Here is a 41,101-nt window from a genome sequence, read left to right as displayed (position 1 = left end):
CAAAAGAAGAAGTGAAAGAACCGGTAAAAGAAGTTGAAGAAGCAAAAGAAGAAGTAAAAGAACCGGTAAAAGAAGTTGAAGAAACAAAAGAAGAAGTAAAAGAGCCGGTAAAAGAAGTTGAAGAAGCGAAAGAACCAAAGAAAGAAGTAAAAGAATCAGCAACAGGATTGGATCAAGAGCCAAAAGGGAATAATCAAGTTGTTGAAAATGAGGGAAGAAAAGCAGACACTTTAAATAAACAACATACTAATAAGCCAGAGGAAGGCAAGAAATTTTTACCATCAACAGGCGGTGAAGCTAGCACATCGACTTTACTTTCTGGGTTAACACTTGTTCTTTCCGCACTAAGTATGTTCGTATTTAGAAAGAGATTATTTAAGAAATAAATAACGTTTAATCTTATTATTATATATAATTAATTTTAGCTTTTTTGAGAAGACATTATCATGGCGGTTTTATTAGAAACATGCATATGATGGTGTCTTTTGTATAAGAGATAGAATAAAACCCCATTCGTATGAAAATTATATTTCATACGAATGGGGTTTATTTAATTTACTTTCCCGCCTTTATTAATAAGGAATTCAGGATTAATTTATTGGCCGAATACTTTATTTAAAAGAGGTGCTAATCGTTACATAACCTTTTTTATTTTTTTCGGAATTTCTTTCGTTTGCGAATTAACATCTTCTTTTTTTAGCTCTTTAAAAAGAGAAGTGACCATAAGAACGACTACAATAGAAAATGGTAGCGCAGCAATTATAGCTGCGATTTGTAGTGCATTTAATCCTCCAGCTTGTAATAAAATAGCGGCAATTATCGCGATTGTTAATCCCCATATAAGTTTTAAGCTATTTTTCGGTGATAAGCTTCCATTACTCGTTTGCATGGAAACAACAAATGTTGCTGAGTCGGCAGAAGTAACGAAAAATGTGGCTACTAAAATTAACCCGATAATTGTTAAAAATGTAGAGAATGGTAGGTGTGAAATAACAGCAAATAATCCAATCTCTGTACCATTTTTTGCGATTTCATCAGCTATTCCAAGGGATTGGAACATTTCCATATGGATAGCAGTACCGCCAAATACTGCAAACCAAAATGTACAGATAAGAGTTGGGACTAATACAACTCCAAAAATAAATTCTTTTATTGTGCGTCCTTTAGAAATACGTGCGATAAATGTGCCGACGAATGGAGACCAAGAGATCCACCATCCCCAATAGAAAATAGTCCAGTTTTCAATCCAAGAAGAAGATTTTTCACTAAATGCTCCTAAATTTAATCCCATACTAGGTAAAGCGCCGATATAAGAACCGAGTGTAGATGTGAAATATTTCATAATAAATACAGTTGGTCCTAAAAGTAAGAAAGAGATGAGTAAAATACCTGCAAGAGAGAAATTTAAGTTACTCAAATATTTAATCCCACGATCTAAGCCAGTTTGTGCACTCGTTAAATATAAAACGGCGAAGATGGCGATAAGTACGAGCTGTGTAAGTAAAGTGTTATGAATAGAAGGGAATAAATAGCTTAATCCTCCAGCAATTTGTTGAGCACCAATCCCAACAGATGGTACAATGCCAAATACTGTGGCTAAAACAGCTAAAATATCGACTGTTTTTCCGATACGAGAATTTTTCGATCGATTAAATAATGGAGTAACTGTAGCCCCGATAGTGCTACCTTTTTGTTTGCGGAATGTGAAATATGCAATTGTTAAAGCGACCATTGCGTATAGTGACCATGGAAAGAGACCCCAGTGGAAAAATGAATATTGCATAGCGAGTTTGGCACTTTCCTCTGTCCCCGCTTTTCCTGTTAATGGATCTGTAAAATGTGAAATCGGTTCAGCGATTCCATAAAAGAGGAGTCCAATTCCCATTCCTGCCCCAAACAACATGGATAGCCAAGATGGATAATTATATTTTGGCTTTTCTCCATCTTTACCAAGACGAATAGAACCGTACTTGGAAAATGCTAAATAAGCAGCCAAAATAATCATTGTAGTCATAAGTAGAGAGTAAAACCATCCAAATTTATTGAGGATAAATGAGTTTAAAGAAGATGTAACACTTTGTAAATCGTAGCCTTGTATCCAACTTGCTGGGGTAATTCCCCATATAATGAATAATGTTGTTAGCAAGAAGGAGATATAAAATACACTGTTTTCTTTTTTTATCATAGAATCCCACCCTTATTTAATAAAGTTAACAATTATAATAATCATAACAATTAAGTTTTTAATTGTCAAAAAATTCCCTTTTTATAATGTGAAAGGATGCAATTTGTTTTAGGGAGGTAAAGAGCAATGCGTTCACGATATGTACAAATTATAGGAAGAAATAATATGAAATATTGCATTTTATATTGTTACATCCAGATTTTATGTTAAATTCTTGAATGGAATATTAAAATAGGGGGCAAGGATATGAACAAGAAATCAAAGATCAATAAAGTGATGCTTAGCATTAGTACAATGGCTTTATCGTTAGGCGCACTTCAAACTCATGCAGCAGCGGAAGAAAAAGTACCGTATAACGTGTTAAAAACGAAACCGGTTGGAATTGAAAAGTCGGTAGATGAAGTTGGACATATTTCAAAAGTTGATGAAACTTTATCATTTCAAGAACGTTTAAAAGTAGGAGATTTTTCACAGCGACCAGCATCTATTACGAAGAAAACTGCAGTAAAGCAGGTTAAAGAAAGCTATTCAATGGCTGATTTAAACAAAATGAATGACCAAGAATTAGTTGAAACGTTAGGCAGTATTAAATGGCACCAAATTACAGACTTATTCCAGTTTAATGAAGATGCAAAGGCTTTTTATAAAGATAAAGGAAAAATGCAAGTCATTATAGATGAATTAGCTCATAGAGGTAGTACATTTACGAAAGATGATTCAAAAGGAATTCAAACGTTTACTGAAGTGCTGCGTTCAGCTTTTTATCTTGCATTTTATAATAGTGAATTAAGCGACTTAAATGAAAGAAGCTTCCAGGATAAATGTTTACCTGCTTTAAAAGCAATCGCAAAAAATCCAAACTTTAAGCTTGGTACAGTTGAACAAGATACAGTCGTATCTGCGTACGGTAAATTAATTAGTAATGCTTCAAGCGATGTTGAAACGGTTCAATATGCATCGAATATTTTAAAGCAATACAATGATAATTATACTACTTATGTAAATGATCGAATGAAGGGACAAGCAATATACGATATTATGCAAGGTATTGACTATGATATGCAGTCGTACTTAACTGAGGCTCGTAAAGAAGCGAATGAAACGATGTGGTATGGAAAAGTAGATGGGTTTATTAATGAAATAAATCGTATTGCTCTTCTAAATGAAGTAACGCCAGAAAATAAATGGCTCGTTAATAATGGCATTTATTTTGCTAGCCGTTTAGGGAAGTTTCATAGCAATCCAAATAAAGGATTAGAGGTTGTTACACAAGCAATGCATATGTACCCGCGCTTAAGTGAACCGTATTTTGTTGCGGTAGAACAAATTACAACAAATTATAATGGTAAAGATTATAGCGGGAATACAGTAGATTTAGAGAAAATACGTAAAGAAGGAAAAGAGCAATACCTACCAAAAACGTATACATTCGACGATGGATCAATTGTGTTCAAAACAGGAGATAAAGTATCAGAAGAAAAAATTAAGAGACTATATTGGGCTGCGAAGGAAGTAAAGGCACAGTATCACCGTGTAATTGGAAATGACAAAGCGTTAGAGCCAGGAAATGCGGATGATGTATTAACGATCGTAATTTATAATAGTCCAGATGAATATCAGTTAAATAGACAATTGTATGGATATGAAACAAACAACGGTGGAATTTATATTGAAGAGACAGGTACATTCTTTACATATGAGCGTACACCAGAGCAAAGTATTTATAGTTTAGAAGAGTTATTCCGTCATGAATTTACTCATTATCTGCAAGGGAGATATGAAGTTCCTGGTTTATTTGGAAGAGGAGATATGTATCAAAATGAAAGGCTAACTTGGTTCCAAGAAGGAAATGCAGAGTTTTTCGCAGGATCTACTCGTACGAATAACGTTGTACCAAGAAAGAGTATAATTAGCGGATTATCATCTGATCCTGCAAGCCGTTATACAGCAGAGCGTACACTATTTGCTAAATACGGTTCTTGGGATTTCTATAATTACTCGTTCGCATTGCAGTCTTACTTATATACGCATCAGTTTGAAACATTTGATAAAATTCAAGATTTGATTCGTGCGAATGACGTGAAAAATTATGATGCATATCGTGAAAATCTAAGTAAAGATCCTAAGTTAAATAAAGAGTATCAAGAGTATATGCAGCAGTTAATTGATAATCAAGATAAATATAATGTACCGGAAGTAGCAGATGATTATTTAGCTGAACATGCACCGAAATCGTTAACTGAAGTGAAAAAAGAAATTAGTGATACGTTGCCTATGAAAGATACAAAAATGACAAAACATAATTCTCAATTCTTTAATACATTTACATTAGAAGGTACGTATACAGGTAGTGTCACAAAAGGTGAATCAGAAGATTGGAAAGCAATGAGTAAAAGAGTAAATGAATCTTTAGAACAATTGGCGCAAAAAGAATGGAGTGGCTACAAAACTGTTACAGCATACTTCGTCAATTATCGTGTGAATAGCTCAAATGAATTTGAATATGATGTAGTCTTCCATGGAATCGCAAAAGATGATGGAGAAAATAAAGCTCCAACGGTTAATATAAATGGCCCTTATAGCGGTCTTGTAAAAGAGGGAATTCAATTTAAAAGTGATGGCTCAAACGATGAAGATGGAAAAATTGTTTCTTATTTATGGGAATTTGGAGATGGAAGCACAAGTGTAGAAGTGAATCCAGTACATGTATATGAAAGAGAAGGTTCTTATAAAGTATCGTTAAGAGTAAAAGATGATAAAGGCAAAGAGAGTAGAAGCGAAACAACTGTTACGATTAAAGATGGAAGTTTAACAGAATCAGAACCAAATAATCGTCCAGAGGAAGCAAATCGTATCGGGCTAAATAGTACGATAAAAGGTAATCTTATTGGCGGGGACCACACTGATGTTTATACATTTAATGTAGCATCAGCGAAAGATATCGACATTTCTGTTTTAAATGAGTATGGAATTGGGATGACATGGGTACTTCACCATGAATCAGATATGCAAAATTATGCAGCTTACGGTCAAGCCAATGGGAATCATATAGAAGCGAAATTTAATGCAAAACCAGGCAAGTATTACTTGTATGTATATAAATATGATAATGGCGATGGAACGTACTCATTATCAGTAAAGTGAAACTTTAATCATTCATCCCCCAATGATTATTAGCCCACACCAATCGGGGGAAAATAAGCGCTTTTCCAATGTATGTTTAACTTTACTTTTTGTGGAAAATAGTATATTATATAGATATATAATATACTATTTTCTAGGAGGAGCCTGTCACAATAGGTTTCTCCTGTTCTTTTTTAGGGGCCTGTTTTACAGGCTTTTCTTTAAAGAGTAAATAACTGAAAATTAAGAACTATAATCTTTGAAAGAGGTGGGGCATACACATAACAAAAAAGGAATTGTTTAAGAAAGGGGGATAAGAAATGGTCTTGTTTGGTTATCCACTTGAAACAATTTATTTATATGGATTTATTATTGCTACTATACTCACCGTTATTTATATCTTCTTTGGAGATATATTTGAATCGATATTTAGTTTTGGGGGCGGATCTGTATCCGTTGTTACTTTATTACTTAGTTTCTTCGCCATGTTATGTGGGCTTAGTTATATAGGAGAGTACTTATTTTCCTTTAATAGTATTACTATTTTCGGGGCTGCATTTGCTATATCTTTTATCGGTGTTTTCATCATGAAAATACTAATTTTAAAACCGATTGCAGAAGCAGAACAAAATACCGTACAACGTATGGATGAATTTATCGGTTGCAAAGGAGAAGTCATTACGACAATTCCTACAGAAGGATTTGGTGAAGTATTAATTTTATCCCAATTTGGAAGTAATGCAATCCCAGCTAAAACTGTTGGAAAAAAAGATATTTCGCAAGGAACAGAGGTTATTATCGAGGGAGTCCAAGATGGTGTTTTACTTGTACAAAACATCGCTTATTCTTTAAAAAAACCAAAATTATAAGGGGGAATTTACATGACGATTCCATTAATTATCGGTGGAGTTTTACTGGCAATTTTAATTCTACTCATTTTAGTGTTCATTACGAAGTATCGTACGGTTGGTCCAGATGAAGCGTTAATTGTTACAGGGAACTGGCTTGGTGGAGGAAAGAATGTTGTTACCACTGATGATGGAAAGAAGATTAAGATTATCCGCGGGGGCGGTACTTTCGTAGTTCCAATTATGCAAAGAGCAGAGCCTTTAAGCCTATTAAACTACAAATTAGAAGTTGGTACACGTGATACGTATACGAAGCAAGGTGTTCCAGTTACAGTAAATGGTGTTTCTATTATTAAAGTAGGTTCTACAATTGAAGAAGTATCTACTGCAGCTGAGCAATATTTAGGAAAAGAAACAGAAGAGTTAAAAGTAGAAGCAAAAGAGGTTTTAGAAGGTCACTTACGTGCAATCTTATCTTCTATGACAGTAGAGGATGCGTATAGTAATAGAGAGCAATTTGCTCAAAAGGTACATGAAGTAGCTTCTACAGATTTAAAGAAGATGGGACTTCGCATTGTTTCTTTCACAATTAAAGAAATAATGGATAAAAACGGATACTTAGATGCGCTTGGTCAGCCGCAAATTGCGACAGTTAAGCGTGATGCAACAATTGCAAATGCAGAGCGTGAAAAAGAAGCACGTATTGAAAAAGCACGTGCTGAAAAAGAGGCAAAAGAAGCAGAATATCAACGTGATGCACAAATCGCTGAAGCTGAAAAACATAAAGAATTAAAAGTACAGTCCTATAAGAGAGAACAAGAGCAAGCACGTGCAGATGCGGATCTTTCTTACGAATTACAACAAGCGAAAGCACAACAAGGTGTTACAGAAGAGCAAATGCGCGTTAAAATCATTGAGCGTGAAAAGCAAATCGAGTTAGAAGAAAAAGAGATTGCGCGTCGTGAAAAGCAATATGATGCAGAAGTTAAGAAAAAAGCAGATGCAGATCGCTATGCTGTTGAGCAATCAGCAGAAGCAGAAAAAGTAAAACAAATTAAAAAGGCAGATGCGGATCAATATAAGATTGAAGCTGAAGCGAGAGCTCGTGCGGAAGAAGTACGTGTGGAAGGTTTAGCGAAGGCGGAAATCGAAAAAGCGCAAGGTCAAGCGAAAGCGGAAGTACAAAAAGCGCAAGGTACAGCAGAAGCAGATGTTATTAGATTAAAAGGTTTAGCAGAAGCAGAAGCGAAACAAAAAATTGCTGAAGCATTTGAATTATATGGTCAAGCGGCAATTATGGATATGGTTCTTAAAATGCTTCCAAGTTATGCGAAGGAAGTTGCAAGTCCGCTTAGTAATATTGATAAAATCACAGTTGTCGATACAGGCGGCGGTGGTAAAAATAGCGGGGCCGGAAAAGTTGCGGGCTATGCCACTGATTTAATGGCAACGATGCAAGAAACGTTAAAGGCTTCTTCTGGAATTGACTTAAAAGAGCTATTAGAAGGATTTGCAGGAAAAGGAGCAGTGCAACAATTATCAAGTGATAAACCTGTTGTATCTGTAGTAGAAGATGAGAAAAAAGAAGTAGAAAAAGATAAAGAATAATAAGGTGGAAAGAACCTCTAGTAAGTGAAATACTAGAGGTTCTTCTGTGAATTATAATATTTCGAATAATATACATTTTTATACATTGTTTTAATTATTTAATTTATATAGAATGAAAAAGATATGTATCAATTCTTTATGATGTAGAAAAAGATAGAGAGTCTCATCGATACATTTAAATCGTATTATTTTTATAGAAAGATTAAATGTTAATTAATTACATTTAAAACGGTATGGAGGGGTAGAAGTATGTTTCAAGGGAAATTAAGGAGTAGTAGTTTAAAAACAAAGTTACTTGTATCATTTATTATTATTTTAGTTCTTCCAAGTATTGTAATTGGTTGGACGTCTTATCAACAGGCGAAGACGAATTTTAATGAAACGATTTTAAACTCGGCGAAAGATAATATAAAAATTTTGGATAATGTAATTAATAAAGAATTGGATAGTAAAAAAGTAGATGCAACTTATTTTACGAAATTATTCACACAATCAAGTTACCAAGCAGATCAAATTCAAAACATACAAAATAAACTAGAAGAATACAATAAACTGCATCCAGAAATGGAAGCAATCTATACAGGATCTAGTAATGGACAGTTCATTCAATCACCAGCTATTCAGATGCCAGATGGATATAATCCTACAGAAAGAGATTGGTATAAAGAGGCCGTGAAGAAAAGTGGAGAGGTAATTGTAACTGCTCCATATAAGTCAAAAACGACAGGGAATATTGTTATTACACTAGCAAAACAAAACGAGGATAAAAGTGGAGTTCTTGGGATTGACTTAATCATTAATAATATTGTTACTACTTCCAATATGGTTAATATTGGTAAGGAAGGATATGTAGCGATATTTGATCAAGATAAAAATGTAGTAGCGCACCCGAAAATGAAGCCAGGAGAGAAATTAGAAGAGAAACTTAGTAAAGAATTGTATAAACAGGAAGCTGGGGATTTTCATTATTCATTAGATGGTGAAGATCGCAATATCACTTTTAAAACGAATAAGAAAACTGGGTGGAAAATAGCAGGAATTATGCCTTCCAAAGAAATTATCGAAGCGGCTGAACCTATTTTCTATAAAACAGTAACTGTTCTTGGAATTTCACTAATAATCGGTGGGATTGTAATTTACTTCATAATTGCGTCTATTATTAAACCGTTAAAACAACTTGTCATATCATCGAAGAAGATTAGTGAAGGTGATTTAACAGAATCAATTACAGTTCATTCTAAAGATGAAATTGGACAGCTAGGAGAAAGTTTTAACGAGATGGCTGCATCGTTACAAAGTGTCATTTCCAATATAAACACTTCAGCAAGTCATGTAGCGGCATCTTCAGAAGAATTAACAGCTAGTATGAAGCAGACAAGCGAAGCGACGGAACAAATTACACAGGCGATAGAGCAAGTATCAAGTGGTGCAGAAATACAAACGAAAGAAGTTGAAGAAGGAGCAACATTGTTAGAAGAAGTTACAGAAGGAATTCAGCGTGTTGCAGATAGTTCTTCATTAGTATCTACAGCCTCTATGTATACGAAGAAAAAAGCTGAAAATGGTGGGAAGTTAGTTGAACAAACTGTGAATCAAATGCAATTAATTCATGAGTCTGTTTCACAGTCAGACAAAATCATTGGTTTGTTAGACGATAAGTCGAAACAAATTGGAGCAATCCTTGAAGTGATTCAACATATTGCAGAACAGACAAATTTATTAGCGTTAAATGCGGCAATTGAGGCTGCGAGAGCTGGAGAGCAAGGAAGAGGATTTGCAATTGTAGCAGATGAAGTGCGAAAGCTAGCAGAACAATCAGGACAGTCTTCTACGGAAATTGGGAAACTAGTGAAAGAGATTCAATTTGATATAAAAGAAACAGTAAGCTCTATGAATCAAGTTGGAGCAGAAGTACAATCAGGACTTGTAGTTGCAAATGAAACGAAGCAAAGCTTTGCTGAAATATTGAAATCTACGGATGATACAGTTGTACAAATTGATAACATGGTAGATGTAGCAAAACAAATGACGGTAGATGCAAAACAAGTAAGTGCATCTATTAATGAAATTGCAGCTACAATTGAAGAAAATGCAGCAAGCGTTCAAAATATTGCTGGTTCCTCTGAGGAACAATTAGCTTCAGTAGATGAAATAAATGCAGCAGCAGTCCATTTATCACAAATGGCAGAAGAATTACAAGAGATGATTAGTAAGTTTAAAGTGTAATAACGAATGTTAAGAAACGAGGTAGTAATTTTACTTCGTTTCTTTTTTATGAAGAGAAAAAGAAAGAAATATAGAGTAACCGTGTTATGATTAAGTATAATTAAAGAGACTGTATATTCTTTAAATTCTATCTTTAATCATGTTAGGGGAATGGTTTTGAAATTAAAAAAATTAAAACTCCAACCGAGAATTACATTAACTATTAGTACACTTATTTTAGTTGTACTTATGCTAACGAGTTATTTATTTTATTACATATTATCTGAAACGGTAGAAGAGCAAATTGGCAAAAGGGCTTTGCATGTTGCGAAAACAGTTGCTGCTATACCTGAAATAAAGGAAGCTTTTCAAAAAGAAAACCCAGCTTCTATTATGCAGCCGATTGCAGAAAGAATTCGAATGGATACAGAGGCTGACTTCATTGTAGTTGGAAATAAAGAGGGGATTCGATATGCACATCCTGAGCGAGATAAAATAGGAGAAGCGATGATTGGTGGAGATAACAAAGGCGTTTTATTAGAAGGAAAATCATATGTTTCGAAAGCAACTGGATCATTAGGCCCTTCATTACGCGGAAAAGTTCCAATCCGTAATCAGGAAAATGAAATCATTGGTGTGGTGTCTGTTGGATTTTCAATGGATGATATTCATGGAGCGGTAGAGGTGTATGGAAAGCGTGTATTTTGGATTACAATAATAGGGCTATTAATTGGAGTAATCGGCTCTATATATTTAGCGGCAAGTATAAAAAGAATGATGTTCGGGATGGAACCAGAAGAAATTTCATCTTTATATGAAGAGCATAGTACAGTGATTCAATCTGTACGTGAAGGGATTATTGTAATCGATAAAAATGGCATGATTAGTTTAGTCAATCAAGCAGCTTATGATATTCTTTCGCTAGATAAACAACAAAATATTATTGGGGAATTTATTTTAAATGTAATTCCTAATTCAACGATACTAGATGTACTTCAAACTGGTGAAGAACAGTTTGATCGCCAATTAAATATAAAAGGACAGGCTGTTATTGCGAACCGTCTACCTATTAAAGTAAAGAATAAAGTAACTGGCGTTGTATCGAGCTTACGTTTGAAATCTGAAATGGATCAGTTAACAGCAGAATTATCTCAGACGAAGCAATATACAGAGGCATTACGAGCGCAAGCGCACGAATATAACAATTTATTGTATACGCTTTCGGGTCTTATCCAATTAGAATCATATGAAGATGCTTTAGAGCTTATTCATAAGGAAACAGCGGTATATCAAGATTTTGTTCAATTTATTATGAAGCGGATTCAAAATCCATGGCTAGGTGGAATTTTAATTGGATTTTATAATAGAGCACGAGAGTTGAAGATTGATTTTATGCTAGATAGAGAAAGTGGTTTAGACAAATTAAGTCCACATATTGAGAGTAATTATGTCGTTTCTATTTTAGGAAATTTAATTATGAATGCATTTGAAGCAATTGAAAAAAATGAAGAGAATGATAAGAAAGTAAGGATGTTTGTAACTGATATTGGAGAAGAAATATTAATTGAAGTGGAAGATTCAGGACAAGGGATTCATGATGAAATAATTACTAGCATATTCTATAAAGGCTTTTCGACGAAAGAAGGAGGAGAGCGAGGATATGGATTAGCAAAAGTGAAAGAGTTAGTAGAAGATTTAAATGGAAGTATTGCAATTGAAAAAGGGGATTTAGGTGGTGCGTTATTTATTATTGCACTACCGAAAGAGAGAGGCGAATAGTAATGAGTGAGGAGATTGAAGTATTAATTGTAGAAGATGATATTCGGATTGCTGACATTCATCGTCGTTTTACTGAAAAAATTGAGGGATTTAAAGTAATTGGAACGGCAACGACTGGAGAACAAGCGAAAGAATGGCTAGAGCTTGTGAAGCCACAGCTTGTTTTATTAGATGTGTACTTACCTGATATGCAAGGAACGGAACTTGTCACATATATTAGGCATCATTTGCACGATACAGATATTATTATGATTACAGCGGCATCGGAAACAGATGTAGTGAGGCACGCCCTGCGGGGCGGAGTAACAGATTATATCGTAAAGCCACTAATGTTTGACCGATTTAAAGCAAGTCTGGAAGGCTATCAAAAAAAGATTATACAGTTAAAGAAAAATAATCAATTATCTACGGAGCAAATTGAATATTTATGGTCTCAAAGAGGGGTGAAGGGAGATCAAATAGAATATGCCCCGAAAGGGATAGATCCGTTAACTTTAGCGAAAATAAAAAAGCATATGTTAACAGTTAATGAAGAAGGGATTACAGCAGAGGTGCTAAGTTCAATGGTAGGCGTAAGCCGATCAACTGCAAGGCGTTATTTAGAGTATTTGATATCTGGGAAGAAAGTCCACGCAGAGCTAATATATGGAAGTGTTGGGAGACCGGAGAGACGTTATTTTCTTGTTTCTTCATAATAAAAAACAGTAGAGGATTTTATTCCTTCTACTGTTTTTTTTTGCATCTTATATTGGAATAATCCCAATTACAATTCCGGTAATTAACATAACCATTGTCGTTCCAACGGCCCATAATAAAGTGAAGCGTTGATGTTCACCGAAATCAACTTTTGCCATTCCGACCAATAAATAAGTGGAAGCGACAAGAGGACTTAATAAGTGAACGGGTTGCCCAAGTAAGGAAGCACGCCCCATTTCAGCTGCACTAATTCCGTAAGTAGCAGCAGCTTTCGTCAAAATAGGTAATACCCCGAAGTAAAATGCATCATTAGACATGAAAAATGTGAATGGCATACTGAGAAGTGCTGTAATAATTGGCAATTGTGGTCCAAGTGCATCTGGTATAAGAGTTACTACACTGTTAGCCATTGCATCTACCATTTTTGTTCCAGATAAAATACCAGTGAAAATACCGGCAGCAAATACGAGAGAAACAACTGCTAATACATTCCCAGCATGAGAAGCAATACGTTCTTTCTGTTGCTCTAAGTTTGGATAGTTAATCATAACAGCGATAGCAAAAGCGACTGTAAATAAAACAGGTAACGGCATAACTTCTAGTATGAGACAGACAAGTAATGTGGCGGTTAATAAAAAGTTAATCCATAGAAGTTTAGGGCGTTTATGCACTGCTGCTTCGACAGTTGCAGCTTGCTCATCCATTGTTTGCATTTGTTTTAAATACTGTACATCCATAATTCCTAAACGTTTTCTTTCTTTTTTTCCAAGATAGTAGGCAACGAAAACAACCCAAATTGCACCAGCAATCATTCCTGGAATAAGAGGTGTAAATAATTCGGAAGCCTCAAGTCCAAGTGCGCTCATAACACGAGCTGTCGGTCCACCCCAAGGTGTAAGATTTGTTACCCCTGCCCCTAACATAACAACTCCAGCTAATATGAGGGGGTTCATTCCAAGGCGCTTATATAGTGGATACATTGCGGAAACTGTAATCATGTATGTTGTTGTACCATCACCATCTAGAGAAACGATAATAGTCAATATAGCCGTTCCGACAACGATTTTTAAAGGATCTCCTTTTACAAATTTTAAAATCTTACTAATGACAGGATCGAATAAACCGCTATCAATCATAATCCCAAAATATAAAATAGCGAACATAAGCATAATACCAGTAGGTGCTAATTTTTGAATCCCCTCTAACATCATAGGCCCCATATTGGCATAGAATCCGCCAATTAATGCAAAAACACTCGGAATTAATATTAATGCTACTAGCGCTGACATACGTTTCGTCATAATTAAAAACATAAAGACAAATACCATCGCAAATCCAAGTAGTGCTAACATGTAATTTCCCCCTTAAAAGAATGATTGCGCTTTCAAAATAGAATAAAAATTCAGAAAAAGGTTTTTTATTTATAATAAAAGCATCTATTCAAATGGTAAATAATTTGAAAAATAACATCATTAGAAGCATAATTTTTATTTTGTTCATTTTGTTCACGGTAGTTAATTTGAATTTTTAAAAAGTAAGCTGCTTCTCGTAAGAATGGTAGAATAAGATGAAAATAGTGAAGTGTGAAATAGGGAGTAGATGTTATATGAAAACGAGAATTGAAGAGATTTATAGCTCTTATGAAGGAAAAGTAGAGGAGATTTTTATTAATGAATCTTCTTACGTATATGAATGGGAAAAATTACTGATGATCCGAAAAAATGACGGTGAGCTTAAAAAAATTGCAGTCGGGATTAGTGGGAATATAAGATTGGTAAATGTAGAAGTTGGACAGGAAATTAGTGCGGATACATTATTAGTTAAATTAGAAGATGATTTGTTAATTACAGGTTGCGAGTGATGAGAGATGTGTAGAAATAACTACACATCTTTTTTTGTTTTCTATATTACAAAAAGCACATTGTTTTTTCACAAATCTCACACAACCTTTTGGTATTCTTTTCGTGGAGTATACGGTTTCTAGGGAGGAATATTGATGAAAGTAAAATATGTCGTACTTGCTATATGTTTATGTTTCGTATTTACGGTAGTCGGGTGTGGGAAAAAGGAAACAGCAGCTGTTGCCATTGATGAGAAACATGATAAATGTGATATTTGCCAAATTGGGGTAACAGATAATCAATTTGCAACAGAAATTATTTTAGAAAATGGAAAAGCGTTAAAGTTTGATGATATCGGTTGTATGTATAAATGGATGGAGATCAACTCAGATGAAAAGACGAAAGAGAAATTTGTCCGAGATTATGATTCGAAAGATTGGATTTCGTTAGAAGACGCTACTTACGTATATGATAAAACAATAACGACACCGATGGCTTATAATGTCATCTCATTTAAAAATAAAAAAGATGCAGAGAGCTTTGTATCTAACTATAAGGGGAAAGTTCTTTCGTATAAAGAGCTAGCAGAGCATAAATGGGAAATGAATAAAGAGATGATGGGGAAACCGAAGGCAGGAAATCATGGTGGACATCATTAATAATAGAAAAAGACAACTATATAGTTGTCTTTTTCTATTATTACTCAGGTGCAAATATAGAAAAGGTGTAAAATTTTTAGAAGAACGGTTACAATGGAATATAGTAACCTAAAGCAATCATTTATCCCGCATTAACGGGCGGTAAGATCCCCACCTCAAAATTTAGTGAAAGCAAAGAAGTTAGGTGGAGTCGGGCTGCCCGTAAAAGCCCAACTGGTGTGGGCTAATAATTAGTGGTGGATGAACAAAACCCCCACTAATTAAAGTTTCACTTTATGTACTTTTTAGAAATGTATACAAATGCGGTAAAAACGTGCTAAACTAATTGCTTCATAATGTTAATGATGGGGCCATCAGGCGTATCATTTCAATAGGTTGAGAAACATAGTATAAGCTTAAGATAATCCGATTAAAGAAGGAATCTAAAGGGCTTATGGATAAATGTACTCAAGAAGAGTTATTGTATGTGATGGAGGAATGGTTAAGAAAACATTATCTTTCATAGGAGCTGTAGTTGTGAGAAAACAAAAAATTTTATTATGTATTTTATTAGGACTTTTAATGACGGTAGTGGCTTGCGATAAGCAAGAAGAACCAGAATCGAAACCGGTTCATGTGAAAAATGAGAAGAAAAAAGAGAAGCATAAAGAACAGGAAGAATCTAAAGAAGAGAAAAGTATAAATTTAATGGACAAACAGTTGTTACTTTCAGCTACTCTTGGAGACACAGAGACAGCTATGAAGTTGATTCAGGATGGAGCGAATATAAACGTAGAAGGTGACAACGGAGAAACGCCTGTCCTTGCAGCGACGTACCAAAATCATGTAGAGACAGTTAAAGCATTAATTGGTGCAGGTGCTAATATTGAAATTAAAGATGAGAAAAAAAGTAATCCACTTCTTTATGCAAGTAGAGAAGGATATACGGATATTGTAAAAGTATTAATTAATGCAGGAGTTAATACGAAAGAAACGACTAGGTCAGGTGGGACAGCACTTATTTCTGCATCTGAGCGTGGCCATGTAGAGGTTGTTAAAGAATTATTAGAGCATACAGATATTGATGTGAATTATAAAAATGAACGTGGTGGAACAGCGTTATTAGAAGCAATTGTATTAGGAAATGGTAGTGAAAACCATAAGAAAGTAATTCAATTACTTATTGATCACGGTGCAGATGTAAACATGGCTAACAAGGAACATCTGACACCACTGCAATACGCTGAAAAAAGAGGTTTTAAAGATATTGTAAATATGTTGAGGGTAGCTGGAGCGAATGAAGTAGTACAGCCACAACAACCAGTAGAGTAAAAAACGAAAAATAATCCCATTTAGATAGACAGAATGAAGAAATCAGTTAGTATGATGGATTCAGTAATGTGTATTTGAATGGGATTTTTATTTTGAACATGAAAAATAGATTATGAATGGATGGTAAATGGAGTAAATAAGGAGGCAACCTTATTTGGCAATTGTAAAAAATGAAAAAGTAGTTTCTGTTTGTTGCAGTGCCAGAAGTACGCCCGTAGCTGCTGAGGCAAGTGTGGAAACTTTAGCTGAGTTTCAAGGGAACGGATATGGTACTGATGTTGTTACAGCCTAGGCCATATCAATACAAGAGAAAAGGCGCATTCCACTTTATAGTACTGCTTGGGATAACTTTAGTTTGCAAGCAGTGGCAAGCAAACTAAAAATCATTAACTATGGAATGAATTTACATATTGATTGAATTTTAAGTATTGTTTCGTTCTATTTATTTATATTTTAATATCTAGATTAACGTAAATAATGATATGGTGAATATTAACATTCGATTAACACCTAATTAACAATCTATCAAAACTGACTTAATAAATGCGTAATATAGTAAAGGTAACAAAATAACTAGGGTAGAGAACATTTGAGAACACCCACTTACATATAATGTGCCACTTTCTTAGGTGTGCTCTATTCCCTAGAGTTCAAATAAGGAGAAAGGCGTTCTATGTAAGTAGGTGTTTTTAGTTTGGATAAAAATAGAACAGTTAGGTGGAATAAATGTTTAAAGAACCTTATATTGCGATGATAAAGGATTGGAAAGGATACAAAGCATACAAAAAATTGCCGAAAACAGTTTTTCTTATGACTGGTTCAATGCTGGAATTACCAGAGCGTGTATATGAATTGCAGAAACATGGACATGATGTATTTCTTCATTGTGATTTTATACAAGGCTTAAATACGAATACAGAGGAAGCGCTTTTGTATATTCAAGATGTTATCGGGGCACAAGGTATTATTTCAACAAAGGGTTCAACAATTCGAAATGCTAATAAAATTGGATTGAAAACAATTCAACGTATTTTTATTGTAGATACTTTATCTCTTACTAAATCAATTGAAAATTGTAAAACGACTAAACCAAATGCAGTAGAGATTATGCCGGGGATTATGCCTTCTATTATTAAGCAACTAGTAGAGGAAATAGAGTTTCCTATTATTGCAGGAGGGCTGATTCAAACGCGAGAAGATGCGGAAATTGCAATTCGTGCAGGAGCAAGTGCGATTTCAACAAGTCATTATGAAGTATGGATACAAGAAGAAAAAAGGAGTGCAACCTTGTGATTGAATTGAAAAATGTTTCAAAGGTATATAAAAATGCAGAAGAGACAGCGGTTAAAGGCGTATCGGTTCATATTAAGAAGGGTGAATTTTTTGTTTTAGTTGGACCTTCGGGATGCGGGAAAAGCACATTATTACGAATGATCGCTGGCTTAGAAGAGATTTCTTCAGGAGATTTAATTATTAATGAACGTGTTGCAAATGATCTAGAGCCGAAAGACCGTAATCTATCAATGGTATTTCAAAATTATGCATTATATCCACACTTATCTGTAGAAGAAAATATTTTATTTGGACTTAAGGTAAGAAAAGTACAAAAAGAAGAGCGACAAAAGCGATTAATGGAAGCTATTGAAATGGTAGGACTGAAAGAGTATGTGAAAATGAAACCAGGCCAATTATCAGGCGGACAAAGACAGCGTGTTGCACTTGCCAGGGCAATTGTGAGTCAAGCGCCAATCTGTTTAATGGATGAACCACTTTCGAATTTGGATGCGAAATTACGTGCGCAAATGAGAATTGAAATTAGAGAAATTCAGCAGCGATTAGGAATTACGATGATTTACGTTACCCACGATCAAATAGAAGCGATGACTATGGGTGATCGTATCATGGTTTTAAATAAAGGAAGTATACAGCAAGTTGGAACACCACTTAACATATATAACGAACCAGCAAACGAATTTGTTGCAAGCTTTATAGGTTCTCCTTCTATGAATATAAATGATGGGGAAGTAAATAAAGAAAAAGGTGTATTACATATAGGACAATTGCAAATTCCATTATCTATTAGACAGTTAAAGCAATTACCAGAAGGAACAATTCGCATAGGCATGCGCCCTGAGCATATTGCACTGTCTGAGGAGGGACAAGAAGTGACGTTGCAATCTGTACAAGTATTAGGGAATGAATCTATATTGAACTTTGCGGTAAATGGAACAACTTGGAGTGCGAAAGTTATCGGACAGTTACTCCTGAACAAAGGTGACAAAGTAAAATTATTATTCTCGCAAGAAAAGTTATGCTTCTTTAACGAAAACACGAATGAACGCTTAAAAGTGGTAGCTGAAGAAGAGTTGAAAGTGGTGGCGAAATAATGATCGAAGTAAGTAAGTTACCAGTTCAAACAAAGGTGTCAAAAAAGAAAAAATTATGGGAGAGAACGAAAGATTTAAGAATAGGATTATTGTTTTTGGCGCCATCTATTTTGCTATTTTCGATTTTTCTGTTCTATCCATTGTTTAGGACGATTTATTATAGTTTTTATTTAACCGATATACATGGAGAAGCTAATCTTTTCGTTGGCTTAGAAAATTATCAATATTTATTCTCTGATCCAGCCTTCTACAAAAGTATAAAATCAACTTTATTATTTGTTTTATATACAGTTCCTACGAGTATTATATTTGCTTTGTTTCTTGCATTGATTGCAAATGGAAAGGTAAGAGGTATTGGGTTATTCCGAGTTCTGTTTTCTTCGACGATGGGAATATCAGTAGCTGCTAGTGCAGTGATTTGGCTATTTTTATTTCATCCAAGTGTAGGATTATTTAATAATATATTAGCCTCTATGAACCTTCCTGCAATCGCATGGTTAACGAGTCCGGACTGGGCACTATTCTCTGTATCAGTTACAACAGTTTGGGTGAATACAGGTTTTGCATTTTTAGTTATATTAGGTGGTTTACAAAATATTGATACGTCTTTATATGAGAGTGCATCTATAGATGGCGCTAGTTATTTATATAAGCTTCGCCGTGTTACATTACCGATGCTATCACCAACTTTATTCTTTATTGTAACAGTAACATTAATTAGTGCGTTCCAAAGCTTTGGACAAATTGATATTTTAACGCACGGTGGACCAAATGATGCAACGAATTTAATTGTGTACTCGATTTACAAAGAGGCGTTTGTGAATCATCAATTTGGAACAGCAAGTGCACAAGCGATGGTATTATTTGTTTTCATTTTCGTTGCTACATTACTTCAATTTAAGTTTGCTGAGAGAAAGGTGCATTATAAATGATTGTTAAACAGTGGAAACAAAATTTCCTATTATACATGCTACTCATTATTAGTGCAGTGATGGTATTTTTTCCTGTACTGTATGCATTTTTAATAAGCTTTATGACACCAGACGATATTCAAATGAGAAGGTTATTTCCGACCCAGTTTACTTTTGATAATTTCATTAATATTTTTCAAAAAGTACCGCTTTTTACATACTTATATAACAGTTTAATTGTATCGACAGTCGTTATGATTGGACAACTTATCGTATCAAGTTTAGCAGCTTATGCTTTTGTTTTTCTTCAGTTTAAAGGGAGAAACTTAATTTTCTTCCTGTTTATTTCAACGATGCTTATTCCGTGGGAAGCAACGATGGTGCCTAACTTTTTAACGATTCAAAACTTTGGCTGGATCAATAGTTTCGCCGGGATGACAGTGCCGTTTTTTGCAACAGCTTTCGGTATTTTCTTGTTACGTCAACATTTTATGACACTTCCGAATGAACTGAAAGAAGCTGCTTTTATTGAAGGGATTGGAAATATAAGATTTTTATTCAGTGTTGTAATTCCGTATTGTAAAACGAGTTTTATTACGCTTGGAGTATATAGCTTTTTAACAACATGGAATATGTATTTATGGCCACTTTTAGTGACCACTGATGAAAAAGTAAGAACAGTGCAAATCGGTGTAAAGCAGCTTCAGTCTCAAGAAGTTGCAACTGATTGGGGAAGCGTAATGGCCGGTGTTACGGTTATCGTTATTCCAACATTGATTTTACTATTTTTAGGGCAAAAGCAATTACAACAAGGATTAACAAAAGGTGCAATTAAATAACTAAGAGAAGGTGGGATTTAAATGAGTCTAGTTAAAAAAGGTGCTGCTCTATTAATGGTAGCAACAATGGCATTATCTAGTGCAGCTTGTTCAAATAGTAAAACAGAGGGAAAACCTGAAGCACAGGCAAAAGTAGCACCAGTTGAAAAAAATGGTGATAAAACTGTAATTCGCTTCTGGCATGCGATGGGTGGAAAAACACAAGGAGTATTAGATGGTCTTGTTGCAGACTATAATAAGTCGCAAAATAAATATGAGATAAAGGCAGAGTTCCAAGGGACATATGAAGAGTCTTTAACGAAATTTAGAACGATGTCTGCAACGAAAGAAGCGCCAGCTCTTGTTCAATCGAGTGAAATTACAACGAAATATATGATTGATAGCAAAAAAATCACACCAATTGATAGCTGGATAAAAAAAGATAAGTACGATACGTCAAAATTAGAAAAAGCAATTACAAATTATTATTCAGTTGATGGAAAAATGTATTCTATGCCATTTAATTCATCTACACCAGTATTAATTTATAATAAAGATGCTTTCGCAAAGGCGGGCTTAGATCCAGAGAAAGCTCCAAAAACATATGCGGAATTACAAGAAGCAGCGAAAAAGTTAACGATTAAAGAAGGCGGAAATGTAAAACAATATGGATTCTCCATGCTTAACTACGGTTGGTTCTTTGAAGAATTGTTAGCGACACAAGGTGCTTTATATGTAGATAACGAAAACGGCCGTAAAGATGCTGCAAAGAAGGCGGTATTCAACGGTAAAGAAGGACAGAAAGTATTTGGAATGTTAGATGATTTAAATAAAGCTGGCGCCCTTGGAAAGTATGGAGCAAGTTGGGATGATATTCGTGCCGCGTTCCAGTCTGGACAAGTTGCTATGTATTTAGATTCTTCAGCAGGTGTTCGTGATTTAATCGATGCATCTAAGTTTAATGTAGGTGTTTCATATATTCCGTATCCAGAGGATTCGAAACAAAATGGTGTTGTTATTGGTGGAGCATCATTATGGATGACGAATATGGTTTCAGAAGAAACGCAACAAGGTGCTTGGGACTTTATGAAATATTTAACGAAGCCAGACGTACAAGCAAAATGGCATACTGCAACAGGTTATTTCTCAATTAATCCAGATGCATATAATGAGCCATTAGTAAAAGAGCAATATGAAAAATATCCACAGTTGAAAGTAACAGTAGATCAATTGCAAGCGACGAAGCAATCTCCAGCAACACAAGGGGCTTTAATTAGTGTATTCCCAGAATCACGAGATGCAGTTGTAAAAGCATTAGAAGCGATGTATGACGGGAAGAATAGTAAAGAAGCGTTAGATGAAGCTGCCAAAGCAACAGATAGAGCAATTAGCATTTCAGCTCGTACGAGTCAAAAATAAGAGAAAGCCGTATCCTTAAAAGGGATACGGCTTTCTTTATAGGGAGATAAGGGATCAAAGAAATGATGAAGTCTTATCTCTTTTATATGAGTAAAGGGTCTAGAGTGAATGTTGTCCTTTTCATTATTTATTTAACTCCATTGCGACTTGTTTACCATTTACGAAAACCTCTACTACCGCTACTACAACTTCCATTACTTTTTTCATCTCTCCTTATTTTTTGTTTCATTTCTTACTCTCAGTATAAGGAAATACAGTAATTACAACTATCGAATTGGATGACAAGAGACTTACATTGTTGTAAGGATAATAGTTTAGTTTGTAATAAAGTGAAACTGTAATCAGTGGGGGGCTTACTGCCCGTTAATGCGGGATTTCAATTCTGAACTTTCTGTCGTTTTGAACTATAATTAGAAAGAGGGGGGATAATATGAAAAGAATTCTTGTTATTAGTGATATTCATGGAGAGATAGAAAAGTTCGAACAGTTATTGGAAGAAGCTCAATATGATGCGAAACAGGATCAATTAATCTTACTGGGAGATTATGTAGATCGTGGTCCAAATGCGCGTGCTGTAATTGAAAAGGTAAGAGAATTGAAAAAAGAGGGAGCACTCATTTTAAAAGGAAATCATGAAGATATGATGATTAAGGCGTTAACGACAAATGAGGAACGTTCATGGAACCATTGGGTAAAAAGAAATGGTGGAGATAAGACATTATATAGCTATGGATTTGTAGAAGAAGATATTGCGGTTAATGAGAAAGACTTTCAAAAACCGATTTTACACTCTCGTGTATTAGAGGAACATATAAAGTTTATTCAAGAATTAGATCATTACATTGAAACAGAAGAGTATATATTTGTACATGCTGGGGTTGAACCGATGAAACGAGTTTCTGAATCTGAACCATATACATTAATGTGGATCCGTAATGAATTTCATAATGGATATAGCGGTGAAAAGGTTGTTGTATTTGGGCATACGGAAACAAAAACGCTTCATGGTAGTGAGGATTGCGGAGTGTATTTTGGTAGTAATCGTATTATTGGGATTGATGGCGGGGCTGTGTATGGCGGTCAGCTAAATTGTTTAGAGTTGCCGAGTAAAAAGGTATATGTAATAAAAAATTGAAAGAGATAAGAGGAATCTTATTTCTTTCAATTTTTTATTAAGCTAAATTTAAGACAAAGTTTTTATAATAAAACTTCAAAATTTTAGAAGGAAATAGTTAAAAATGAAATTACGTAATGTAACTACATTCTTTTGTTATAAAGAGAAGAAATGTAATAATAAATAGAATTGAACTATTTGATGGAAGGTGAGAGCATGCGTTTACTTGTAGTAGAAGATAATGCTTCGTTATTAGAGTCTATCGTACAAATTTTACGTGATGAATTTGAAGTAGATACGGCAATAAATGGAGAAGATGGATTGTTTTTAGCTCTTCAAAATATATATGATGCAATTTTGCTGGATGTGATGATGCCAGGGATGGACGGATTTAAAGTGATTCAAAAAATACGAGATGAAAAGATTGAAACACCAGTCCTGTTTTTGACAGCGAGAGATTCTTTAGAAGATCGGGTGAAGGGATTGGACTTTGGTGGAGATGACTATATTGTTAAGCCATTTCAGGCCCCTGAATTAAAAGCGAGAATTCGTGCTTTACTACGCAGAAGTGGTAGTTTAACAACGCAGCAAACAATTCGTTATAAAGGGATTGAATTGTTCGGAAAAGATAAAGACGTTCAAGTAGATGGACAAAGTATTAAGTTGACATTGAAACAATATGAGCTACTAGAGTATCTCATTCAAAATAGCGGGAAGATTTTAATGCGTGAACAAATTTTTGATCGTGTTTGGGGATTTGATTCAGATACTACAGTAGCGATTGTAGAAGTATATGTGCATCATTTGCGTAAAAAATTAGAACCATTCGGTTATCAGAAAGATATTCAAACCGTTCGAGGTATTGGATATATATTAAAAGAACAATGAAAAAAGGAAGTATGTTTCAAAAAACACGCATTCGTTTGACTATAGTGAACTCATTAGTATTTATTCTATTAATAGGTATATTAGGTAGTATTATTTATTCATACACATATAAGCGTATTTATAATGAAGTGGATCAATCTATAAAAATGATGGCTCAGTATAGAGAAAAATTAGATGTTAAAATACCACCAAGAAAACGCATGGAGAATATCCAAATTGGAGATCCGCGAGTAACTAGAATAACTTGGAATGGAAAAATAGTGAAAATAGAGGGCGATAACCGTAAATTCCGTTCTATTTTTGAAGAGAATTTGGAAAGTTTTTCTCCCGAAAAATTAGAGGAGTTACAAGATATTGAAATACAAGGACGATATTTTAGAGCATTTTCGCTTCAAAAAGATGGAGAAATAGTTCAAATCGTGCGAGATATAACAGCGGAAGAAGGAATGTTAAATACTTTATTTTTAATTCTCGTTATAGGTTGTAGCATAGGAAGCCTCTGTGCGATAGGTATTGGCTTTTTCCTAGCTGGTAGAGCACTTGTACCTATTCAAAGTTCATGGGAGAAACAGCAACAATTCGTTTCTGATGCATCACATGAACTCAGGACACCACTTGCAGTTATTCAATCAAAAACGGATGTTTTATTCCAGTCACCATCCGCTACGATAGAAGAAAAAGCGATGGATATTTCTACAATTTCAAAAGAATGTAGGCGGTTATCGAAACTCGTTAGTAATTTATTATTGCTAGCACGTTCTGATTCTAATCAAATTGAGATGGATAAGAAAACATTTGAACTTGATAAATTGTTAGAAGAAATAGTAGCTCCATATAAAGAGATTGCTTCTTATCAAGAAAAAGAAATGATGCTAAAAGTAGAACGTGGTGTATCTTTTATGGCTGATAGAGAGCGGATTCATCAAATGATGGTCATATTGTTAGATAATGCGATGAAGTATACAAACGAAGGTGGGCATATTCAAATTGATTGCACGCAAACGAGTAGTTCAATTCGCATACAGGTGAAAGATGACGGGATAGGAGTGAAAGAAGAAGATATTCCGAAATTATTTGATCGTTTTTATCAAGGGGATAAAGCAAGAAGTACGTCAGAAGGAGCTGGATTAGGTCTTTCAATCGCAAATTGGATTGTAGAAAAGCATTACGGAAAAATATCAGTAGAGAGCAAATGGGGAGATGGCACTTGTTTTGAAGTGATTTTCCCTAAAAACCAAAAAATATAAGTAAGAAGACGACCTTGTTTTTACAGGGTCGTCTTTTTTTAAGGTAAAGTTAAGAAACTATTTATATTATGTATGGCATAAAGAAAGTTCGTTACATGAAGAAGAGACTAGGTGTATGTGAGTGGGGGTTATCAATCATAATGTTATCTCAAGCAGCGATGAGATGTATGTATAGTATTAAAAAAACTAGGGGAATGATGGGAAAGAAAGTATAAGAGGGAGGAATTAATTTTGAAAAAGAAAATGATGACGGTATTCACTATTGGAGTAATGAGTTTAAGTATATTAGGGGGTGCCTCTCCTTCTGAAACACAAAAAGGAAAGACAGATTACACGCAGCGCAGTAAAGAACAATTGAACAATGGTAAGATACATGCAGTGCATACAGAAGAAAAAGCAGAGAAACTAGGTATTGAAACGGAAGGAAAAGAACAAATTACACTAGAAAAAGAAATTCATGAAACAGAAGTAGGAAGGGAAGCAGAGCAGTTAGGCATATCGATTGAAGGAAAAGATGTTGGGACGCTGTCAGAAGAAATCTATGAAACAAAAGTAAAGCAAGAAGCGTTAAAGCTAGGTATATCTATAGAGAATACATCAATTGTAGATTTAATTACTCAAATTAATGCGATTAAAATTAAAGATGAAGCAGATAAATTAGGTATTTCGACAGATGGAAAAGAAATCGAAGACATCGCGGAAGAAATCTACGGAAAGAAAGTAAGAGAAGAAGCAGAAAAGCTAGACATTCCTCAAAAAGGAAAAGAAATTGAAGAGTTAGCACAAGAAGTGTACGAACAAAAAGTACAAGAAGAAGCAAAAAAACATCATATTGATTTGTATGGTAAAGATATATATCAAATATTAAGAGAAATTAATGAACAAAAGGTGCTACAAATGGCAGATGAGCTTAATATGGATAAAATGAATATGAATATTCAAGAGTTAGCGGAAAAGATAAAAAAAGATCAGCCTGAAAAAGGAAAAGAACTAAATTTTGTACCGATGGTACGAACGGATGCTGACGCATTTTATTCTTATTTAACGAATTAATAAGGGTGTGAAAGCGATAAGAAAATTGAAGTGGTATATATGTACAGCTTTACTAGGTGCAGCAATATGGAGTGTATATACAAATGGAATTCCAAAGTATGTAGAGAAGTTAACATTCTCAAATATACAAAGAGGAAAAGAAACGGAGTTTAGTAATAACGATGAAAAAGTCATCTTATCAAATGTTCCCTTAATTCAGCAGTTACCAGAATTGGATAGAGGCTGTGAAGTGACGAGTTTAGCGATGATGCTACAATACGCTGGTGTTTCAGTGGATAAGATGACATTAGCAAATGAAATAAAAAAAGTTGATTTTATAGACGATGGTGTGCGCGGGAATCCAAATGAAGGATTTGTAGGTAATATTTATACATTTTCTGAATCGGGATATGGTGTATATCATGGGCCACTTTTTCAGTTAGCGGAAAAATATTTACCTAATAAAGCTGTAGACTTAACAGGGAAGAATATAGAAGAAATTTATAAGAGTATAAAAGTAGGGCAACCTGTAGTCATGATCACAAATGCAACATTTGCACCATTAGATGCAGATGAATTTACTACATGGGAAACAAATAGTGGAGATGTTTCTATTACGTATAATGAACATTGTATTGTACTTATCGGGTATGATCAGGAATCTGTATATATTCGAGATCCACTTGAGGGTAGCTTAGATGTAAAAGTACCGAGAGAAACCTTTGAACAGGCATGGGCGCAAATGGGAAGTCAGGCAATTAGTTATGTAAAGAGCGTCAAATAAATTAGGACGAAGAGTTTTAGTAATATGACTATAAGGCGAAGGATAAAGATTTGAGGATTATAAGAGAAGTTTTATAGAGTATAAGCTGTTAAGAAATAAGAGAACTTTAGCATATATAATGCTAAAGTTCTCTTATTTTTATGATTAAAATACGTATAAGGAGTGAATATGCAAAAATGCATAATTGACGAAAAAATTACATGTTATCATTATATATTGTTTTATATATGTTAATTGTATAAAATGACACAAGTATCCACATTACATAAAGGAGGCTTATTATGCAAAAAATATTTAACTGGGTTAAATGTATGAGTATCAAGAAAAAATTAATCATTTCATTTTTTCTAATTTTAACTATACCAGGACTTATTATCGGTGGTGTTTCATATCAAACTGCCAAAACAAATTTTGAAAAACAAATCACAGGTAAAGCAAAGGAAAACATTTCGATTTTAAATACTGTTATTTCTCAAAATATAGAAGAGAAATTTGTTGATGCGACATACTTTGCAGACATCTTAACAGAGGATACATATCCAAACGGACAAGAAGAAATAGTAAGAACGAAGTTAGCGCAATATATAAAACTTCATCCAGAAGTAGAAGGTATTTATATTGGAACAGAGACGGGAAAGTTTATAAGAGAACCATTTATCCAAATGGCTGATGGGTATAATCCAACAGATAGATCTTGGTATAAAGAAGCACATGAAAATAAAGGGAAAGTAATTGTTACTGCACCATATCAATCAGCATCTACAAAAAATATGGTAGTGACAATTGCAAAAGAAGTAAAAGATGGTAAAGGTGTTATAGGAATTAATTTAAACTTAGATAACATCTTAAAAATTTCCAAAATGATTAACATTGGTGAAAAAGGTTATGCAGTTATTTTAGATCAAAATAAGCAAATTGTTAGTCATCCATCTAGAAAACCAGGTGCAAAAGTTACTGATCCTTGGATTAAACCAATTTATGAAGATAAACAAGGAAATGTGTCTTATACAGAACAAGATGATAAAAAGAATTTAATCTTTGCAACAAATGAGAAAACGGGCTGGAAAGTAGTTGGCGTTATGTTCGATGAAGAAATTACCCAAGCTGCCAGTCCAGTGTTTTATAAGACTTTGATTGTCATTGCTATCGCTATTGCATTTGGTAGTATATTAATTTATTTCATTACAAAGTCTATTACAAGGCCATTACGAAAAATAGCTGAATCGGCATATAAAATTAGTAAGGGAGATTTAACAGAGAAAATTACAATCCATTCCAAGGATGACATAGGGAAATTAGGGAATTCATTTAATGAAATGTCTACGTCTTTACAAGATGTTATTACCCAAATTAGCTTTTCAGCAGAACATGTTGCAGCATCGGCAGAAGAGTTAACAGCGAGCGTACAGCAAGCAAATGATGCGACAGATCAAATTACAATTGCAATGGAACAAGTATCAGGTGGGGCTGAATCACAAAGTCAAGGTGTTGAAGAAGGTGCGGCTACATTGCAACAAGTAAATACAGCAATTCAAGATGTAACTGGAAGCGCAGAGTCAATTTCTATTTCTTCATTACATGCGCGAGAAAGAGCTGAAGAGGGAGAAGATTTAGTTGAACAAACTGCAAAACAAATGCAGTCTATTTCTAGGTCGGTATCCGAGTCAGATGCTATTATTAAACTTCTTGATGAGAAATCAAAGCAAGTAGGAGCTATTTCTGAAGCAATTCAAAACATCGCAACTCAAACAAACTTATTAGCTTTAAATGCGGCTATTGAAGCAGCAAGAGCAGGTGAACAGGGACGAGGATTTGCTATTGTAGCAGATGAGGTTAGAAAATTAGCAGAGCAATCAGGAGAGTCATCTGGAGAGATTGCAAATTTAATTGCAGAAATTAAGGCGGATATTGAACATACTGTTAAGGCAATGGATAATGTGAATGGAGAAGTTCAACAAGGCCTTGATGTTGTAACAAAAACGAAAGTAAGTTTTACGGAAATTTTAAGTTCTACTACACATATTGTTTCTCAAGTTAATCAAATGGTAGAAACAACGAAGAGAATTGCTGGAGATGCAAATGAAGTGACAAATGCTATTGATGAAATTGCAGCTGCTGCAGAAGAAAATACAGCTAGTATGCAAAGTGTTGCAGCTTCAACAGAAGAACAGGTTAATTCCATGGAAGAAATTAGTTCAGCTTCGCAAAACTTAGCTGAGATGGCCGAAGAACTACAAGCGATGACTAGTAATTTTAAAGTATAATAATAGCAGATAAGTAAGGTGAAAATAATATCACCTTACTTATTTTTCTATTCAGCAATTAGGGGAGTCATTAACGGGATGAAAAAAAGAAAAAGACTATGGAATTTGTGGAAAACGATTACATTGTTAGTTTGTACAGTTGTAATTTTTTCTTTACTTGTGACAGATATATTAATTAGTCATAATGTGGAACGGACGACGGAGGATAGCCAATCAGAGAAGGCAAAAACAATTGCACACATTGTGGCGAATGATTCGATTGTAATCGATGGTTTGGTTGGGAAAGCAGATACCTCTGCAATCCAAACGTATACAAATAGAATATTACAAAACACAGGTGTTCAATTTATTGTAGTTATGGACATGGGTGGAATAAGAAAATCTCATCCAGATCCTCAAAAAATAGGTCATCATTTTATTGGCGGGGATGAAGGGCCTGTATTGAAAGGAAAAGAACATGTATCGTTAGCAGAAGGAACTTTAGGTATTTCCATGCGAGTGTTTGTACCAATATTTTCTGAAACAGGTGAACAACTTGGAGCAGTGGCTGTTGGTATTTCAGCAGATAATGTAAAAGAGAGAGTTAAGGAAAGTAGACATATCATTTATATTGGTGTCGGAGTTGGTGTATTAGTCGGAATTATAGGAGCAATATTGCTAGCTAGACATATAAAGAAAAGTTTATTCGGTCTTGAGCCGCACAGGATAGCAAAAATTCTTGAAGAAAGAAATACGATGCTACAATCTGTAAAGGAAGGTATTATTGCTGTAGATAAAGAGGCTAGAGTAACGTTAATTAATAATGAAGCGAAACGTCTATTTAAAAAAAGCGGACTTGAAGAAGATTTTATCGGTAAAGATGTTGAGCTGTATATGCCAAATTCACGTATAAAAGAAGTATTGCAAACGGGAGAAGTACAATTAAACGAAGAACAAAATATTTACGGAATTACGATTGTGACGAATCGAGTTCCTTTATATGTAAAAGGAGAAATTGTTGGTGCAATTGCAACATTTCGTGATAAAACAGAGATTAGAAAACTAGCAGAGGAACTAACTGGTATTAGACTATATGCAGAAGCATTACGGGCACAATCTCATGAGTTTATGAATAAGATGCATGTCGTATTAGGGCTTACACATATGAAACAGTATGAAGAATTACAGAAGTATATAAGCGGCATGGTATCAGAGCATCAATATGAAATTGGTGGAGTTATGAAAAGAATAAAAAGTCCAGTATTTGCTGGTTTTTTACTAGGTAAGCTCAGCTATGCTAGAGAGAAAAATATAAAATTAATTATAAGTGAAGATTCTTATATGCCGGAAATAGATGATGAAAGTATTACTCATGAACTTATTACGATTGTCGGAAATTTAATTGATAATGCATTAGAGGCAGTTACGAATTGTGAAAAGAAGCGAGTTGAAGTTAAGATACAACATGGGGATATACTAACTATTACAGTACAAGATACGGGAAAAGGTATACAAGAAAAAGAAATAGAGCAATTATTTACGAAAGGTTATTCCACAAAGGGAGATAACCGCGGTTATGGTTTGTATCTTGTAAAAGAAAGTATACAGCGAATAAATGGGGAAATTCATATGCATTCATTAGTAGGTAAGGGAACAACGATAACAATTGAAATACCTAAAGGTAGGGATGAGAGGCAAATATGATTAAAGTGTTAATTGTAGAAGATGACCCGATGGTAGCAATGCTAAATACGCATTATTTAGAGCAAGTAGGAGGATTTGAACTTGTTCAAGCAGTTAACTCAGTAAAGTCGGCGATCGAAATATTAGAGAAATCACGAGTAGATTTAGTATTACTTGATATTTTTATGCCTGAAGAGACTGGTTTTGAGCTTTTAATGTATATCCGGAACCAAGAAAAAGAAATTGATATTATAATGATTTCAGCTGTACATGATATGGGAAGTATTAAAAAAGCATTACAATATGGTGTAGTAGATTATTTAATTAAACCATTTACATTTGAACGATTTAAAGAGGCATTAACTATATATCGAGAAAAACTTACTTTCATGAAAGAACAACAAAAAATTAGTCAATCGGAATTAGATTCGTTAATTTTACAAAAAGAAAAAAGGGAGCCTACTGTCACGAAAGAGCTTCCGAAAGGGTTAACGAAGCAAACGTTGCAATTAATTTGGCAGAAGATCGAGTCGTTGAATGGAAGAGTGTTTACAACAGATGAAATGGCACAATTAGTTGGAATTTCAAGAGTTTCTATTCGAAAATATGTAATGTTTTTGACTGACATTGGAGTGTTAGAAAACGAAATGATGTACCAACATGTGGGCAGACCTGTAAGTAAATTAAGATGTGTTGATCAAAAGAAAATAGAGTTTTACGTATAAGCGACTTAATATAAGTCGCTTATACTTTTTTTAATTACAAAATCAATTACAAAACTTACAAAAACTATTTTTACTATTGAAAGCGTTTTAATATTGTTATTAAGAAAACGAGGGGGTGCCATATGGGAATTCAAAAGAATGTGGAAGCGGTATCATTTTCTGAAGGAAATGAAGTACAAAGAGAATCTTTCGCTTCTAAAATTATGAATGTAAAAATCGGTGTTATACCTTTACCGTTATATGTAGTATTGGCTGCTATTATTTATGGGGCATCTGTATATAATAAATTGCCAGCAGATATGATTGGTGGATTTGCAGTTATTATGATCATGGGGATTTTCTTAGGCGATATTGGGATGAGAATTCCAATTTTAAAAAATATCGGCGGTCCAGCAATACTTTCGTTATTTATTCCATCATTACTTGTATTTTTTAACTGGATGAATCCAGCTTCAATGGAAGCTGCGACTATGTTAATGAAAAAATCGAACTTTTTATATTTATATATTTCTTGCTTAGTAGTCGGAAGTATTTTAGGAATGAACCGTAAAGTGTTAGTACAAGGTTTCGTTCGCATGTTTATTCCTTTAGTAGTAGGGACGTTAGCTTCTGTAGCAGTAGGGTTATTGGTCGGTTCATTATTTGGATTTGAAATGAAGCACACATTCTTCTTTATCATCGTACCAATTGTGAGTGGTGGTATCGGGGAAGGGATTTTACCATTGTCGCTAGCTTATAGTGATATTTTAAATGAATCATCAGCGACGTTTGTATCACAGCTTATTCCAGCAGCTATTATTGGAAATATGTTCGCAATTGTAAGTGCAGGGTATATGAAGCGTTTAGGTGAGAAGAAACCGGAGCTTAGTGGTAACGGTGTATTAGTGAAAACAGACAATCAAGCAGAATTATTAAAAGAACAAAATACAGAGAAGCCAATTGACTTCTCATTAATGGGAGCAGGTTTATTAATTGCGTGTACGTTCTTCATCTTTGGAGGATTTGCTTCTAAGTTCATCGGTATTCCTGGGGCAATCATTATGATTTTTTCAGCAGCACTTGTGAAATACTTTAAATTAATGCCAGCAAAAATGGAGCAAGGAGCATTCCATTTATATAAATTTATTTCGAAGAATTTAACTTGGCCTTTAATGGTTGGATTAGGATTGCTATATATTCCGTTAAAAGACGTAGCAGCAGTTCTTTCAGTAGGATATGTTGTTGTGTGCGCATCGGTTGTTCTTACAATGGTAGCATCAGGTTTTCTTGTAGGGAAAGTGATGAAGATGTATCCAGTTGAATCGGCGATTGTAACTGGATGTCATAGCGGTTTAGGCGGAACTGGAGATGTTGCTATTTTATCGGCTTCAAATCGTATGGAATTAATGCCGTTCGCGCAAATTTCAACTCGTTTAGGCGGGGCGGCAATGGTTGTAACGGCGACAATATTATTAAAAATGTTTTCATGATCAAACAAGCTAGCTATATTCATATAGCTAGCTTGTCAAATTAAGGGGAGATTATAAGTATGTTAGCAAATCAAATTAATGAAAGATCATTGTTATTGCATAAAGAATTAGTAGGGAAAATTGAAATTACAAGTAAAGTGGAGGTAAATTCAGCGGATGATTTAAGCCTGACGTATACACCAGGTGTAGCGGAGTCGTGTAAAGCAATTGCGGCAGATGAAGAAACAGTGTATGACTATACAGCACGTGGCAATATGGTGGCAGTTGTTTCAGATGGAACAGCGGTACTCGGTTTAGGAAACATTGGACCGAAAGCGGCTATGCCTGTTATGGAAGGAAAAAGTATTTTGTTTAAGAAATTTGCGAATGTAGATGCTTTCCCATTATGTTTAGGCACAACGGATGTAGATGAAATCGTTACCCTTGTAAAAAATTTAGAGCCTACATTTGCAGGGATTAATTTAGAAGATATTGCAGCACCGCGTTGTTTTGAAATTGAAAAACGATTAAAAGAAGAAACGAATATTCCTGTATTCCATGATGATCAACATGGAACAGCTATTGTCGTTTTAGCAGCTGTTATTAATGCATTAAAAGTTGTTAGCAAACAAATGGATAATGTGAAAATCGTTATTAACGGTGCGGGTTCGGCAGGAATTGCAATTGGAAAATTATTATTAAAGGCTGGTGCAAAGCACATTACGTTAGTTAGCCTAGAAGGTATTGTTTGTGAAGGTGAAACATGGATGAACGAAGCACAAATTGAAGTTTCAAAAAAGACAAATCGTGAACATGTGCGTGGAACGTTAAAAGAAGCAATTCACCAAGCTGATATTTTTATTGGCGTATCTGCTCCTAACGTATTAACGAAAGAACTTGTACAGACGATGAATGAGAAAGCAATTGTGTTTGCAATGGCGAATCCAATTCCAGAAATCTTCCCTGAGGATGCATTAGAGGCTGGGGCAGCTGTAGTAGGAACTGGACGCTCGGATTATGCGAATCAAGTAAATAATGTATTGGCGTTTCCCGGAATATTCCGCGGTGCGTTAGATGTGCGCGCAACTGATATTACAGAAGAGATGAAATTAGCGGCAGCATATGGGATCGCTAACATCATTACTGATGAAGAACGTAATGCGAATTATGTAATCCCGAATCCATTAGATAAAAGAGTTGTTCCAAGTGTTGCAGAAGCAGTAGCGAAAGCAGCTATTGATTCAGGCGTGGCACAAATTACGAAAATACCACGTTATTAATAGCGAAAAGCAGTGCCTAAAAGGCACTGCTTTTTTGAGATAAGAAATCAAAATAATGAAGAAGTGTAGAATTATTTATGTTTCTTCACTATTTATTTAATTCCATTGCAACTTGTTTACCATTCACTAAAACCTCAGTTACTGCTACGATCACTTCTATCATTTTTTTCATCTCTCATCTCTCCTCGTTTCATTTCTTACTTTAAGTATAAGAGAAGAGAGATAATTCAACTATCGAAGTACATGACGTAGAAATTACATTGTTGTAAGAAAGTGGTTTATTTTTGTCACTTTACTCAGCAGTGATTACAAACTGATCATAATATTTTTCATTCACATATATATTTAATAACCATAATCCAGATGAAGGTAGTGACATAGTGAGAGGGAGTTCGTTTGTAGTAGAATCGATTGTATTTGAAGTAGTCCAAGTTTGTTTGGAAGTTTCTTTTTGAAAGAGTACTTGTGTCGGAGTTACAGATCCTTGTTTTAGCGCAATAATAGACAATTTTCCAGTTGGTATTTCAGAATCTAGAAAGTGCCACATTATTTCATTTTGTTCATTTGCGATAATAGGACTATCAGCCATTGCGACTTTACCTTCGATGCCTTTTAAAGGCATTTTTCCTTCTACGAAAGAAGGTGTTTCTTCCCAATTTACATCTTTTAAAACACTAAGGTGAAAGAAGGAAGGTGCGTTCACTTGAGTGGATGACGTTGCTATTACGTCTTTTTTTTGTTCTTTTGAATCCGGTTGCGTTTGTGTGCATCCAGTGATGAGGAAGGAGAGAAGTAGCATAGTTCCGATTTTTTTCATGGTGCCACACTCCTAGTTTTTATTGTTAGTGTAATTGTATTTGCTAGAAGGCGGGACAATTCCTTTAAAGTATAAAAAGAGGTCGTAAGTTTTGTACGACCTCTTTTGACATTTTTATCCCGTAAAAGCCCGATTGGTGTAGGTTAATAATTAGTGGGAGATAGTCCCCACTAATTAAAGTTTCATTTTATATTTGTTCCGTTGTATAGGTTGGTTCGGTTTCTTTTTGAGGCATCGTCAAAAAAATAACGGACAGAACGATACATACGCCGCCTAATAATTGATATGTTCCAAAAGATTCATTTAGCCAAGTGATTGAAACGATGGCAGCTACAAGGGGTTCAATGCTAGATAAAATGCTTGTTTCTGTTGCTGCTAAATATTTAAGACTACCGATATATAGAAGGAAAGAAAGGGTACCACTAATAATGATAAGAATAAGCATAGAAAAAGTTTTTAGTGTAAGGGTTTGTGAAAATTGATTCCACCCGAATGAACGATTATAAATAAGTAGTGCAATTCCTCCGATTAACATCCCCCAACCAATTACTACAGTTGTCCCGCATTCTTTAATGAGAGAAGCCGGATGAAGGGTATAAAATGCAAATCCGATTGCTGTTAATAGTCCAAAAATAATAGCTTCTTTGGATAAAACAATATTTTCAATTGAGCCATTTGTAATAATAAAGTATGTTCCTATTAGCGCGGCTATAATTGCGAATAGTTGCATGGAAGCAGGGAATTTTCTTTGTTCAAATGCAACATACATGGTAATAAGAACAGGACCTAGAAATTGAAATAGCGTTGCTGTGACTGCATTACTAATATGAACCGTTTCGATAAAGGCGTATTGCGCACCGAGCATGCCGAGAATAGAGAAAATAATAAGTTGTATAGAATATCTAGGGTGTTTCCAAATTTGAAATATGTTTTGTTTCTTTATAAGTAAGAAAGACAAAATAAATATTCCTGCAAGCAACAATCGAATTGTTAAAAAATCAATTGAGGATACATTAGTATGTTGAAATAGCCACTGAATCATTGGACCAGATAATCCCCATAATGTAGCCCCTGTAATAATCATAATGAGTCCGATACGTCTACCATTGTTCATTATCATGTTTCTCCTCTCCAGTATTTGATTTTTTATGTGTGACATGATAAAAGGAATTATATATAACTTCTGGTACTGTAAAAAGTATCAGATTTTAGTTTTATTAAGGGGTCAGATATTATGTTAGAATTAACGCCTAATTTAAATATGAATAGTAAAAAGGCATTGTATGTGCAATTGTATGAGTATATAAAAAAAGAAATTAAAGATGGATCGATTGTCCCTTTTACGAAATTACCGGCTAAGCGAAAGTTAGCGATACATTTACAAGTAAGTAAAAATACAGTAGAGGCAGCGTACGAACAATTACTGGCAGAAGGTTATATTGAGTCGATATCGAGAAAAGGCTATTTTGTATGCAAGATTGAGCAAATGGTTCATATAGAGGATAGCGGAGATAGAATAGAAGAAGTACCGTTTCAGGAGAAGAGTTATAAATTTGATTTTACACAAACAGGAATTGATACAAATGCTTTTCCATTCAATATGTATCGGAAAATTGCAAATGAAATATGGCAGTCGCATAATAACGAACTTCTCTTTCTAGGACACCCTCAAGGAGAAGCGAGCTTAAGAGAAGAGATTACGAATTATTTGTATGAATCTAGAGGTGTACGTTGTTCAGCTAGTCAAATTGTATTAGGAGCGGGAACACAAATATTAGTGAAACTATTGTTTCAATTGTTAAAGGGAAGCAATTATGCAGTTGAAAACCCAGGGTATCATAGAAAGATGGTTGTTTTTGAACAGGGAGAAGCAAGAGTCCAAATGTTATCTTTAGATAGAGATGGAATTTGTATTGCAGATTTAGAAAATAGCAATGCGAATGTTGTATTTGTTACACCTTCCCATCAGTTTCCATATGGAATGATTATGCCTATTACGAGAAGGATGCAGCTTTTACAATGGGCAAAGAAAGAAGAGAGCAGGTATATTATTGAAGATGATTACGATAGTGAATTTCGCTATTCTGGAAAGCCTATACCGGCGCTGCAAGGGTTAGATACAGAGGGGAAAGTTATTTATATGGGGACGCTATCTAAAGCATTATTACCATCGCTACGGATGAGCTATATGGTGTTGCCGAAGAAATTAATTAAAAAGTATCAACAGCAATATTTATTTTATACACAAAGTGTTTCAAGAATGGACCAAGAAGTGATTAGAAGATTTTTAAATGAAGGCTATTGGGAAAAACATATTCATAAAATGCGTGTCGTCTACCGAAAGAAGAGAGATCGACTTGTTTTTGAAATAGAGAAGTATTTCTCTAATCGTGTTGAAGTGATAGGAGAAGATTCGGGATTACACATTTTATTAAAAGTGCATAATGGAATGCGGGAAGAAGAATTAATTCAAGAAGCTGCGAAACATAGTATCAAAATATATCCTGTGTCTACGTACTATAAAGACGGTACGGCGCCTGAGAATGTAGTTTTACTTGGGTTTGCGATATTATCAGAGGGTGAGATTGCGAAAGCGATTCAATTATTACACACGGCATGGTTTACAAGAAAGTAAAAAACATCCTCCAAACATGAGGATGTTTTTTATTATTTATTTTCATCTAAGAATAAGACCATATGCTCTTCGTCCCAATATTGTCCGTTATATTTTAATGAACGTTCTTGTACACCGAATGTTTTAAAACCTAATGATTCATAAAGTTTTTTCGCTCCATCGTTGCCAACAACAACATCAAGCATAACTTGTTCTACTTCTAAAGATTTAGCAAGCTCAAGACATTCTTTAATAAGTGCTTTTCCTGCTCCAAGTCCGCGTGCTTTTGGAGATACATATACAGAACCGATTTTAGCTTTATGTTCTTGTTTTACATATGGTTTCGTTTCCAGTGTTGCAACCCCGATTAATTTTCCATCTTTAAATGCACCTAGCGTATAGTTTTCGTCTTGTGCTAATTTTTGTGCTTTATATTCAATCGCACACTCTTTATTAATAATATCTTCATAAGAAGAGCTGAATGCTTCAGGGTTTTGCTTTAATCCTTCTACGCGAAGTTCTAAGTAAATTTCTGCTTCGTCTTTTGTTAATACATGGATATCCAATTATATCACCCTCCAAATCTTTGCAAATGTACCTTTATTTTATATTGAAATAAGAATAATTTCAAAAGCTTAGCTTATATGAGCTGTTGTTATGAACAAAATAACACCAGTAGTGTTTACTACTACTGGTGTTTTCACACGCATATTATTCAAAAGGTAGCTCGATTATAAAGTTTGTTCCCGCTCCTAATTGGCTTGTTACTAGAATAGAACCGTTATGCAATTCTACAATTTCTTTTGCAACAGCTAGCCCGATGCCTTTTCCGCCTGTAGCTCGTGTTCTGGATTTATCAACACGATAAAAACGGTCAAAAATATGCGGGATATCTTCTTCAGGAATACCTTCACCTTCATCTTGTACACTTATTGTAAAAGAATCTGTTTCCATGAGTACACGTATCGTAATGGATGTGTTTTCTGGCGAATGTTGATAAGCGTTGTGTAATAAATTTAACATAACTTGTTCCATCCGTCTTTCGTCTATGCAAACTTCTAAATCATCTTTGCAATATACATGAAGTTGCATTTGCTTATTCGTTAATGTTGTTTTTGTTTTTTCAACCATTCGTTCTAAAAATGGCTGAAGAAGCACTTTTTGTTTTTTTATAACAAATTGGTGTTGTTCTAATTGTACAAGCATAAATAAATCTTGGACGAGATCAGTTACACTATCCGTTTCATCCTCAATAATTTGTAAGTATTCTTCTCGCTCCTCTTTTGTTAAAGAGTCTCTCTTTGCTACCTTCGCATAACCTTTCATATAGGTCAATGGAGTTAATAGTTCATGAGCGACACTAGCGAGAAATTCATTGCGCTCTTTTTTCATATACGTAAGTTCACTCGATAAATCTTCAATTGTTTTTGCTAAACTTCCGAGTTCATCATTTCGTTTAATACCTAATTGAATTGGCTTGTTTAATTTTGACATTTTTTCTGTCGCTCTCTTCATTTTTACAAGTGGTTCTGTAATAACGCGTGAAAAAACAAAGACAGAAATTGTTGTTAAAATAATTGTTAAAACGCTAATGATAAGAAATTGGTTCATGAGTTTAAGTAACATATTTTCTAGGAAAGATGTTTTTAATAACATATATAGCTTTCCTTGAAACTTTGTTGTGTTAAGTGGGCTTACTGTTGTGATGAACTTTGATTTTTTCCAGTTCCTTTCAACGACCAATCCGCCATCTGGGACAGTTTCTGTTTTACAAGTAAGTTGTTTTTGCATATCTTTTGTTACGGGTTCTGAGGTGGAAATAATTTTGCCGTTATGGTCAGTAATAATGATAGCTATATCAGAGTTAGAAATTGATTCCGATTCAACTAAGTGTGCAGCCTCATTCGTAATATCGAACTCAGGGTACACAGGACGTTTAGGATTTTTATTATGTTCAGCGTGTTTCATTTCTTTATAATATTCATCCCGTCTCTCGCGGCTTTTAATTTTTTTACTATAGCGATTACCTTTCTCTAAAAGAGCATCTGTTTCCTCTACAATACGCATTTTTGAAAGGCTTTTATAAAAAGATACGAAGGCAATTGTTTCAATACATAAAGCTAATATTAAAAAGTATGTCCCAATTTTAAGGGAAAGTTTACTCATTTTTTCACCATACCTTATTCATAATAAAGAGTCAGTGGTATACGATTTCCCACTGACCGAAGTAATTATTCACTTTTCCATTTATATCCGACTTTATAGACCGTTTCTAGGTAATCTTCAATAGGAAATCCTTTTTTGCGTAGTTTATCACGGATATTACGAATGTGTGAATCAATTGTTCTATATTCGATATCTGTTTCATAGCCCCAAATTTTTTCGATTAAATCATCTCGGCTATAAGCACGGTTTGTATTTTGTAAAAATAGTCCGAGTAACGAAAATTCGATAGGAGTTAATGAGATTTTTTCATCATAAACTGTGACAGTATGTTTCGTTTTATCCCACTCAATACCATTGAAACTAACAAAGCCATCTTTTTTTGTACGGCGTAATATAGCCTCGATTCGTGCGACTAATACATGCTCATCAAATGGTTTTGTAATATAATCATCTGCGCCCATCGTGAGGCCTTTCACCATATCGTAGTTTTGGTTGCGAGCTGTTAACATAATGATAGGAACGTTGGAAATTTGACGAATTTGATAGCAAGTATCCCATCCATCCATACTTGGCATCATAACATCTAATAAAATAATATCGAATTCTTTTTGTTCGATTAATTTTAGTGCTTCAAGGCCAGAGGTAGCTTTCATACAAAAATAGCCGCGAGGGCTTAAGAACAGATCTAATAATCGTAACATACGTTCTTCATCGTCTACTAATAAAATTTTTACCATAATCTTGTGCACCCCAAACTGTTCATTCTACTTGTATAGTTTACATGAAAATAATAAAAAACTCTTTTTATGTGATTGAATGGAGGGCTGATTTTTTCGCTCAGAGTAATTGACATAAAAAATGCACTAGTTTTGCACAACTATTTTTTATAATAGAAAACGTAGCGACACAAAATACCCTATGTTGCGACATAACGTCATGTCATTTTATTTATAAAATGACAATTCCATTCTATTGTGTATGTGAGATAGAGAGGGTTTTCGTATTCACCTCGCATCGGATAAGAAAAATTTCCTATCTCACACTTTTTTTAAAAGGAGATCATACACATGAATTCAAAAGAAGAAATTTCAAAAAAAGAAAAGCAAGATCGTAATACGGTTGTCATGTGCGTTGCCGTATCTATGGTTATTATTATAAGTTGCGTAAATAAAATTTTGGGGATTTTATAATAAAAAAAAAGCTGATTGCTTCTTAAGAAGCAATCAGCTTTTTTCATTGTTAGGGGGAGTGTTCATATAATAAACCAAGG

General features: G+C 34.5%; 34 protein-coding genes and 3 pseudogenes. 30 read left to right on the top strand and 7 right to left on the bottom strand.

Going from position 1 to position 41,101, the window contains the following annotated elements:
- On the top strand, positions 1-386 hold a 386-nt coding region (locus ACZDYH_RS26140), incomplete at its 5' end, for an LPXTG cell wall anchor domain-containing protein (RefSeq protein WP_016121806.1).
- A 248-nt stretch (positions 387-634) separates the two neighbouring features.
- Here ACZDYH_RS26140 and opuD read toward each other — a convergent pair.
- Positions 635-2,185: a glycine betaine transporter OpuD gene (gene opuD / locus ACZDYH_RS26135; protein ID WP_000591573.1), complete on the bottom strand. Its 1,551-nt coding sequence runs from the start codon at positions 2,183-2,185 to the stop codon at positions 635-637.
- A gap of 246 nt (positions 2,186-2,431) precedes the next feature.
- On the opposite strand from opuD, the gene colA reads away from it, so the two are divergent.
- From colA to ACZDYH_RS26100, 7 genes and pseudogenes are all read left to right on the top strand, one after another.
- Complete coding sequence (gene colA / locus ACZDYH_RS26130) at positions 2,432-5,329, top strand: collagenase ColA (RefSeq protein WP_061113507.1); 2,898 nt, start codon at positions 2,432-2,434, stop codon at positions 5,327-5,329.
- Between the two features lie 299 nt (positions 5,330-5,628).
- On the top strand, positions 5,629-6,177 hold the full coding sequence (locus tag ACZDYH_RS26125) for an NfeD family protein (protein ID WP_000242445.1): 549 nt from the start codon (positions 5,629-5,631) through the stop codon (positions 6,175-6,177).
- 12 nt (positions 6,178-6,189) lie between these two features.
- Entirely contained in the window at positions 6,190-7,764 is a 1,575-nt protein-coding gene (locus ACZDYH_RS26120) for a flotillin family protein (protein ID WP_000155019.1), read from the top strand.
- Positions 7,765-8,013: 249 nt separating this feature from the next.
- Positions 8,014-9,048: pseudogene (locus ACZDYH_RS26115) on the top strand (HAMP domain-containing protein); the annotation flags it as partial.
- The gene (locus ACZDYH_RS26110) at positions 9,043-9,990 is read left to right on the top strand and encodes a methyl-accepting chemotaxis protein (RefSeq protein ID WP_370512796.1); all 948 of its coding nucleotides are present in this window, start codon (positions 9,043-9,045) and stop codon (positions 9,988-9,990) included. The pseudogene ACZDYH_RS26115 and the gene ACZDYH_RS26110, both read left to right, overlap by 6 nt.
- A 150-nt stretch (positions 9,991-10,140) precedes the next feature.
- Positions 10,141-11,748: an ATP-binding protein gene (locus ACZDYH_RS26105; RefSeq protein WP_088362187.1), complete on the top strand. Its 1,608-nt coding sequence runs from the start codon at positions 10,141-10,143 to the stop codon at positions 11,746-11,748.
- A gap of 2 nt (positions 11,749-11,750) precedes the next feature.
- Positions 11,751-12,443 carry a response regulator gene (locus tag ACZDYH_RS26100; RefSeq protein WP_001287988.1) on the top strand — a complete coding sequence of 231 codons (693 nt, stop codon included), beginning with the start codon at positions 11,751-11,753 and terminating at the stop codon, positions 12,441-12,443.
- Positions 12,444-12,491: 48 nt separating this feature from the next.
- On the opposite strand, the gene ACZDYH_RS26095 is transcribed toward ACZDYH_RS26100, so the two are convergent.
- The gene (locus ACZDYH_RS26095; RefSeq protein WP_000880474.1) at positions 12,492-13,796 is read right to left on the bottom strand and encodes a CitMHS family transporter; all 1,305 of its coding nucleotides are present in this window, start codon (positions 13,794-13,796) and stop codon (positions 12,492-12,494) included.
- A gap of 254 nt (positions 13,797-14,050) precedes the next feature.
- Here ACZDYH_RS26095 and ACZDYH_RS26090 point away from each other — a divergent pair, with 254 nt between their 5' ends.
- The 20 genes and pseudogenes from ACZDYH_RS26090 to ACZDYH_RS25995 all read left to right on the top strand — a co-directional run bounded on the left by ACZDYH_RS26090 (position 14,051) and on the right by ACZDYH_RS25995 (position 34,234).
- A complete protein-coding gene (locus ACZDYH_RS26090) occupies positions 14,051-14,305 on the top strand; it encodes a hypothetical protein (protein WP_000857376.1) in 255 nt (84 codons plus the stop codon).
- Positions 14,306-14,440: 135 nt separating this feature from the next.
- A complete protein-coding gene (locus ACZDYH_RS26085) occupies positions 14,441-14,944 on the top strand; it encodes a nitrous oxide reductase accessory protein NosL (RefSeq protein WP_000865665.1) in 504 nt (167 codons plus the stop codon).
- A gap of 441 nt (positions 14,945-15,385) precedes the next feature.
- Positions 15,386-16,255, top strand: coding sequence for an ankyrin repeat domain-containing protein (locus ACZDYH_RS26080; RefSeq protein WP_000287336.1), 870 nt, complete (start codon positions 15,386-15,388; stop codon positions 16,253-16,255).
- A 142-nt stretch (positions 16,256-16,397) separates the two neighbouring features.
- Positions 16,398-16,673 (top strand): annotated as a pseudogene (locus ACZDYH_RS26075) (GNAT family N-acetyltransferase); the annotation flags it as partial.
- Between the two features lie 308 nt (positions 16,674-16,981).
- The gene (locus tag ACZDYH_RS26070; RefSeq protein WP_000472003.1) at positions 16,982-17,548 is read left to right on the top strand and encodes a glycerol-3-phosphate responsive antiterminator; all 567 of its coding nucleotides are present in this window, start codon (positions 16,982-16,984) and stop codon (positions 17,546-17,548) included.
- A complete protein-coding gene (locus ACZDYH_RS26065) occupies positions 17,545-18,642 on the top strand; it encodes an ABC transporter ATP-binding protein (RefSeq protein ID WP_434713432.1) in 1,098 nt (365 codons plus the stop codon). Before ACZDYH_RS26070 ends, ACZDYH_RS26065 begins: the two co-directional genes overlap by 4 nt.
- Positions 18,642-19,574 (top strand): carbohydrate ABC transporter permease, encoded by a 933-nt coding sequence (locus tag ACZDYH_RS26060; protein WP_000573797.1) that lies wholly within the window; start codon positions 18,642-18,644, stop codon positions 19,572-19,574. Before ACZDYH_RS26065 ends, ACZDYH_RS26060 begins: the two co-directional genes overlap by 1 nt.
- Positions 19,571-20,392 (top strand): carbohydrate ABC transporter permease, encoded by an 822-nt coding sequence (locus tag ACZDYH_RS26055; protein ID WP_000635946.1) that lies wholly within the window; start codon positions 19,571-19,573, stop codon positions 20,390-20,392. Before ACZDYH_RS26060 ends, ACZDYH_RS26055 begins: the two co-directional genes overlap by 4 nt.
- 21 nt (positions 20,393-20,413) lie before the next feature.
- Positions 20,414-21,790: an ABC transporter substrate-binding protein gene (locus tag ACZDYH_RS26050; protein ID WP_000060602.1), complete on the top strand. Its 1,377-nt coding sequence runs from the start codon at positions 20,414-20,416 to the stop codon at positions 21,788-21,790.
- A 430-nt stretch (positions 21,791-22,220) separates the two neighbouring features.
- Positions 22,221-22,925, top strand: a complete 705-nt coding sequence (locus tag ACZDYH_RS26045; protein WP_000821975.1) for a metallophosphoesterase family protein — start codon at positions 22,221-22,223, stop codon at positions 22,923-22,925.
- Between the two features lie 195 nt (positions 22,926-23,120).
- Complete coding sequence (locus ACZDYH_RS26040) at positions 23,121-23,792, top strand: response regulator transcription factor (protein ID WP_088362186.1); 672 nt, start codon at positions 23,121-23,123, stop codon at positions 23,790-23,792.
- Complete coding sequence (locus ACZDYH_RS26035; RefSeq protein WP_000715832.1) at positions 23,789-25,039, top strand: sensor histidine kinase; 1,251 nt, start codon at positions 23,789-23,791, stop codon at positions 25,037-25,039. The genes ACZDYH_RS26040 and ACZDYH_RS26035 overlap by 4 nt, the downstream gene beginning before the upstream one ends.
- Positions 25,040-25,270: 231 nt before the next feature.
- Positions 25,271-26,092 carry a transporter gene (locus ACZDYH_RS26030; RefSeq protein ID WP_088362184.1) on the top strand — a complete coding sequence of 274 codons (822 nt, stop codon included), beginning with the start codon at positions 25,271-25,273 and terminating at the stop codon, positions 26,090-26,092.
- Between the two features lie 7 nt (positions 26,093-26,099).
- A complete protein-coding gene (locus ACZDYH_RS26025; RefSeq protein ID WP_088362183.1) occupies positions 26,100-26,855 on the top strand; it encodes a C39 family peptidase in 756 nt (251 codons plus the stop codon).
- Between the two features lie 281 nt (positions 26,856-27,136).
- Positions 27,137-28,180 (top strand): annotated as a pseudogene (locus ACZDYH_RS26020) (HAMP domain-containing protein); the annotation flags it as partial.
- On the top strand, positions 28,172-29,119 hold the full coding sequence (locus ACZDYH_RS26015) for a methyl-accepting chemotaxis protein (protein WP_474887503.1): 948 nt from the start codon (positions 28,172-28,174) through the stop codon (positions 29,117-29,119). The pseudogene ACZDYH_RS26020 and the gene ACZDYH_RS26015, both read left to right, overlap by 9 nt.
- Positions 29,120-29,197: 78 nt before the next feature.
- On the top strand, positions 29,198-30,802 hold the full coding sequence (locus ACZDYH_RS26010; protein ID WP_088362181.1) for a sensor histidine kinase: 1,605 nt from the start codon (positions 29,198-29,200) through the stop codon (positions 30,800-30,802).
- On the top strand, positions 30,799-31,506 hold the full coding sequence (locus ACZDYH_RS26005; RefSeq protein WP_000598666.1) for a response regulator: 708 nt from the start codon (positions 30,799-30,801) through the stop codon (positions 31,504-31,506). Before ACZDYH_RS26010 ends, ACZDYH_RS26005 begins: the two co-directional genes overlap by 4 nt.
- 122 nt (positions 31,507-31,628) lie before the next feature.
- Positions 31,629-32,975, top strand: a complete 1,347-nt coding sequence (locus tag ACZDYH_RS26000; protein WP_000512722.1) for a 2-hydroxycarboxylate transporter family protein — start codon at positions 31,629-31,631, stop codon at positions 32,973-32,975.
- Positions 32,976-33,034: 59 nt separating this feature from the next.
- Positions 33,035-34,234 carry an NAD(P)-dependent malic enzyme gene (locus tag ACZDYH_RS25995; RefSeq protein WP_000880780.1) on the top strand — a complete coding sequence of 400 codons (1,200 nt, stop codon included), beginning with the start codon at positions 33,035-33,037 and terminating at the stop codon, positions 34,232-34,234.
- A gap of 292 nt (positions 34,235-34,526) precedes the next feature.
- Here the strand turns inward: ACZDYH_RS25995 and ACZDYH_RS25990 are convergent, their stop codons facing one another.
- Both ACZDYH_RS25990 and ACZDYH_RS25985 read right to left on the bottom strand, forming a co-directional pair.
- Positions 34,527-35,051 carry a DUF4871 domain-containing protein gene (locus tag ACZDYH_RS25990; protein WP_000719692.1) on the bottom strand — a complete coding sequence of 175 codons (525 nt, stop codon included), beginning with the start codon at positions 35,049-35,051 and terminating at the stop codon, positions 34,527-34,529.
- Between the two features lie 187 nt (positions 35,052-35,238).
- Positions 35,239-36,165: a DMT family transporter gene (locus ACZDYH_RS25985; RefSeq protein ID WP_001059054.1), complete on the bottom strand. Its 927-nt coding sequence runs from the start codon at positions 36,163-36,165 to the stop codon at positions 35,239-35,241.
- 120 nt (positions 36,166-36,285) lie between these two features.
- Between ACZDYH_RS25985 and pdxR the strand changes: the two genes are divergently transcribed.
- Complete coding sequence (gene pdxR / locus ACZDYH_RS25980) at positions 36,286-37,686, top strand: MocR-like pyridoxine biosynthesis transcription factor PdxR (RefSeq protein WP_474887493.1); 1,401 nt, start codon at positions 36,286-36,288, stop codon at positions 37,684-37,686.
- 32 nt (positions 37,687-37,718) lie between these two features.
- Here pdxR and ACZDYH_RS25975 read toward each other — a convergent pair whose 3' ends face one another.
- The 3 genes from ACZDYH_RS25975 to ACZDYH_RS25965 form a co-directional block, all read right to left on the bottom strand.
- A complete protein-coding gene (locus tag ACZDYH_RS25975) occupies positions 37,719-38,231 on the bottom strand; it encodes a GNAT family N-acetyltransferase (protein WP_000351212.1) in 513 nt (170 codons plus the stop codon).
- A gap of 145 nt (positions 38,232-38,376) precedes the next feature.
- Complete coding sequence (locus ACZDYH_RS25970; protein WP_000041024.1) at positions 38,377-39,831, bottom strand: HAMP domain-containing sensor histidine kinase; 1,455 nt, start codon at positions 39,829-39,831, stop codon at positions 38,377-38,379.
- 65 nt (positions 39,832-39,896) lie between these two features.
- Positions 39,897-40,568 (bottom strand): response regulator transcription factor, encoded by a 672-nt coding sequence (locus ACZDYH_RS25965; protein ID WP_000238957.1) that lies wholly within the window; start codon positions 40,566-40,568, stop codon positions 39,897-39,899.
- Between the two features lie 330 nt (positions 40,569-40,898).
- Here ACZDYH_RS25965 and ACZDYH_RS25960 point away from each other — a divergent pair, with 330 nt between their 5' ends.
- Entirely contained in the window at positions 40,899-41,021 is a 123-nt protein-coding gene (locus ACZDYH_RS25960; protein WP_001085006.1) for a hypothetical protein, read from the top strand.
- Positions 41,022-41,101 lie beyond the last annotated feature (80 nt).

The organism is Bacillus sp. EB V-12 (assembly GCF_056158125.1).
The sequence above is the reverse complement of the archived record's forward strand: the minus strand, read 5'-3'. Positions and strand labels throughout refer to the sequence as shown.

Bases quoted from the DNA above. Each gene is read 5' to 3' on its own strand.
- opuD (WP_000591573.1), bottom strand. From the start codon at position 2,185: ATGATAAAAAAAGAAAACAGTGTATTTTATATCTCCTTCTTGCTAACA.
- colA (WP_061113507.1), top strand. From the start codon at position 2,432: ATGAACAAGAAATCAAAGATCAATAAAGTGATGCTTAGCATTAGTACA.
- ACZDYH_RS26125 (WP_000242445.1), top strand. From the start codon at position 5,629: ATGGTCTTGTTTGGTTATCCACTTGAAACAATTTATTTATATGGATTT.
- ACZDYH_RS26120 (WP_000155019.1), top strand. From the start codon at position 6,190: ATGACGATTCCATTAATTATCGGTGGAGTTTTACTGGCAATTTTAATT.
- ACZDYH_RS26110 (WP_370512796.1), top strand. From the start codon at position 9,043: ATGGCTGCATCGTTACAAAGTGTCATTTCCAATATAAACACTTCAGCA.
- ACZDYH_RS26105 (WP_088362187.1), top strand. From the start codon at position 10,141: ATGGTTTTGAAATTAAAAAAATTAAAACTCCAACCGAGAATTACATTA.
- ACZDYH_RS26100 (WP_001287988.1), top strand. From the start codon at position 11,751: ATGAGTGAGGAGATTGAAGTATTAATTGTAGAAGATGATATTCGGATT.
- ACZDYH_RS26095 (WP_000880474.1), bottom strand. From the start codon at position 13,796: ATGTTAGCACTACTTGGATTTGCGATGGTATTTGTCTTTATGTTTTTA.
- ACZDYH_RS26090 (WP_000857376.1), top strand. From the start codon at position 14,051: ATGAAAACGAGAATTGAAGAGATTTATAGCTCTTATGAAGGAAAAGTA.
- ACZDYH_RS26085 (WP_000865665.1), top strand. From the start codon at position 14,441: ATGAAAGTAAAATATGTCGTACTTGCTATATGTTTATGTTTCGTATTT.
- ACZDYH_RS26080 (WP_000287336.1), top strand. From the start codon at position 15,386: ATGTACTCAAGAAGAGTTATTGTATGTGATGGAGGAATGGTTAAGAAA.
- ACZDYH_RS26070 (WP_000472003.1), top strand. From the start codon at position 16,982: ATGTTTAAAGAACCTTATATTGCGATGATAAAGGATTGGAAAGGATAC.
- ACZDYH_RS26060 (WP_000573797.1), top strand. From the start codon at position 18,642: ATGATCGAAGTAAGTAAGTTACCAGTTCAAACAAAGGTGTCAAAAAAG.
- ACZDYH_RS26055 (WP_000635946.1), top strand. From the start codon at position 19,571: ATGATTGTTAAACAGTGGAAACAAAATTTCCTATTATACATGCTACTC.
- ACZDYH_RS26050 (WP_000060602.1), top strand. From the start codon at position 20,414: ATGAGTCTAGTTAAAAAAGGTGCTGCTCTATTAATGGTAGCAACAATG.
- ACZDYH_RS26045 (WP_000821975.1), top strand. From the start codon at position 22,221: ATGAAAAGAATTCTTGTTATTAGTGATATTCATGGAGAGATAGAAAAG.
- ACZDYH_RS26040 (WP_088362186.1), top strand. From the start codon at position 23,121: ATGCGTTTACTTGTAGTAGAAGATAATGCTTCGTTATTAGAGTCTATC.
- ACZDYH_RS26035 (WP_000715832.1), top strand. From the start codon at position 23,789: ATGAAAAAAGGAAGTATGTTTCAAAAAACACGCATTCGTTTGACTATA.
- ACZDYH_RS26015 (WP_474887503.1), top strand. From the start codon at position 28,172: ATGTCTACGTCTTTACAAGATGTTATTACCCAAATTAGCTTTTCAGCA.
- ACZDYH_RS26010 (WP_088362181.1), top strand. From the start codon at position 29,198: ATGAAAAAAAGAAAAAGACTATGGAATTTGTGGAAAACGATTACATTG.
- ACZDYH_RS26005 (WP_000598666.1), top strand. From the start codon at position 30,799: ATGATTAAAGTGTTAATTGTAGAAGATGACCCGATGGTAGCAATGCTA.
- ACZDYH_RS26000 (WP_000512722.1), top strand. From the start codon at position 31,629: ATGGGAATTCAAAAGAATGTGGAAGCGGTATCATTTTCTGAAGGAAAT.
- ACZDYH_RS25995 (WP_000880780.1), top strand. From the start codon at position 33,035: ATGTTAGCAAATCAAATTAATGAAAGATCATTGTTATTGCATAAAGAA.
- ACZDYH_RS25990 (WP_000719692.1), bottom strand. From the start codon at position 35,051: ATGAAAAAAATCGGAACTATGCTACTTCTCTCCTTCCTCATCACTGGA.
- ACZDYH_RS25985 (WP_001059054.1), bottom strand. From the start codon at position 36,165: ATGAACAATGGTAGACGTATCGGACTCATTATGATTATTACAGGGGCT.
- pdxR (WP_474887493.1), top strand. From the start codon at position 36,286: ATGTTAGAATTAACGCCTAATTTAAATATGAATAGTAAAAAGGCATTG.
- ACZDYH_RS25970 (WP_000041024.1), bottom strand. From the start codon at position 39,831: ATGAGTAAACTTTCCCTTAAAATTGGGACATACTTTTTAATATTAGCT.
- ACZDYH_RS25965 (WP_000238957.1), bottom strand. From the start codon at position 40,568: ATGGTAAAAATTTTATTAGTAGACGATGAAGAACGTATGTTACGATTA.
- ACZDYH_RS25960 (WP_001085006.1), top strand. From the start codon at position 40,899: ATGAATTCAAAAGAAGAAATTTCAAAAAAAGAAAAGCAAGATCGTAAT.